Genomic DNA, 56,702 nt, shown 5'->3' with positions numbered 1-56,702 from the left:
CTGGTCGTGATCTCGCGGGACGATCCGCTCGGCCGAATCAAGCAAGCCTACGAAGAGATAGGCCGACCATCGCAGATTAGTTTGCTGCTCGGGCCGGCGCTAGCGGATTTGAAGACGCTTACCGAACACTATCTACCTAAGGCCGCCATCGATAAAACAACAATACGGATGAGTGAGTTGATAAAGCAGCGATGGGACGCTAAACAGCCACACCCTTCAGCGCAAGACCAAGATACCGATTTTGCGGAAGTACTATGAGTATCTCACCTATGGCGTATGCCGACGCCTTGCGCATTGGCACCATCGACTTCGTATCGCCCGATGAAATAAAAGTGCTACTAGAGATTGAGGCACCCGACGGCGTAGCGCTTAATACCGGTACGCCGCGTCCATTTCCGCGCATCAACGGCTACGTGCTGATCCCGAGCGACGAGGGCCACTTGGTTGCTCAAGTTGAATGGATCACCGTCGAGCGTTCGCAGTATCCCAAGCGCAGAGGTATGCAGGATTTTGGCTTGGTGGATTTGCCCTACCCGCTGCGCAAGATGAGCCTAAATCCTCTGGGCTCGCTGTCTTATGACACCAGCGAGACAACCGGTAGTCAGAACTATCGGTTCTGGCGCGGTGTCGAGAGCTATCCGACCGTAGGCGATTCGGTCCTGCTTCCGACTCAAAATCAGCTGCGTGCCATCGTGGAGTCTGGCGATAACCGACACGTAATGATTGGCACCAGCCCACTGGCTGCCAATGCCGAAGTACGCGTCGACCCTGACCGGCTATTTGGTCGCCATTTAGCCGTGCTAGGAAATACCGGCAGTGGCAAATCATGTTCTGTTTCAGGGTTGATCCGCTGGTCAATGCACGCGGCCAAAGAAGCGCGCAGTGATGGGAGCACTCCTAATGCACGTTTCATCGTGCTTGACCCTAACGGCGAGTATTCCAACACCTTCCGCGACATGAGCAAAGTCCGTGTGTTCGCCGTCGAACCGGATGAAAATGTTGAACAATTGCAAGTGCCCTTATGGTTCTGGAACAGCGAAGAGTGGAGTGCGTTTACCCAAGCGAGCCCCAAGGCTCAGCAGCCCACGCTGGTGCAAGCGCTGCGAGCCGTTCGGGAAGGGGTGTTTACCGGAACAGTCACGCATAGCCACGAAATGCGCCGCTATTTGCGCACGCTGGTCAGCATTCTGCAATTGGAGCGTAATGCGGGAAGTCCATGGGGAAAATTTCCTCATCCCAAAAATTTCTTTGAAAAATTAAAGAAATGGCAAGACGGACTAGGCAATCATGAATCTTTCAGTACTGACGAAACAGCAGCACTTGAAAACATACGAGACAAAATCGCGGCTTTTGTTAGCGAACGCAGTAATCAGTACCCCACCTATGAATTCACTCGCGGCGACATTGATGAGCTTCTGGCGCTAATTCAGACAGCGCACGCTATCTTTGGGGGAAGCGACACCGACAATTTACCTATTGATGCGGACGTGCCTCGCCAGTTCTCGGGAGATCAACTTCTGAGAAGCATCGAAGCCACCGCAGAGCTTCTAGGGGTGTCGGAATATGTCGAGACGATGCAGATGCGCATCCGTACCATCTTGTCGGATAGCCGTATGAAGGTAGTGTCTGGCGAGGACACAGAATTAACGCTGGATGACTGGCTTAGAAACTACATTGGCGATAGTCAAGCATCAAATGGTTCCATCACCGTCATTGACCTCTCTCTTGTACCCGCCGAGATGGTACACGTCATCACTTCTGTAATCGCACGCATGACGCTCGAGGCTCAACAGCGATACCGCAAGCTGAACCGCGGCAAGACCCTACCCACCACGCTAGTAATGGAGGAGGCGCACACCTTCATTAAGCGCTATAACCACGACGGCAAAGACCAAAATTCGGCGGCTATCTGTTGTCAAGTCTTCGAAAAAATAGCTCGTGAAGGCCGAAAATTTGGGCTAGGCTTAGTGCTGTCTTCGCAACGCCCAAGCGAGCTATCGCCTACTGTGCTTTCTCAGTGTAATAGCTTTTTGATGCACCGCATCAGTAACGACCGAGACCAAGACCTCGTGCATAAGCTAGTGCCCGACAACCTGCGCGGCCTATTGCGAGATCTTCCATCGCTACCCTCTCGTCACGCTATCCTGCTCGGCTGGGCATCGGAACTGCCGGTCTTGGTTCAAATGAGAGCGCTACCTGAGCATCATCGCCCGAAATCGGACGACCCGGATTTTTGGGCCGTCTGGACGGGTCAAAACAGTAAAGGCGAGACTGTCGAACGCGAGGTGGATTGGAAGGCGATTGCCGAGGACTGGCAGCAGGTCGACACGTCCATTCAAGACTAAGCAACCGCTTCGGCGTCAGATACCCTCTCGAACTTCCCGCGCCGCCATCGTCATATCGGCCTGCGGCGATCCGGGGACGGCGATCCGGGGACAGTATACTAAACGCGCCCGCAGAGCATTGCCGTTCACGCTAGAGCCCAGGCATAGCTCTGCAAGCTCAACTCCCCGCTAAACCGCAATCTGATCTAAAAATTACAGCGCCGGTAAGTTCACCCGCCGCGGCACTAGCTCGAGGCCGCGACGGCCAGTGCTCTTCGCACCGTCGAGTTTGTCGTCGGCCACATACAGTACCGGTCCGCTCATCACACGTGGGCGTAATGGCCGGGCTAGTACGCCCCCGCGCCTAAGCACGATCTCTTTAGGCCGACAGTTCCAGGCGTCGATCACTGCGGGCAGGTCTTCCAGCACACTTGAACTCTTCCGCCCCATCACGCATACGGCACATGGTTCACCCGTAAAACTTAAGCGCGGCACTACTCGAACACTAATTCAAGGCCCGCCGGGTGCCGCCGATAGTCGATTAAGTTGTGCGCAAGCGATCGCCGGAATCATCGGCAGAACAATGGCTTGACCATGCAACGAACATGCTGATCCGGTGTTCGCCCTCGCCTGCGTGTGGCGTTCCGGAAAGGCCGGTGCCCTTTCGTTTAATCGATTGTTTTGGAGAATTACAAATGACTCGAATCGACCGAACCCATTCGGGCGCGTCGCGTGCCGCACGCTGGCCCGCCCGTACGACGCTGGCTGCGGCCTGTGCGATTGCTTTGGGCCTGGCCGGCTGTGGTGGCGGAAGCGGCGGCGGTGACGACGACGGCAGCTCGACGAGCACCACCTCCGGCTCGACCAGCGAGAGTGTGTTCGCGCGCGGGCCGGTCACCGGCTTCGGGAGTGTCATCGTCAACGGCCGGCGTTTCTCGACCGAAGATGCGGCGATCCTGTTTGGCGATGAAAGCGACGTCGAGGCGCGCCTGCGTGTCGGCCAGATCGTCGAAGTCAAAGCACGCCGCGAAAACGGGTTGCTGGTGGCCGCAAGCGTGCGCTACGACGCCTCGCTCAAGGGCCCGATCACTGCCCTGGCGCTCGACAATAACCGCTTCGAGGTCGCCGGCCAACCGGTGAAGGTCGTCGGCGCCACCGTGTTCGACGACGATAACGCGTTGGACACGCTCGCGCTCGGCGATGTGGTCGAGATCAGTGGCCAGCGCACGGGCGCCGGGTTCACGGTCGCAAGCTATGTGGACGTCGACAACGAGAGCGACGCGGATGCCGTCACCGTTACCGGTGATGTCCGCAATCTCGATACCCAGCTGCGGCGGTTCACCGTGGGCAGTCTGACGATCGACTACGGCAACGCCGAGCTGGAGATCGATCGCGACGGCGGCCTTGCCAACCGGTTGCTCGTAAAAGTCGAGGGCCGCCTCGATGCAAACGACGTTCTACTGGCCGACAAGGTCGAGGACGAATCGTATGACGAAGATTTCTTCGATGACGGCGCCGAAGTGGAATTGTTCGGCCAGATCAGCGAACTGACCGGTACGAACGGCTTCGTGCTTCGGGGCGTGACGATCCGCTTCGACGCCAATACCAAGTTCGACGATGGCAGCGTGGCCAATCTCGGCGTCGGCGCGGTGGTCGAGGTCGAAGGCGTCGTTGACGATAACGGCGTTCTGCTTGCCAAGGAGATTTCCTTCGATGAGGATTTCGGCGATCGGGACGACGATAGTAATGATGTTGAAGACGACGATCGTCGCGAAGACATCGAATTCGCCGGCCGTGTCAGTTCCGTGGCCAAAGACGCGATCGAACTCTTCGGCGTGACGGTCCGTGTGGAGGATCGCACCCGCCTGCTCGACGAGCGCGACGACCGTCGGACCTTCAGCCTGGCGGATATTCAGCCCGGCGACCGGGTGGAACTGGCCGCGCGCAATGACGACGGCACGCTCTTCGCAAGCCGTGTCGAACGTGAGGACGACGAGAAACGCGATGAAATCGAAGGCTTTATCGATCGCTTCGATGGCGGCCTGAAGACGCTCGTGGTTTCCGGCGTGACCATCGACGCCACGGCGGCGTCGTTCGACAATCTCACCGAATCGGATTTCTTCGCGTTGGCGAAGGAAGGCGTTCGTATCGAGATCGAGGGCCGCTTCAACGGCAGTGTCTTCGTCGCCGACGAGATCGAACTCGACGACTGATCCGTTTCGATCGAGCCACTGGGGCCGAGCCATAGGCCCAAGCGAAACGGCCGCGGGGCAACCTGCGGCCTTTTTTTGCCAACACTGCGCCCAGCACGTGTCATTCATCGCCCCACGCCCGGCTGGCGCCGGGTCGTTGGCGGGTGACTTACAGCCCGTAGATTGCCATCGCCCAGCCGGGCATATCGCCCACGGCTTTATCGAGCTGGCCGTGCTTGAAAGTCAGAATATGACGCGGCGGTGCATTCGCCTTCGAGCTGTCGAACACCTGGGCAAGGTCGCACAGTGCAACGGCGGCACGAATATACCGCGGGTTGCGTGCGTATCGCTCCCGTATTTTATGCTCCGGCACGTCATGCCCGCCCTGGGTGACGCGAAACCGCACACGGGCGACCGATATGTCGGCGCTCTGAACGTTGACGTGAAAGATGACGACACGAAAGCCCTGGGCCTTGGCATGCCGGATCAGATCGAGCTTGCTTGAATGCGAGAAGACCGTTTCGGTGACGAACGAGCGCTGGACGTTCAGGTAGGCGTCTCGGGTCGCTGCGGCTACTCGCGCGGCGGCGTAGGCATCGAGCATCTCGCCCTGGGCCTGTCTTTCCTTGCGTATTTCGTCCGCATTGACGAACGGCACGTTGGTCATCGGACCAAGCCGTTGCTCGTAGAGCGTCGACTTACCCGCCCCATTCGGGCCAACGAGCACATACATCGTTGGCCGCGACTCCACTTCAGCTGCCTAGATCTTGCGGATCGATCCCAGCGGCGCGCTGCTTCTCGGCGAGTTGTTTGAAAAAAGCCTTTTCTTCGTCGCCGGCCTTCTCCATGAGGGCTTCATGTTCGACGTCGTATACGGAGCGCTCGTAGGGGTCCAGTTCGTCGGGCGCGACATGCCCACGCAATGCGTCCTGCACCTTGTTACGGTCATATCCAGGCGCGTTTTCGATCGCCTGGCCAACGCGCGCCCAATGCTCGAGCTGCGCTTGAACGGTGCGCGACATCACGCCCGCCTCTTTTCGCGCCTGACCGAGTATGGCGCGTGATAGACGAACACTTTCAGTAGCCATGACCAGCCTCCTGCCTTGCCCTGATTATCCGACGGCGCAGCATCACGCGCCCATCGGCATCAGTTCGAATTTACCACAAATGTGGCAGAAAGGTGCCATCCCAGCCGCACGATCAGCTTGGAGCGGACTGACGTCGCCTATTGCGACCGGTGCCGATTAGTTCCGAAAGCCGCTGGTTTGGTTTGACTCGCCATGTCGTTCGACGGGCGCTCATGGCCCTTTCACAGACGAGTGCCGTTCGGCCACGCTTCCATCAAATCGCTCAGACCATAAAAAACGCCCAGCGAACTGGGCGTTTTCTATGCTTTCGTACGGCCGCTTAGCCGCCGAATTTCTCGTTCTCGCCAACGTCCGGCGTCTTGTCGCTTTGGATGTTGGCCTTGGCCATTTCATAAAGCTGGAAGACCTTGCTTTCCTTGGCCGCCCAGTGCTCACCCATCTGAATATCGATTTCGAGCATGACAACGTCCGGATCTTCCTTTTCCGGCAGCCAGGCGGCGACGCCCGGGTTCCAGTAGCGGTCGATGATGGCCTGATCGTCGGTGATACGCGCGGTACCCGACATCGAGACATAAACGCCCGCTTCCTGGTCGGAGAACGTTAGGCAGATCTCGCTGTCGCCCTTGGCTTCCAGCACTTTCTCCGAACTGCGCCGGGTGTAGAACCAGATCGTGCCGTCGTATTCATCCTGAACCAGATGCATGGGACGGGCACGGGGCACGTCGTCGTCCAAAGTGACGAGCATCCCGACCTGGATGTCTTTGATGAGGTTCCAGATCTTCTGCTTGTGTTCCGGGCTAGACATAATGTTGCAATCCTTCGAGTGCGTTTGAAGTGCGTTCGGCCCAGCGGGCCGATAGACACGGCGTTCGATCGTGGTGCACGGCGTTAACTGCGGTCAATCCATAGCGTGGCCGCAACTCGTCAGCGTCAGTCAAAGTGAGCGCCACCGAGGCCGCAACACGATCTGATAGCCACATAACGGTAGACCAGACGTAGTCCCGCCCTAAGCTGCACGCCATGCGCTTATCTGACGCTTAGTACGCATTGGTAACCGTTTGAGATGCCGCTGAACGCTTGCGAAGCACCGACACCCGGTCCGGCTATGGCATCCGGATTTCGCCGACCCGCCTCATGCGAGTGGTTACGCGGGCCGGGCAGAAACCAGATCAATAAAACTCAACGACTATCCCGCCGCCTGAATAATCGCCGTATGTGCCGTCCGGATGATAGCTGTATTGCCATGGTTCTAGCGTGTGGAAGCGAAACCGCCGTTGGGCATGCGCGTCCAAGTAGCTGGCGATATTCTCGTACTGTCGCTTGATCTTTTCACAACCGTGGTCGCCCGCCTAGGGGATGAAGATCACCAGCGCACAGTATTCAATCGAACCACCCAAATGTGCTCCACCTCGATCCATGAGCGCTTGCAGACGATGCACATCGGCCATGCATGGGCCATTATCCCAACGCCGTTTGACTTCTATTACACCGAAAGGCTGGGAGTCGTTTCGCCAGAGCACGATGTCTGCGCGGTAATTGCCGGCGAGTACGGCGGGAAGCGGTCCGGGTTTCTGATTGGCGCCCGAGCATTCCATAATTTCCGAAAAGCTCTCTTCGCTGGTGGCGCAGGCACGTTTGCGCGAGCATCTCGCCGCTGCAAGCAATTGCTTCATCGCCTCGACAACGAGAAAACTTTCCGCGCCGTAATCCGATAGCCAGCTCCCGCCCGAGAGGTTTTCGTATTCATTGTTGGCGTCGAGAATGGCGTTCAATAGCGCTTCTGTGAGTGCTTTCTTTTTCATATCGGGCCATGGCTCCAATTTGCCTCGACTCGAGTTGCTGAGTTCGCTTCGCCTCCCACGAGACAACTTTTGCTAATCAAAACACCGGATCGCAGGCGCGTAGTGTGCCCGCACGACGATCCACCGCGCAGCTCAATTTCCAGCCCAGTAGACTGAACGCGCGCAACCCGCCCTGCTCCGCAACTCGCTCGACTCAACCGCGCCTACTCGTTTGCCGAAAAGTCATGGCTAGCGGGATCCGCCAATCCACTGTCAACGGCGTCGCCACCCCCATTCGCAGTTTTCGGCCCGCCCACCAGCCATAGCACAGGCACGAGAACAAGCGGCGGCCGTTGATCACCGGCGTCGTACGCTTCGGCTTTGAAATAACCGACAAACAGCACACCAACGATCGGCACTAGCCAAATAACGGCGACTTGCGCCGCTCGACGTAGTTTGGACTCGTCGTCGGTTACAACCAGGTACGTCACCGCACCCTGTAGGTAAAGATGAACTAGAACCAAGGCCGTCAAGACGATCAACAACACAACTGGCATGACTGAACTTCGCCTCTGCCGCCGCTACCCTGACGATTATGCCGATCGCGGTATTGGCGTCGACGACCAACGGTAACGCCCCGATACAGCGCGATCGAATGCGCCGCCGGCGCCACGGGGCTCGCCGTGTTTAGGCTGTTCGGCTCGAACCCAACATACGCGCAATCCACCGCGCAATCGACTTAGCGGGCGACGTTTACACCCCCATCCACCACAAGCGTGGAGCCCACGACATAATCGCCGGCTCGGGATGCGAGGTAGATCGCGGCACCGGCCATGTCTTCGGGCTCGCCGATACGGCGCGAGGGGATTCGGTCAGCGATCTCGTCACCATGGTCGCGCGCGACCTTGTTCATGTTCGAGGCGAACGCGCCGGGGGCGATGGCGCTGACCACGATGCCTTCGGGGGCCAGGCGTACGGCCATGCGCTTGGTCAGGTGGGTCAGACCGGCCTTGGAGGCGTGGTAGGAATAGGTTTCCTGCGGATTGAGCGACAGGCCGTCGATCGAGGCGATGTTGATGATCTTCGCGAGCGGACCGGCGGCGCGCGCTTCCAGCAGCATGGGCTTGAATGCCTGGGCCAGGAAGAACGGCGCTTTCATGTTGAGATCCACGGCCTTGTCCCAGCCGCTTTCGGGGAAGGTATCGAATTCCGCGCCCCAGGCCGCGCCCGCGTTGTTCACGAGAATGTCGAGGGTTTTCTCGTGCTCGCCGTACGCGGCGACCAGCGCTTGAATGCCGTCCATGGTGGACACATCCGCCGGCAGCGAAACACAGGGCCCGATTTCGGAGAGTTCGCGCGCGGTTTCGTCACAGGCGTCGGCTTTGCGTGCGCTGATATAGACGCGCGCACCCTGGCGCAGCAGGCCTTCCGCGATCATGCGGCCGATGCCGCGGGACCCGCCGGTGGCGAGTGCACAACGACCTTCAAGGGAGAAAAGAGCGGCGGTATCCATCCTGAATCCTTTTATCGATATGTTTTGGCCCGGCGCATAAACCAAGCACGGGCGAGCCGTTCGAGAGTGGCGAAGCCCGGTGGAACCGTCAACGCCCCACCGGCCCAGCATGCGGTGGCGCCTTCAGGCGCCACCGCGGGCCCACGTCAGGTGCCGCAGAAGGTGCGCTGCACGACCTCTTCCGGCTTCGGCGGCTGCGCATAATCCGCGAGCTCCGGATGGTCGTCGAACGGATTCGCGACCACCGTGAGCAATTCGTCCAACGGCTGATAATCGCCCGCCTCGGCGGCATCGATGGCTTGCTGGATACGATGGTTACGCGGGATATACGCGGGGTTGACCGCTCGCATGGCCGCGCGACGTTCGGCGTCGTCCCGCGTTTCGTCGGCCAGGCGCTCGCGCCAGCGTGCTGCCCAGCCGTCGAAGCTGGCCCGGTCATCGAATAACGCGCGTACGTTGTCGTCCCGGTCGTCCGCTTCTCGACCGAGATCGGACAGATACCGGAAGGTGAGAGTGAAGTCTGCGCCCTGCTCGGTCATGCACTTGAGCAGATCGTAGGCAAGATCAGCGTCGCCTTCGCGGCGTGCTTCCAGGCCGATCTTGGCCGCCAGACCGTCGTGATAGGTCGTTTCGAAACGCTCGACATAACGTTCGAGCACAGCCTGGGCCTGCGCTACGGCTTTCTCCTGGTCTTCGTCCAGCAACGGCAAAAGACACTCGGCAAAGCGCGCGAGGTTCCACTGGCCAATCCCGGGCTGGCGGTTGTAGGCATAGCGTCCACCGTGATCGATGGAGCTGTACACCGTGGCCGGGTTGTAGCTGTCCATGAAGGCGCAGGGGCCGTAGTCGATCGTTTCCCCCGCAATGGAGACATTATCGGTGTTCATCACCCCGTGGATGAAGCCGACCAGCAGCCACTGCGCGATGAGGTCGGCCGTATGTACCGCCACCTCTTCCAGCAGGGACTGGTAGGGGTTATCGGCATCGGCGCAATGCGGGTAGTGGCGCTCGATGACGTAATCCGCGAGCGCGCGCACGGCTTCGTTATTGCCGCGCCGGGAGAAGTATTCGAACGTGCCCACGCGTACGTGACTTGCCGCAACGCGGGTCAGCACCCCGCCCGGCTCGGCGCGCCTGCGAAGCACCGGTTCGCCGGTCGCGACCATGGCCAGCGCGCGCGTGGTGGGAATCCCAAGTGCGGCCATGCCTTCGCTAACGACATATTCGCGGATGACCGGGCCGAGCGCAGCGCGCCCGTCGCCCCGGCTCGAAAACGGTGTCGGCCCCGCGCCTTTGAGCTGGATATCGCGCCGAACGCCGTTGCGATCGATCATTTCGCCCAGTAGCACGGCCCGGCCATCGCCCAGCAACGGCGAGAAGTTGCCGAACTGATGCCCGGCATAGGCCATCGCCAACGGTTCGGCGCCCTCGGGCACACGATTGCCGGCCAGAATGTCGACCCCCGCGGGGCTTTCGAGCGCCTGCACATCGAGGCCGAGCTGTTCGGCCAAGGGGCGATTGACCCGAAGCAGACGCGCCGCTGTAACGGCCGTCGGCATGGCACGGGCGTGGAATTCGCTCGGCAGGCGGGCATAAGTGTTGTCGAGCACGAACGGCTCGGCGGCTGCGGTTTCGGTCATGGCGATGCCTCCGCGGCAAACGATATTGCCAGCGCGATGTGGGGCGGCTGGCTGGGCTTGACCTTATCAAGGGTGCGGGCCGTGACCGCGACGTTCAACGGCTGGGCATGGGTTCATCCAAGTATGCGCATTTGCGACGCCGCAGCAATGTCGTGGCGCGAAAGCGCCCTTTCAGGCTGGCGCGCCCGGCGATACACGCCGCCCGATGCAAACGCGCCCCCAAGGCGCTTCAAATCGCACGGCGTGCATGAACCTGAACAATCGTGCTATCAAGCCTGCTGCATACACCCGACTGATAGGACTGTCCATGTCGCTCACCCCGGAAGTCGCTGGCGTTGTTGCCAAAATGCGCGAAGCCGAGATCTCGTTTGCCGATCTCGAGCTGGCCGAGGCGCGCCAGTTCTATATCGACACCCTGGCCGCGAGCGGCGGCGAGCCGGTGCCCATGGCCGAAGTCGTCGACCAGACGCTCGCGCTCGACGGCCGCGACCTGGGCGCGCGGCGCTATCGCCCGGAGGGGTTGGCTGCGGGCGCGGCCCCAACGCTTGTGTATTTTCACGGCGGCGGCTGGGTGCTCGGCGATCTGGCATCGCACGATCGCATCTGCCGTCAGCTGGCCCAGCGCGCAGGCTGTCAGCTTATTGCCGTGGATTATCGCCTGGCCCCGGAACATTGCTTGCCGGCGTCTTCCGACGACGCGATCGCCGCCTACGGCTATCTGGTGGAACACGCGCAGGATTTCGATATCGACGTGCAAAGACTCGCGGTCGGCGGTGACAGCGCGGGCGGGCATCTATCCGCCGTGGTGGCGCTGGCCGCCCGTGACGCGGGCTGGCCGCTGGCCCTGCAGGTGTTGATCTACCCGGCCACCGACTTGCGCGAAGCGGCGGGCCAATATCCATCGAAGGGGCGCAATGCGAATGTGCCGCCGCTTACCGCCGAGCTCATGGCCTGGTTCGGCCAGCGCAGCGTGGATGCCAATACCGACCCGCTCGACTGGCGGGTATCACCGATTCTGGCAAAAACACTGGAAGGCACGGCACCCGCGCTGGTGATCACCGCCGGCGCGGATGTGCTTATGGATGAGGGTGTGCTCTATGCCGCGCGGCTGGCCGACGACGGTGTGGATGTCGCCCATGCCCACTACCCGGGCGTGATCCACGGCTTTATCGAAATGCATGCCTGGCTGGCCGCCACTGGCAATGCGATGGACCGAATCGCCGCGGCCGTGCGCACCCATCTGGGCAGCACCGGCTAACGGGCGCTGGCAGGCGCGTGTTTTAAACCCATCGCGCGGCCACCGCACCCGGCGACGACGACAGGGCCGGGCGTCGTATAGCGGCGCCCCGGGGCATTTTAGCCGACCACGCGGTTGCGGCCACCAAACTTGGCCTGATAAAGCTTTTCGTCCGCTGCGTGCAGCATGCGGTCGAGCGGCTGGCCCGGCTTGGTGGTACTGACAAACCCGATACTCGCGGTAAGCGGCAGCACGTCGTTGTTGTGGCGGTAGTGCAACGCTTCGATTGCTTCGCGCAGGCGTTCGGCCAGACGGGCGGCCGCACTGTTGTCGGTATTGGGCAGCAATACACAGAATTCTTCCCCGCCAAGGCGACAGGCCACATCGTCGCCGCGGGTCTGTTCGCGCAGGGTATCCGCGATCTTGCGTAACACGGCATCGCCGGTGGCGTGGCCGTATGCATCGTTAATGCGTTTGAAATGGTCGAGGTCGAGCATCAGCAGCGACAACGGCAGCGTTGCCGTACTCGCCAGACGGCCAAACGCCTGTTCGAGCTGAACCCGATTGGCCAAGCCGGTGAGCGAGTCGGTCAGCGCCTGATGGGAAAGCTGATCCTCGGCGGATTCGCGGCTGGCCTCGTAGAAATAGGCAAACAGATAGGTCCAGAGGGTTACGCCAATGATGTTGGCCGTGGCCCCGGGCGTACTCAAAGCGAAATCGATACCAAAGCGCCAGACAAACAGGCTCGCCGCCACGACGAGGTAGAACATGGAAAACAGACCGCCTAGACGGCGTCCCAGCAACAGGTGCGCCGTCAACGGCATCACCAGCACCCAGCTGAACACCGTGATCGAGGTGGTCGGCGAGGCCAGCGCATAGAGTGTGGCCGCATAGATCGAAACCAGATACCACATGCACCAGCGCCGCAGGTGAAATGTTCTGCGCACCACGGGAGACAACGCCAGCGCGACCACGGTGATGGCCAGATCCACCAACATCAGTCCATAGCGTCCGGCGGCGAAGTTCACGACCACGAAAACAAAGCCGAACACGGCCGTGACCAGCAGCAGAAGACGCAGTAGATTGCGGCGATGTCGATGCGAAAGCGGCATGCCCAGATCGGGCGAGGCAAGGCTCATTCGTTCCCCTGTCCGTACCGAGGGCGTGCCCTCTAATTCATGTTTCCCAGCGGTTATCGGCCGTGTCAGGGTATGTTTAATGCGTTTCAGGCTAGAACGTGTTTGCCACTGAACCCGACGCCAGCCCGCACGATGGGGCTGGCATGCGTCGCGAATGAAACCGGGCCGCTCTGCACAAAGCCCGGCACGCCGCGCTAGCCTGCACTCAGGCGCCCGCCATACGACTGTGACACGCGGGCCCGGTTACGCGCCGTGGGCGATTATCCGCTGCAACCGTTCGGCGAGCGCTTCATATCGATGATCGAAATGATGCCCGCCAGGCAAGGCCACCAGGTGCAGCCCGGCCGCCTCAAGTTCCTGGCATATGGCCTCTGGATCCTCCACGCCGTAGAGACAGGTGGTGCGATCCGCAGGTAGCTGTCGCGCCTCGGGCAGCACGGCAAGCCCCTCGGGCCCAAGGCCGATCCACGACAGCAGGTGATACTCGAAGGTGATATGACTGGCCAGGCCAAGCAAGATGATATCGGCGGTCCGGGCTTTTGTTTGCGCACTCAGCCGATTGAACAGGAACGGCATGACATCGGCACCGCGTGAATAGCCGATCAGCACCACATGCCCCAACTGCCAGCGTTGCCGATAGGTTTGCACGACGCGATCGAGATCGGCCGCAGCCTGGGCGGGCTCGCGCCGGTGCCAGTAATAGCGCAGCGAATCCCAACCGACCACTGCATAGCCGGCCTGTGCCAGCGATTGCCCCACCGCTTTATCCAGCCCGGCCCAGCCGCCGTCGCCCGAGAGCATGACAACCAGCGTATCCCGCGCCGTCGCATTCGCGTGCGTCATTGCCTGCGGCGGATAGATCACCAGCGGCAGATCCGCGACCGCGGCGGCGACGGGCTCACCCCCCGGATGAAAAATACAGCCCGGGGTGCCGACAACAATAGCGGCGAGTCCGAGCAACCAGGCCACGCGCTCACGAAGAAATCGCCGATTCATGTCGTATCTGGTCAAGTGGGGCCGATGCGGCCGATACAATGCCACGCCAGTATATGCGAGCCCACGCAGGCGGACTTCGAAACGTACAATGCCGCCTATTAATCCGGCACCAAAACAGCTGACTGGGTCCGCTGTTTTCAACGCCATCGAACAATAAAGGCCGGCCCGTGTCCCTGTTAATTTTCCATGGCTTCGCAGCCGCTGGCTGCGGCGAGCATGGTTTCACATGCCCGCTTTATTAACCCGAAAACGCATCCATTTTCACGCGGGGTTAATAATTGCAGTCTTCTGCCAGCACCACGCGATTGCGTCCGCCCGTCTTGGCCAGATAGAGCGCGGCGTCGGCCTGGCTGAGCAAATCATGGCTGCGGCGCCGGTTCGGCCCGGCCACGCTCACGCCGATACTGACCGTTACCTGCGGGCCTTCTCCCGGTTTGGGCTCGAAGCTGGCGTCGGCCACGGTCTTGCGTAACCGTTCGGCCACCGCGAGCGCCTGCGCGGCGGTGATGTCGTACAGCACGGTGGCAAATTCTTCGCCGCCGAGCCGGGCAAACAGGTCGCGGCGTTTGATACGGGCGCCGCAGGCGCTGGATACCGCACAGATCACGGCATCCCCCGCGGGGTGGCCATAGCGGTCGTTAATGGTTTTGAAGCGATCGATATCCATGATCAGCAAAGCTATACGGCTGTTCTGGGTATCGTATTTGGTGAGCGCTTCGTTGAGCGCGTGCATCAGACGTCGGCGATTGGGGAAACCGGTGAGCTCATCGGTTTCGCTGAGCCGACGCAGGCGTTGTTCCATCTCGTGGCGGGTGGTGATGTTGCTGGCCAGCCACAGTACGGCGCGCTCGCCGTTCACGGGCGAGCGGATCGGCTGTACACGGCCCTCGAAGCGAATAGGGGTTGCCGGGCCATCGTTGCTATCGACGCCGGCGACATCGGCAGCCGCCAGGTCGTACTCGACGATACGCAGGCAGTTGTCGGCCAGCGTCTGGCGAATTTCGCCGAGAAACCAGTCGGCCTGTGCCTGCGACAGTACGTCGTAGAGGCTGAAGTCCACGAGAAAGGAACCGTCGTGGTAATACTCACGATCCTGGCCGCCGAAAATCGCGGCATAGCGCCCGCTCTCGGTCAGCACGAAAACCGGGTCCGGGAGCGCAGCCAGCGCCTCGCCCATGAGTTGCGTTCCCCGCCGGTCGAGATTTTCGATGTTGATCCCCCAATCAATCAGGCCTACAAATCTGACCGGGCACGTCACAATCTGCAAGTCTGCAGTGACAATTGGGACCAGCCTGCGGCAAAACGCGCGGCGCGAGCCCCTGACTACATCAGGTCACTCGCAAGCCGGCCGTTGCGGCCCGCCCCAATCATCCTGCGCAATCCCACCGCGAGCATAGTCGACACAACCCCTGCCCGAAGTTTGTCGCGCGGCCCTCACTTTTTGAATGCAACTTTCAGCTGACTTGCGACGGCGTGGACCGATGGCGCCTTACGAGCGATGACCTGCGGGTCCGTACAATAGTCGGATACCACCCGAACACGATCGGAACCCGCCAATGAAAACCTCGATTGCACCGGCCCTGCTCGTCCTTTCCGGCCTGATTGCGCTCCTGGCAGGCTGCGTGGGCATTCCGGATGGCACGCGCGCGGTCGAGCCGTTCTCGCTCGATCGATACCTGGGGCGCTGGTACGAAATCGCGCGGCTGGATCACCGTTTCGAGCGGGGTTTGGACTGTGTAAGCGCGACCTACAGCAAACGCGATGATGGCGGCGTGCGCGTGGTCAATCGCGGCGTAGATCTGTCCAAGGGCGAAGCCAGCGAGGCGGTCGGCAAGGCCTATTTCGTGGCGGGCGAAGATACCGCGCGCTTCAAGGTGAGCTTCTTCGGCCCGTTCTATGCCGGCTATAACGTGCTGGCGCTCGACGATGACTACACCACCGCCGTCATCGGCGGCTCCAATCGCGGTTATCTGTGGATTCTGGCCCGCCAGCCCGAACTTCCAAAGACCGAGCGCGCCGCGCTCGTGAACAAGGCCCGCGCGATGGGATTCGATACCCAGGATCTGGTGTATCCGAAACAGGGCGATGTCTGCACGCCCTATCGACAATCCTGATCCATGAACGCCGAACGGCAACTGCCGGCTTGCGATGCACGCGCGGCGCCGAGGTAGCCGACACCCGCAGGCCATGCTATGCCACCGACCGAATTGGCGTGGCACTGGCAAGGCGTGTCGAGACCAGGCCTACGATTGATACCGCAGCTGCCCACAACCACGCACGTTTATAGGGAGTCCGACCATGCTGATACCGGCTGCTGCCCTACTCGTGGGCCTGGCTGTACTGGTATGGAGCTCGGAACGCTTCATCGAAGGGGCCGTGGGCACGGCGCATCATCTACACCTGCCCTCGTTTCTTATTGGTAGCGTGATCGTGGGCGTGGGTACCTCGGCGCCGGAGTTTCTGATTTCCGGGCTATCGGCCTGGCACGGCCAGCCGGGACTTGCCATTGGCAACGCCTACGGCTCGAACATCGCCAATATCGCACTGGTGCTGGGCGTCGCCCTGTTGCTCTCCCCGATTCCGGTGGCAGCGGGGGTGGCCCGCCGCGAAATTGCCCTGCTCGTTGCGGTTACATTGCTCTCGCGATGGCTTATTGACGATGGGGCAATCAGCCGGCTCGATGCGTGTTTGCTGCTGCTGCCGCTCATCGGCTATCTCGCCTTGGTGGCGATCGAGGCACGACGGGCCGGCCAGTCCGCGACCGCGGCGCCGACGATCGACCCGGAGCCGGAGGTGGCACCCCTGGGACGCTCGCTGCTCTGGTTGATCCTTGGCCTGCTTTTGCTGGTCGCAAGCTCACGCCTTCTGGTTTGGGGTGCGAGCACGATCGCGACCGCGCTTGGTGTGAGTGATCTCGTGATCGGTCTGACCGTCGTCGCCGTCGGCACCTCCCTGCCCGAACTGGCCTCGTCGATCAGCGCCGTGCGTCGCAAGGCCTACGCGCTGGTGCTGGGCAACGTGGTGGGCTCGAATTTGTTCAATACGCTTGGCGTGGTTGGCATCGCGGGTCTGATCAATTCGATCGAGATCGAGCCGAGCGTGCGCCACCGTGACTGGCCCATCATGCTCGCGCTGACGGTGTTGCTTTGGCTCTGCGCGATACGATTCGGCCGCCCCAGCGCGCAGCTCAACCGCACGCAAGGCGGGATTTTCGTGCTCGCCTTCATCGTCTATACGGCCTGGCTTGTTATCGGTGCGTTCGCCGCCACCGAGTGAGCTCGGATTGCCGCGGCACGCAGGCCGCACATCGGCACCGCCCGATGTCGCGACATATGCCCGCCGCACGCAGGCTCCGCGTACGGGCGCCTGCCGGTTTTCACGTTACGATAGGACGCCATGCTGCCTGTGCGTCGTACCCCATGACCTGCCCCTGCCAGTCCGGCCTTGCCTACGCACAATGTTGCGCGCCGTATCATCGCGGCCGACCCGCGCCAACGCCGCAGGCGCTGATGCGCGCCCGCTACAGTGCGTACGCCCTGGGCGATACGGCCTACGTGAAATCGAGCTGGCATGCGAGCACGCGGCCCGCCACGCTCGATCTACCGGCCGGCGACCGCTGGCTCGGCCTGACCGTGGTGGACAGCGGCGAACATGACGACGCGGGCTGGGTGCATTTCCGTGCCATCTGTCGCGATGATAACGGCTTTGCCGTACTCGAGGAATATTCCCGATTCCTGCGCGAACACGGCCAGTGTTTCTATGTCGACGGCGAGCCGACGGTGACGGCCCTCAAGCCGGGCCGCAACGACCCCTGCCCCTGCGGCAGCGGTCGAAAATTCAAGAAATGCTGCGCGGCGTGACCGGTAGCGAGAGCGCCGCGACCGCGTTGCCGGGCTTGGCCTGCCAATCAGGCAGGCGCTGCGCTCGGACGCGTTGTCGCACCGGCGGTGAGGACTCCAACGCCACCCGCGAGAGGTTATGCAGCGCTTCCCGGGCGGCCACGACCGTTTGACCGTTCTTGCGCGAGTCATGACGCACGCCGGCCGCGCGCATCGATACGTAACGCGTACCGGCCGCGATTCAGGCGGCCGGTACCCACGGCTGCGTGCGGCTAGGACTGGGCCGTCAACGAATAGCCATTGCGCGGAAAATGCACATGCAGCGTGCCGAATTGCCAGGTATCGCGGGTAAGCACGATGCGGTCTTCGGTCAGTGCAGCCAGCGTGCCCGACACCGGGACCTTGCCGTAGTCGGCGGGTGCGACTTGAACCTCCGTGCCGAGTGGCACCGGCGCATCCGCGACGCTGTCCGGCAGCGGCCGGGGTTTTCGATCGCGTGCCGAGGCAAACGCCTGTTCCTGGGCAATTTCCTCGCGGTGGCCATGGCCGATTTCGCTCACGCGCTGATACCAGGCCTTGACCTTCGGGCCCGCGTCCAGCGCGCGGCGACTGCAACTCACATGCAGCCATAGCGGATGGAAGGTGGCGAAATCCGCCACCGAGGCCTGCTCGCCTCCGACCCACTGGTGCGTTTCCAGTCGGGCTTCCAGATCGTCGATGAGCGTATTCAGTACCGCCCGGGCCTTTTCGCCCTGGGGCGCGCGTACCGTCGAGCCTTTAACGAGGTTGATACGATCCTTGATGAACTTCACCGTGCCGACCGGCCCGAACATACCGAGCATGGTGACGAGCAACCGCGGCGTCGGCACCGCGCCGATGGCGGCAAAGAAGGCCTTGCCCTGGGCATAGTCCATGAGCGCGGCGGCCTCGGCGTCCACGGCATCGGGATCGAGCGCCGGGCAATCCAGCATCACCGCAAGTTCCTTTGCGATCAGGGCGGTGTCACAGAAGATATCCGCCCCCAGCTGAGCGACGGGAATACGACGATAGCCACCCGTGAGCGGATCGAGGCTCGGCCGCGGCGGTTGTACGGGACACAGCAGCGACGACCAGCGCGCGCCCGTGAGCCCGAACATGAGCCGGATCTTCTCTGCATAGGGCGAGCCATCGTAATGATGAAGAATCAGCGGTTCGTTCATTTTTGTAAGTGTTCTCTCGTTTCGAAATGAGCCGGCATGGCCTGGCATTTGCGCTCTGTCGTCACCCGATTTTTCATGGACCTTGCCCGGTCGAGGGTCTATTCGACCGCGCCGACCGCACGGCTGACCGCGGCGGCATCGTCATATTCCTGGTCGGGTAACGCATCGATGACGGTGCGCACACCCAGCGTGGCGCCCTGCCGTTCGGCGTGGTCGGCCAGTTGTTGCTTGGTGGCGGGATAGTCCATCCCGCTCAGGTATTTCTGAATTTCTGCCGCGCTCGCATGATCGGGACGGGCCATAAGGCACTCCTGTCGAATAAACAGCGACACCTTGCCAGCCGCCGCGCGCCACGGCCAGCACTGTAACCCGCCGTAGCGCGCCATCGGCGAGACCCCGTGCGCCATACCGCTTGCCTCTAAAACACCTCGTCGGCCAACTCGCGCGGGTCTGGGCGCCGGGATTGCTTCACACCAGCCCGCTGGCGCTTGCCTAAAACCCAACATATCGGCGTTGATACAGATCAAAACACTATATGTCGTATTCGCCGATGCTGCGGCCCATATTTGGCTGCCCGCGGTTCCCGGAGACTTGCATGACCCATATCGCCCTCGCCCGCCCGACGTCCGACACCGATTCGCAGGTGGCGCTACAGCCTGCCTCGCTGGATATCTGGGATAAGAAGTACCGGCTGCGGGCCAAGGACGGCGGTGCGCTGGATACGGATGTCGATGCCACCCGCCAGCGGGTCGCACGCGCCCTGGCGGACGTCGAAAGCACGCCGGAAAAACAGCAGACCTGGTACGAACAATTCCTCTGGGCGCTACGACACGGCGCGATTCCGGCCGGGCGAATCATCTCCAACGCGGGGGCCACACAACACAAGCCAGCGACTTCCACGATCAACTGCACGGTATCGGGCAGCATCGCGGATTCCATGGATGCGATCCTCGGCAAGGTCCACGAAGCCGGGCTCACGCTCAAGGCCGGCTGCGGCATCGGCTACGAGTTCTCCACGCTGCGGCCCAAGGGCGCGTATGTGTCCGGCGCGGGCGCCTATACCTCCGGGCCCTTGTCGTTCATGGATATCTACGACCGGATGTGTTTTACGGTATCGTCTGCCGGCGGTCGCCGCGGCGCCCAGATGGCGACCTTCGATGTCGGTCATCCCGATGTGCTCGACTTCATTCGTGCCAAACGCGAAGCCGGGCGGCTACGCCAGTTCAATCTGTCGCTGTTGATCACCGATGCCTTCATGCAAGCCGTCGAAGACGATGCCGACTGGCCGCTGTCGTTCCCGCTGCTGGCCCAGGAAGCCGCGAGCAGCGACATGGATCTGGATGATCCCGCGCAGGTGATCTGGCGCGAATGGCCCGTACGCGAAAACTACGTGACGCGCGACGACGGCCTGGTGGCCTGCCGGGTCTATCGCACGGTCAAGGCGCGGCGCGTGTGGGACATGATCATGACCTCCACCTACGACTACGCCGAGCCGGGATTCATCCTCATCGACCGTGTCAACGAGTTGAACAACAACTGGTTCTGCGAAGAAATCCGCGCTACCAATCCCTGCGGCGAACAACCGCTGCCGCCCTACGGCGCCTGTCTGCTGGGCTCGATCGACCTGACCCGCTTCGTGCGCGAGCCGTTCACCGAGCGCGCCTATTTCGACTGGGATGAATACGCGCAGGTCGTGGATGTCTTCACCCGCATGCTCGATAACGTGGTCGAAATCAACGGCCTGCCGCTGGCCCGCCAGCGCGACGAGATCCAGCGCAAGCGCCGCCACGGCATGGGCTTTCTGGGCCTGGGCTCGGCGCTGACCATGCTGCGCATGAAATACGGCGCGCCGGATTCACTCGAATTCACCGAGCGGGTCGCCCGGGAGATGGCCTTGCAGGGCTGGCGCAGCGCCCTGGCGCTGGCCGAGGAGAAAGGCGCCGCGCCGATCATGGACGAGGACTTCACCGTCACCGAGGCCATGCTCAAGCGCCGCCCGGAAATGGCGGCCGACGGCTACGCCGTGGGCGACACGATCAAGGCACGCGTGCTGCATGCGAAATACAGCCGCTATATGCAAAAGATCGCCGCCGAAGATCCGGCGCTTATCGAACGCCTGGCCGAACTAGGCGCACGTTTTACCCACCACAGTTCGATCGCGCCCGCGGGCACGATCTCGCTATCGCTGGCCAACAATGCCAGCAACGGCATCGAGCCGAGTTTCGCCCATCACTACTTTCGCAACGTTATTCGCGAAGGCCGCAAATCCAAGGAAAAGGTCGACGTCTTTTCCATGGAACTGCTCGCCTACCGGCATTTCGTGGATGCCGACGCCCAGCCGGATAGCCCCGACCTGCCGGACTACTTCATCACCGCCGATGAGATCACGCCCAAGCAGCATGTGGACGTGCAGGCAGCGGCGCAGAAATGGATCGATTCGAGTATCTCGAAAACGGCCAATGTGCCCACGGACTATCCCTACGAGGATTTCAAGGATATCTATCGCTATGCCCACCAACAGGGATTGAAGGGCTGTACGACCTTTCGCTTCAACCCCGAGGCATTCCAGGGCGTGCTGGTCAAGGAAAGCGATCTGGCCAATACCACCTATCGCTTCGTGCTCGACGACGGCTCGGTGGTCGAGGCCAAGGGCGGCGACGAAATCGAATACGACGGCGAAACCCATACCGCCGCCAACCTGTTCGATGCCCTCAAGGAAGGCTACTACGGCCGCTTCTGAGCCGGCGCACCACTACGAGAGAACCAGATCATGGCCATCAAGATCGATCGCAAGATTGTCGACTACAACGTCGCTCGCGCCGAAGACAACGCCGCACAGGCGCCAGCCGCGCCCGAAATCGAGCACATGCACGAACAGTTGCAGCGCCCGGACCGGCTCGAAGGCAAGAGCTACAAGGTAAAAACACCCCTATCCGACCACGCGCTGTACGTGACCATCAACGACGTCGTGCTCAATGCCGGTACGGAGCATGAAAGCCGCCGCCCCTTCGAGATGTTCATCAACTCGAAGAATATGGATCATTTTCAATGGATCGTCGCACTCACCCGTATCGTCTCGGCCGTGTTCCGAAAAGGCGGCGACTGCACCTTCCTGGTCGAAGAGCTCAAGAGCGTGTTCGACCCGCGCGGCGGCTATTTCAAGAAAGGCGGCAAGTTCATGCCATCGCTGGTGGCCGAGATCGGCGATATTCTGGAACAGCATCTCCAGCATATCGGCATGCTCGAAGCCGACCCGCTGGACGAACACCAGAAAGCCTTCATCGCGGCCAAGCGCGCCGAGATCGAAGCCCGGCAACCGCAGAAACAGGCCGCGCCCGACTGCGACGACAGCGTCGCTGACTTCCCCGACAACGCCCAGCTATGCGGCAAGTGCCAGACCAAGGCCATGGTGCTTATGGATGGCTGTCTGACCTGTCTGAACTGCGGCGATTCGAAGTGTGGCTGACCCCGCGGCAGCGTGATGGCGCCGCCGTATTTACCGGGCGTGACGGTATGTCCTGGCGGGTTAATCGCCGTGTTCGAACCCGCCCAGCCATTTCCTGAGCAGCCGGTCGAGCTCGGCGCGCTCTTCGCCATCCAGCGCCGCCAGGGCTTGGTGCTGATTGGCCACATGGGCGGATACCACGGTATCGATCAGTTCAAAGCCGGCCTCGGTCAAGCGAACAACGCTGGCCCGGCCGTCATGCACGGCCCGCTCACGGGTGACCAGGCCGCGCGCTTCCAGCCGGTCGATGCGATGGGTCATGGTGCCCGACGTCACCATCGTCCAGTCGATGAGTTGCGACGGGCTCAGCGCAAAGGGCGCCCCGGCGCGGCGCAGGGTTGCCAGCACGTCGAAGCTCGCGTTATTGAGCCCGTAGTCGGCAAAAACCTGTTCCATCGACTGCGACAGATGCATACCCAGCCGCTTCATACGCCCGATGGTGCCCATCGGCGCGACATCGAGCTCCGGCCGCTGCTGGCGCCACTGTTCTAGGATTCGATCCACCTGATCCATGCTGCAAGCCTATTGGCAATTTATCTTGACATCAAGCTATTTACATATATCTTGACGTCAAGATAAATGAACAAGGCATCTTCAATGCGAATTCTGGTTTTTGGCGCAACCGGCCACGTCGGGCGCACGATCCTGGCCGAAGCATGTGATCGCGGCCACCAGGTGACCGGGGTGGCGCGATCAAAGCCGGATACCGGCCTGCCCGGCGCCACATACACGTGCGTTGACATAAGTACGCAGCCGGAACGCGCGGCCGCGCTCGCGACAAAGCACGATGTTCTGATCACCGCCCTGCGACCCGCACCCGGCCGCGAACACGCGTTGGTGCGCATGACGCGTACCGTTGTGACAATCGCAGGACGTACCGGGCGCGCTGTTTATGTGGTGGGTGGCGCAGCCAATCTGCGCCTGGCGACGAACAGCCCAGGCACGGTGCTCTCCACCCCCGGCTTTCTGCCGGACAGTGTCCGTCCGATCGCGAGCGCCTGTGCCGAACTCGAGACCGTTTTGATGGACACACCGGATGTGAACTGGCTATGCCTGCGTCCGGCGCCGCTTTTGTTTGCAGGTGCGCGCAGCGGCCGTTACGCATTCGGCAGCGACGTGGCCATCGCCGACCGCGACGGCGCATCGCGTATTTGCTATGCCGACTTCGCCGCCGCGATGCTGGATCTCGTCGAGGCCGGCAAGACGTCACGACGCTTTGTCACCGTGGGGCAGGTCGAACACGGCGACCAACCGGCCGACCGCCATGCGTGATCTACAAGCTGTTCCAAACCGGGCCGTCACCCTAGTGGTACTGATCGGTGCCGCAGTCTGTCTGGGCATGACCACCACGCTGGCCAAGCTTGCCGGCAACCATGCGGTGGCGCCCGCAGGTTTCGTATTCTGGTCATTGGCCGGCGCGACGCTGGTATTGCTGATCCATGCCGTGCGCAATGGTCAGCGGCCGAAAGTCAGCCTACGCCACCTTGAGTACTACCTGATTGCCGGGCTGGTATCGGCTGCGGGCCCGAACCTGATCTTCTTTAGTGCGATTCCCGTGGTCGGCGCGGCCTATGTGTCGTTCATTCTGTCCTTGCCGCCGCTGCTGACCTATCTGGGCGCACTGGCGCTGGGCATGGAGCGCTTTGATGCCTGGCGTTTTAGCGCGGTACTGGCTGCGTTGACAGGCACCGGCTGGCTGGCCGCGGGCCAACTCGGCACGCCGAACATGCCCGCATTCTGGATCGTCTTCCCGATACTCGGGCCGGTGTTATTGAGCATCGGCAATCTCTATCGAAGCCTGCGCTGGCCCGCCGGGGCAAGCCCGGTCGCACTCACGCCGGGGATGACCGGCGCCGCCGTGCTGTTGATCGGCCTGGCCGGCAGCGGCCAGTCGCGTTTTCAGCTCGCCATCGCGCTCGATACGAAAACCGTGGTGTTGCTCTGCGCGCAGGCGGCGCTGTTTGCCGCGCAGTTTCTGCTGCTGTTCATCCTGCAACGCCGTGGCGGGCCCGTATTTCTGAGCCTGTTGGGTGGCGTGGCCGCGATCTTTGCCGTGCCCGTGGCCATTTTTCTGCTCGGCGAGCCACGGCCCCAGCATATGCTCCCGTCAGTCGTTGGTATCGCGACGGGGGTGATCATCCTGGCAGCCCGGCGGGCACAAAGCCGACCCGCATAGCCCACCCGCGCAATGGCGAGCCAGGCCGAATCCGCCTAGCTGGGCGCTAGCACGCGGCGTCAGCACTTGCGTATCGCGCTTGTGCTGGCCATAAAAAAAACGGTCACTGAAGACAATGACCGTATTTCACCCGGGCCGCCAGCCCGATTGGGCCGGCGGCTGTGCCAAGCGCCTTTTATGCCTCCGGCTCCATTGCATAACGCAGCACGGCAGCCACGCCCGTGTCGGTCGGCATGAGGTTGCCCGGCACGAATTTCACATCGCCGTCGCTGGCGATCACGAACTCGGCGATCTTGTCGAGCACGTCGTCGGTGTGGCCATCGCCCGCCGCGCCGTATTCGACCCGGCCATTGCTGTCCACTGTGCCTTCAACACGCGCGGTTTCGTCGATCAACAGGGTGTCGACCTGGCCGATGGTTGCCGAGTACGCGACCTCGTCGAGCGCGCTGGCGCCTTCCTTGTGGGCGGCGCGTTCGTTGTAGCGCTCGACAAGCTGTTCGATGTTGTCGCGAGTGGCACGTTCGGCGATCTGCCAGGCCTGTTCGCCGAGGTTGCTCTGTCGAATCGCCTCGAACGGATCGTGATCCAGCCCGTTTTCGAGCAGATTCGGGTGTTCGCTGACCTCGCGATACAAGCCCTGGTGCTCGGCGACCGCCGCCAGTACCAATGGGCGGATGGTCTTGCCGTGGTATTCACGAATCGCCTTGTCGACTTCCTTGAAGTAGTTCTTCAGGTCGGTGCTGTTACTACCAGCGCTTTCGGAATCCTTGCGGTTGGGCGAGGTGTCGGGTTTGCCCAGTGCCTCGCCCATGCCGCGCGGCACGTCGCTGTGCAAGTCCACTTCGACAATCGCATCCTGATTGGCATCGTAGAGGGCGACATCCTGAACGCTGACACACAGGATCTGGTAGTCCATCCAGTTGGCCGCCGCGCGCAGTGCGGGACGCAGATGAAACGAGTCGGCGACAATACCCTGCGCTTCGACGGGGCTTGTCATCATGCGACGTACGGTAAAGCGCTTGGACGAGGCGAACACGACCAAGCCGTACTGCTGGTGCGTCCAGAACACCTCGTTGGCGCCCACGGATTCGAGCTTTTCGATCAGCGCGTCGCGTTCGTACTTGTCCATGTCGCGCTGTTCGAGCGCCTCGGCGACCTTCTTGATCTGATCCTTGTAGCGGATGCGATTTTCTTCGCGGTAATTCGATACCGGCGTCGTCGGCACATAGATCGTCACGCAGGGCGATTCGTCGGCCAGCGTGAGCGCATTGATATCACGCCACTGCAGCATCGGCGCGTTGGTTTCCGGGTTTTCGTTATCTTTGGAATCGGTCATGATGATCGATCGGTCTCCAGACGTTATTCAGTTGTTTCGCGTTACCCATTGTGGGTGCTGGTGAGCGAATCGTTTTTCAATAGTTCATTTTCACTTCGAATACGTAGCCGAAGAGCGGTCGCGGCACTCGCGCGTCCATGTCATGCGCCGGTCTGTCGATCGCGGCCCTGCGGGGCCGAGCCCCGAATACACGGGTCACGTCACGGCGCGCGCCTTGTTCATGGCAAAGTACGCGCCGTCCCATGACCCGACCCATTGAATGAATCGCTTTTCCGATACCGCCTCCGCGTCGCCGCTGACCAATCCCCTGCTAATGGTGATGGTGCTGGCCGCGTTCACGAGCGTGCTCAACAACAGCATGGTGAATGTGGCGATTCCCACCATCAGCACCGGGCTGAATGTCTCGCCCAGTCTGTCGGGTTGGGTGATTACCGCGTTCTCGATCGTGTTCGCGACCGGCGTTGCGCTGTACGGGCGCGTGTCCGACAGCTACAGCTTTCGGGTGACGTTTCTATCCGCACTGGTGATTTTCGGCATCGGCTCGTTGACCTGTGCGCTGGCGCCGAGCTTCGGCTGGCTGGTCGCCGGGCGCGCGATCCAGGCAGCCGGCGCGGCGGCGATCCCGTCGCTGGCGTTTGGCTCGGTGGCACGGCTGTTTGCACCCGGCAAGCGCGGCGTGGTGTTCGGCACGTTGTCATCGGCGATCGGTCTGGGCGCGGCCACCGGCCCGCTCATCGGCGGTCTGGGCGTGAGCGCACTGGGCTGGCGCGTACTGTTCTATGGCACGCTGAGCGTCATCGCTGTGCTGTTCGTGGCGGCCTGGCGTTTTCTGCCGGATCTGAACGCCGAACGCGAGCGCCAGCCCCATCGTTTTGCACGGCTGGATCTGCCGGGCGGGCTGTTGCTCGCGCTCGGCGCGGCCGCCCTGCTGTTCGGCGTGACCGCGGCCAATCATGCCGGGCTGACCGCGCCATCTGCCTGGGGCGCGCTGGCGGTGTCGGCAACGCTGATCGGCTTGTTCGCCCGGCGTATCCGAACGGCGGCCCATCCCTTCGTGCCGCCGGCACTGTTCACCAATCTGCAGTTTCTCTCGGCCGCGGTGATCGCCTTGTTGTCACAGGGTGCATTCATCGGCGGCGGGCTGTTTCTGACCCCGTTGCTGCTGATCAACGAACTCGGACTGACCGCGTTTCAGACCGGGCTCGTCGTGGCGCCGGGCGCGTTCGCGGTGGCCCTGCTCGCACCGACCATCGGTCGTTTGTCGGATAAATTCGGGCCGCGCACGGTGCTCGGCATCAGCCTGAGCTGGCTGTTGCTGGGCGTGTTGTTCATGTCGTCATTCGCCGTGGGCGCCTCGCCCTGGATGGTATCGATCGCGTTGGTGATTGCCAGTATCGGTTATGCCGGGGTTACGTCGCCGGCCGCCAACGCGGCTTCCAAGGCCTTGTCAGCCGACATCGCGGGCGTGGGCTTCGGCATCTATCAGCTGTTCTTCTTCATGGGCGCGGGTACCGGGGCCGCGGTATTCGGCTCGGTCTTGTCGGCTCGCCAACAAAGTGCAGCGCCGGCGTGGAATCCGTTCTACGACGGCGGCGCGGCCACGGCGGCGTTTTCCGATGCCTTTCTGGTGGCCTGCATTGCGGTGCTTCTGGCCATGGTGCTGCTGGTCGGGCTCGGCCGCAGCCAGCCACTGGCGGTCGAAAACGATTGATCGGCCGGGCTACGGCCAGGGCGTCAATTCAAGCATTTCGCCGCCGGTGCGTCGCGCGAACAGGCAAAGTCACTCGGCGCGCGTACGATAAACGGTCGCGTTACGGCCCCGACATTTGGCCGCATACAAGGCGTTGTCGGCCCGTTCCATCCAGCTTTCGATCGTACGAGCGGGCTGAAAGGCAACGCCACCGGAAAAGCGTACCGGGCCGTGTTCAAGCGGCTGCGCTTCGCAGGCAGCCCGCAGCAGGGTGTCGACCTCTTCGACCTCGGACGGCCCCGCCTCGGGCAGGAACACGGCAAACTCTTCACCGCCGCAGCGACCGGCGGTGCCGCCACGTACGTCCACGATCTCGCGCAGAACCCGGGCAAAGAATTTCAGCGTCGTATCGCCGTAGACATGGCCGTAGCTGTCGTTGACGTTCTTGAAATAGTCCAGATCATAGAGAATCAACGCACCGCGCACCGGCTGCGTCGTATTCTCCTGGCGGCAGTAGCCGTCGACCAGCGCATAGAAGGAGCCATGGTTGAACAGGCCGGTCAGGCTGTCGCGCAGGCCAGCTTCGCGCAGCCGTTCGGCATAGTCGTTGATCAGACGTTGTTCACTTTCGAAGCGGCGAAAGAAACCGCTGACCATGACCAGCAGCAAAACGATGCAGATGGTATAGGTCATCGCGGCATCCATGGCATGCGCCGCCGGCGATGGATACGGGTCGATCCAGTCCGGCCAGCGATAGTGCGACCAGATCAAGCCATAGGGCACGACAAGAAACAGCGCCGCAATCAACAGCCGCTGCCAGGGGGGCACGAGTAGCACGCCAAAGGCGTAACCGGCGACCAACATGAACAACAGCAGACTCGGCCCATCGAGCCCCTGGTTGTAGATCCAGTTCAGCGGTATCAGGCCAATAATGACCAAGCAGGCGCCCACCATGGTGGAATGACGCATGTAATGACCGCGGCGAAGATACGCCCAGATCGCCAGCAGCGCAGAGCCGATGATCGCTACCAACACGATATAAAACATGTCGGTCAGCCCGCCCAGATAATTGAGCAGCCCGCCGGCAAAACAACCCAGCGCCGCGCAGAAGAGAAAGCTACGGTTCATGCACTGTTCGGGCGACTCGGCATCGCCTTCCAGCAACCAGTGCCAGCGATGGATCAAGCGTTGGCCGATATTCCTGTTAGCGTCATTCACGAAAAACTCGGCCCTTTTCTCGAGTCGGCAGTTACGAAAGATCGACGCGCCAGGACCGGCACACGGCCCGGACATACTTTAGCGAGGCGCAGCGTCAGGCGCTATCGGCCATCGAGCCCCACCGGCATCCTTAGTGTTTAGCGGCGGCGTGTTCCGATTCTTTTGTAGCCATTGCCAATGCCGCCTCAGGTATTAGCGGTCGGCCACCTGTAACGGGCGTGGTGTTGCTCAGACGCTAGACCGGCCACTCCGCGGCGCAGTTGGGTGTCTCCCATACGACCATTCGGGTCAGGCTGGCGCGTCCCTCACTACGCGCGGCAACCCGCGGTGCAAGCCGTTCGAACCAGTGGCGTGCGAGATTTTCTGCCGTAGGCGGCACGTCGATGACATACAGCTTGCTACCGAGCGCGGTTTGCGTGGTACTGGCAAAGCCGTTCGATGCCAGCGATTCTTTCAGGGCCTGCGTGAATCCGGCGCGGTCCTGGTCGGGCGGCGTGAACAGGGCCAACAGTTCCACGTCGGCCAGTTCGGCGATAAAGCCATGATCGCAGGGGCTATCGATCTCGCGCATCATCTCGTCCTTGAGAAAGGCGAAATCGAGCACCATGCCGGCCTGCTCGCCCCTCGCGGCGAGCTGCTCGGCCGCGCAGACCGCTTCGATCGTGTAGCGATGACCATGCAGATGCCGGCACTTGCTTCCGTGCAGGCGTATGCGATGGCCCGCGTCGATGCCGATCTGACGGCGAATACGAAAAGCGGCGGTCAAAGAGCCTCCCGGGTTTGACGGTTGGGGCGGCGCAGCACAGCTGCACACGGCGCGAACAGGCCTGTCTATTCTACGCAAGCCCGCCTGTTCGCCGAACCGAGCGCCCGGTCCGCGCAGCGCTAGACCCTGTCGCTGCGCCGCCTCGCGCTACGCTGCCCGACTCAGGCGATACCGATCATCTTGTGGGTCTGTAACGAACGCCGCCATTGCGGATGGCTCAGCGCGGTTTCGATACACAGCGCCACATTCGCGTCGTAGGCCGGCCCGTCCATGGGCTGGAGGTAGAAGCGCTCGAACTCGAGTGCTTCGAACTGCTCGAGCGCAAAGGCCGGCTGCGGCCAGACCAGTTTCAGTTCGTTGCCGTGCGTCTGAACCAGCGTACTGCCGGCCTTCGGGCTGACACATATCCAGTCGATGCCCGCCGGGGCCTCGATCGTGCCATTGGTTTCGACCGCAATTTCGAAACCCGCATCGTGCAAGGCCGCGATCAGCGTCGCATCGAGCTGTAACAAGGGCTCGCCGCCGGTACACACGATATACGGGGTGCCACCGGTGTTCGCGGTTTCGTGCCAGAGATAGCGTGCACGCTCGGCAAGCTCGGCCGCGTTTTCGAAGCGCGCCCCGCCGATTCCATCCGTACCCACGAAATCGGTATCACAGAATTGGCAGATCGCCCGGTGCCGATCCTTTTCGCGCCCGGTCCAGAGATTGCAGCCACTAAAACGACAGAACAGTGCCGCGCGCCCGGTCTGAGCGCCCTCGCCCTGCAGGGTGAGAAACATTTCCTTGACCGCGTAACTCATGAGGTATTCGTTTTCCGATCGGCTGGTGCGGCACGTGCTCGGCACGGCGTGGCGGTTCGCGCCTTTCTAAACGATAAGCCGGCAGTGCGCCTGCCACGCCGGGCCGTATGATTCTACGCGGCCAGGCGCGGGCCGTGGTCTCGACAACCCGACTGGCGTGATAATTTGGGCCGATTCATAACGACAAGGTGCCTGCCATGGATTCAAGTGCCGCTGAAACGCATCTGATCGAGACAACCCTCGATGCGGGTGTACTCACCCTGACCCTCGGTGCCGCACCGGCGCATCCGCTGTCACTGGCCATGATCGACGCGCTGCATTCGGCGATCACCCACGCTGCCGACAACCCCGAGGTGGGCGCCATCGTGATCCATGGGCCGGGCAAAATCTTCTGTGCCGGGCACGACCTCAAGGAAATCGCCCATCACCGCGACGACGGCGATGCGGGTCGCGGCTACCTCAAGCGTCTATTCTCGCGCTGCGGCGAGATGATGCAGGCGCTCACGCATTCGCCCAAGCCCACCATCGCCATGGTCGAAGGCATTGCCACCGCGGGCGGTCTGCAACTGGTCGCCGCCTGCGATCTCGCCTACGCGGCCGATACGGCAACATTCTGCCTGCCGGGGATCAACAACAAGGGGTTTTGCACCACGCCGGGGGTGGCCGTGGCACGCAACGTGGCGCGCAAGGACGTCATGGAGATGCTGCTCTCGGGTGACACCTACGATGCCCAATGGGCGCGCGAAACCGGCCTGGTCAACCGCGTACTGCCCCAGGCCGAATTACACGACTTCGTACGATCGTTTGCCACGAAGCTCGCCGCACGCCACGGCAGCAACGTAGCCGACGGCAAGCGCACCCTCTACCGACAACTGGAAATGCCGCTCGACCAAGCCTATGCGCATGCAACCCAGGTGATGATCGGTCATTTCATGGATCGTGAACTCATCGAACACGACCGCGAGCGCTGGGGCTGAGCGGAACAAGCGTCGCCCTATTCATACTTGGCCCGCGCTCGTGGACCCGTTTGAATAGGCACACCTGCGCGTTCTACTAGCTCGCGCGAGCGCCGAAGACGCCGGCGGCCCGGGGTGAACAAGGGGGTGAACAGGTCAGCGGTTATCCAAAATCTCGGCCACCGCCTCGGAACGATAGAAGCCCTCGAGATGGCGACGCAGCGCTGGCTCGAGCAGGCCCTTGGCCTGCAGGGCCGCCACCACCTGCGGTACGAACCGCAGGCCGTCGCGTACGATCATCTCGCGGGTCACACCGATATCGTCGAGCAGTTCGGTGAGCGTGGTGTCGCGATAGGTGTCGAAAAAGACCTCGACCCCGTGTTCGATCAATTCGCGATAGACGCGCGTACGGCGCAGGCGCTGCCAGTACTCGTAGCCAATGACGAACAGCTCTTCGATATCCAGCTGACCGGCGAATTCACCCACCGAGGCGACCGTGCGGTGCTTGTGATCATCCCAGAAGTCGAGCACCGCCTGACGCAATTCCTCGGATTCGAACGCCTCGTGCAGATAGGCTTCGCTGGCCTGCATGCCGGCGCGCGTATTGCGATCCACATAATCGCGGATACCGGCTTCCACGGCCGCGCCCAGGCGCGGCGAGGCGCGATCGACCACGGCACGGGTCACCTTGAGCGCGGATCGGGCGCCGGGCACGCGAAATGCCAGTCGTTTGCCCTGGCTCAGATAGCCGCGCAAGCCTGAATACAGCAACTGAGCCACGAGATTGGCGAATACCGGATTGGCCACCGAGTGATGGATGACCTCGTCGCGCAGGCGCTGCATCTCCAGGAGCTTGTCGAGCAATTCCTCGAACTCGCGATCGGGCAGTACTTCTTCGAGCCTAGTCTGTTCGTGGATCGGGTGGGCATAGATCGCGGCAGCGATTTCGCCGACCAGTACCGGAATACCGCCGCCCAGCTTCATGTCGGCGGCGTAGTCGATGGCGGTGCGCTTGATCGACGCCTCGCTGACCACATCGGCCAGGCGCAAGCGCGCGGCGTCTGCCAGCACCCAATCCACACGGCGGCGCAGTTCCGTTTCCAGCGCCGGGCCCTGCAAACGCGCCGTGATATAGGCCACATGCGCGTCGAGCAAAGCCTGTGCTTTCGATCCTGCAAATGCTTCGGTGTCCATAGCCATCAAGATCGCTCAAGCCGGGGTGGCTGATCTTATCAGCCCCGAATGGCTGATATGCCACCCACGGGGCACGCACGCATCAAAACACGCCCTGCCGCCGCCTCAGGGGGCGGCCGACTCGAAAACCGTCGCGCCTAACTACTGTATTTGGCCTCGTTTGATAATAGGCTAGAACCCATAACCCGAGCCGTTTCGTTCTTTCGGACCTGCCTTTGCCGACCATCATCCTCATCAATATCGTCGTCGTAACGCTTGCGGTATTCGTTCATTACGAATTCCTCTACCGCATGACCCTTCTGCTGCCCCGTCTGGGGCTGGCCTATCGTTTTCGTATTCTGCTGGGCGTGTTCGGCTCGCTGTGTGCGCACGCGGTGGAAGTGTGGCTGTTTGCGCTTGCTTACTACGGCATGCTCGCCCACGGAGGGTTCGGCCACTTCGAAGGCCAGTTCGATGGCAGCTTGCTCGACTGTGCCTATTTTTCCTTCACCACGTTCACGACCCTGGGCTTTGGCGACATCCATCCGCTGGACGGGGTGCGTTATCTCACCGGTATCGAATCGCTGACCGGACTGATGCTGATTACCTGGACCGCCTCGTTTCTGTATCTGGAAATGCAGCGCTACTGGCGTGCCAGCGGCCCGCCCGAGCACTGAACAGCGCGCCGGGATCGGCCGGATCGCGTTCAGCGATGGCTCATATCAGCGGCGCATACTCAGCGCATGTTTGTTCAGATGATGAGGTGTAGCCATGCATCGATTGGCTGTTCTGATTGCCGCGCTTGGACTGGCGCTGAAGGGCCAGAATCCGGTCGTGCACGACGAACGCAAGGACGAAACACCCGAAGCCGAACAGCGCTAATGCGACGTCGGCGCGCGCTCGCACGCGTCAGCAGCAGCGCGGATATCGTTCACGACAGCTGGCCGACATCGCGTACCGCGCCGTTGGAGGCGTTGGTGGTCAGCGCGGCATAGGCCTGCAAGGCCGGCGAGACCTTGCGCAAACGGTTGCGTGGTTTCCAGGCGTTGCTGCCTTGTGCCTGCATGACGCGCCGGCGTTCGGCCAGCACCGCATCCGCGACCGCGAGCGCAATCGAGCGCCCGGGGATATCGATGACGATCGTATCGCCGGTCTCGATCAGGCCGATGAGCCCGCCTTCAGCGGCTTCCGGCGACACATGACCGATCGACAGGCCTGAACTGCCGCCCGAAAAACGCCCGTCGGTCACCAGCGCGCAGGACTCGGCCAACCCTTTCGATTTCAGATAACTGGTCGGATACAGCATTTCCTGCATGCCCGGCCCGCCCTTGGGGCCTTCGTAGCGCACGATGACCACCTCGCCGGCGACGACTTCGTTGCACAGAATGCCGGCCACGGCCGCGTCCTGGCTTTCGTAGACACGCGCCGTACCGGTGAAGCCCAGCATCGAGTCGGCCACGCCGGCGGTCTTGACGATACAGCCCTCAGGCGCGAGATTGCCGAACAGCACGGCCAGCCCGCCGTCGGCGGAAAACGGCGTATCGGCCGATCGGATCACGCCGGCCGCACGGTCGGTATCGAGCACTTCCCAGCGCGCGGACTGGGAAAACGCGGTCTGGGTGGGCACGCCGCCCGGCCCGGCCCGATAAAACGTGGTCACATCGGCTTCGGGGTCGCGCATCACATCCCAGCGTGCCAGGGCTTCGCGCAGACTTGATGAATGAATCGTCGGCAGCGACGTATCCAGCAGCCCGGCACGGTCCAGCTCGCCGAGAATCGCCATGATGCCGCCGGCGCGATGTACGTCTTCCATATGCACGTCGGCCTTGGCCGGGGCGACCTTGCACAGGCAGGGCACCCGGCGCGAAAGTGCATCGATATCGTCGAGACAGAAATCGACCCCGCCCTCGCGGGCGGCAGCCAGCAGATGCAGCACCGTGTTGGTGGAGCCGCCCATGGCGATATCCAGACTCATTGCATTCGCGAACGCTGCCCGGCTGGCGATCGCACGCGGCAGCACGCGCTCGTCGTCGCCTTCGTAATAGCGTTTGGCGAGATCGACCACGGTCTGACCGGCATTGCGAAACAGTCGTTCGCGATCGCTATGCGTGGCCAGCAGCGAGCCGTTGCCCGGCAATGCCAGTCCGAGTGCCTCGGTCAGACAGTTCATGGAATTGGCCGTGAACATGCCCGAACAGGAACCACAGGTCGGACAGGCCGAACGTTCGACGGTGGCGACTTCGTCGTCGGAATAGCGATCGTCGGCCGCCACGACCATGGCATCGACCAGGTCGAAGGCCCGGCTCTTGCCCTTGACCACGGCCTTGCCGGCCTCCATCGGCCCGCCGGAGACGAATACCGTGGGGATGTTCAACCGCATGGCCGCCATGAGCATGCCGGGGGTGATCTTGTCGCAGTTGGAAATACACACCAGCGCATCCGCGCAATGGGCGTTGACCATGTATTCGACGCTGTCGGCGATCAACTCGCGCGAAGGCAACGAATAGAGCATGCCGTTGTGACCCATGGCGATGCCGTCATCCACCGCGATGGTATTGAACTCCTTGGCCACGCCGCCGGCGACGGCGATCTCTTCGGCCACGAGTTGGCCAAGATCTTTCAGATGTACATGTCCGGGCACGAACTGGGTAAAGCTGTTGGCGATGGCGATAATCGGCTTGCCGAAATCGTTGTCGCCCATGCCGGTCGCCCGCCAAAGCGCGCGGGCGCCGGCCATGTTACGGCCGTGGGTACTGGTACGGGAGCGATAGGCCGGCATACATATCTCGGTCGGCAAGTCAGAACCAGCAAGCGTATTCGCGGCTGAATGCCTTTTGAAATATATTATTCGGCTCTTATTAAGACGTATTGCATATAAGTAATGGACGTTCGCCGGCTCAGACATTTCGTTGCCGTGGCCGAGACACGACATTTCGGCCGTGCGGCCGAACGTTTGCACATGACCCAGCCGCCCTTGAGCCAGTCGATCATGGCCCTGGAGAACAGCCTGGGCGCGAAGTTGTTCACCCGCAGCAAGCGCAGCGTCGCCCTCACCGCGTTTGCCGAACAATGGTTGCCCGAGGTGCGGGCCGCTCTTGGCCGCCTGGATGGCCTGGCCGAAACCGCGCGCCGTATCCAGCGCGGCGAAACCGGGCAGTTGAAACTGTCGTTCGTAAGCACCGCCGACTACAGCCTGCTGCCCAGTCTGGTCCAGCGCTTTCGCCAGCTGTATCCGGATGTGGAACTCACGCTCAGCGAGGCGACCAGCGACATACAGACTGCCGCATTGCTGGATAACGCCTGCCATGCGGGCATCATCATTGCGCCACTGCACACGCCGCTACCCGATGCCCTGGCCTATCGACAGCTGTTATCGGAACCGCTGATCGCGGCGGTACCCGCGCAGTGGATCGAAAGCGGCCGGCTGGTGCCCGTCGACGGCCGACTATCGCCCGCGGCCGTAGTCGAGTCTCCCCTGATCCTGTTCCCGCGCCATGTCGCGCCGTCGTTCTACGACCGCGTCACCGATTATGTGCGCGCCTGCGGCGGCCAGCCGACGATCGCCCAGCAGGCGATTCAGATGCAGACCATCATCAGTCTGGTATCGGCCGGCATGGGCATTGCCCTGGTGCCGGCCTCGTTACGCCACCTGGCACGTACCGGTACGCGTTACCTGCCGCTGCAAAGCCGCGCGCCGGAACTGGAAACCGGGCTGGTCTGGCGCCGTGAAGACGGCAGTCCGATGCTGGCCAATCTGTTGGATGTCGCGGCCGCTATCGCCGGCGAACAGCGTCCACCGGCCGGCGGCTGGACGGATCTGGACGAAAAAACGGCAGGCAACGTGTAGTCAGGCGAGGATTTCGACCGTATCCCCCGTACTAATGGCGCCTTCATTTTCGGCTACGAGGTTCTGGCCGAAATAGACCTGATTATCGTCGCCCTTGCGATAACGCAGCAGAGTTTGCATGGGCTCGCCGTCGCTGCGTCGCTGCCCGCGCGCGGGATCGACGGTGATCATCACACAGCGTGCACAGGGCGCATCCACCCGGAAGGTCACCGGGCCGATACGAATACGCTGCCAGGTGTCTTCGGCAAAGGCGGCCGTATCGGCCACCACCAGATTGGGCCGAAACTGGGCCATTACATGCGTCCCGTCCGTTCGTGCGTTCAGATCCGCCAGCGACGCTTCGCTGGTAAGCAGCAATGGGTAGCCATCGGCGAAACTCACCCGCGTATCGATCTTGTCGCGATAACGCGGCGACTGCTCGCCGAGCCACAGCAGATGCACCGGTTCGCCCAGGACACGGCTGAACCAGGCGTCCAGGCGCTGGGTGGTGGTCCAGGCCGAGAAATCGTCGGCCCAGACCCGGGTCGCGAACGATTGGTAGTCGAAGTCGGCGCACGCTTCGGCAAGCGCGACATGATCATCGTGCAATACCGTCAACCGGGCACCGTCGAAGCGGGCGGTCACCGTTTGCAGCACCGGATAGCGGCGCGCGGTCACGAAGCTGCCATCGGGCTTGACCACCATGAAGCGCCGGTCGTGGCGCAGCCCTTCCAGCTGAACATCAGCGCTCGCGAGCGCCTCGGCCGCGCTCGACTTGATCGCGTAACGATAGATTCCGGCAAGCGTGGGCACTGCGTTTCTCCAATGGCGCGATCGTTCGACCGAGCCGCATTCCTGCGTGTAAATCATAGAGCAAGCCACACGCCATTCAACCGCGCCCGGCGGACACGCGCCGCGCCACGCGGTTGAATACAGGCATAATTACGCCATTGCTTTGCCGTAGATAAAACAGCCGTGGTCGTCATGTCCCGTCGCCCGTCGCCGCACGACGCCTTTACCAACCTGGCTGCCCGTATCGCCGCGCATGTGCGTGACGACGGGTTCACCCCGACCGCGCTGGATGGGCTGACCCTGCTCGGCTATGCCGGGCATAGCGTGCGCCAGCCCGAGGTCTACGAGCCGTCGCTGGTGTTCGTGGCACAGGGGGAAAAGACCGCGCATCTGGAAGACCGGGTCATCGATTACGGCGCCGGGCATTATCTGGTGCAGGCCATGCCCGTACCCTTCGAATGCGAAACGCGGGGCGCGCCCGACAAGCCGGTACTGGGCGCGGCATTGCGTATCGATGCAGCGGTACTCGACGAACTCGTCACCTCGATGCCGAACGCGGTCTGGCCGGCAGCCGACCCGGCCGATACCGAGTCGCTGCCCATGGCCGCGGTCGCCCTGGATGCGCGGATGACCGATGCGCTGGCGCGCCTGCTTGAGTGTCTGGACGACGCGCTGTGTGCACGGGCGCTCTATGGCATGCGGGTACGCGAAGTGATCTTCGAAGCGCTGCGTGGCCCCCAGGGGCATCTATTGCGGCGCCTGATTCACGAGCGCGGTGCCTATGCGCGTATCGGCACCGCGATCAACCAGCTGCACACCGACTACGCGAAGTCGCTCTCGGTGGCCGATCTGGCGGCGGGCGTGCATATGAGCGTGTCCAGCTTTCATCACCATTTCAAGCGGGTGACGCGGTTATCGCCGTTGCAGTACCAGAAACGCATCCGCCTGCTCGCCGCCCGCGATCTGCTGGCCAGCCAGGTCGAAAACGTCGCGGGTGCGGCCCATGCGGTGGGCTATGAGAGTGCCTCTCAATTCTCGCGCGAGTACAAACGCTACTTCGGCGTCGCCCCGACCCACGACCGCGCACGCCAGGCCCATACCGGCACCCTGGCGCTGACCGACCCGGCCTGAACCGCAGCCCATCGGCATACGAGGCCCGTGCTGGCGCAGGCCACCACGCCCGTATTCGACCGCGCTGCCGTTCGCCTGAACGACAATTTTTATCCGCAAATGAACGCGAATGAACGCCAATGGATGGTGAAAGCCGGACCGTTTTTGTCGCCGACTTTGCGTTGTGCTCGCAGCCCGTTCTACCAGAGCACACCCAGTGCCTCGTTTCATTTGCGTCTATTCGCGTTCATTCGCGGACTGCCTTTGAGAACGCAGCCCGCGAGCTCAATTCGCCCGCCCGGCAACACCGGCGACGACGCCCACTCCCCGTGTGCTTACCCCCGGGCGAACAGCCAACTGACACGGCTGAAACGATGGATCTATCCGCAAATAAACGCGAATGAACGCCAATGGATGGTAAAAGCCGGCCCGTTTTGTGACCGACTTTGCGTCGCGCCCGCAGCCCGTTATGCCAGAGCACACCCAATGCCTCGTTTCATTTGCGTCTATTCGCGTTCATTCGCGGACTATCTTTACGAACACGTTGCTGAAGTACGAACATAAAAAAAGCCCCCGGCAAAACATGCCGGAGGCTTTCACGACGTCATGACGACGACGTTAGGGCAAGCGCGTTACTGCGCGATCATCAGCGATTTGCTGTTGACGAATTCACGCATGCCGAAGCCGCCGTGTTCGCGACCATAACCACTATCCTTGACGCCACCGAACGGCAGGTTCGGCTGGGCGATGTAGTAGCCATTGATGCTGACCATGCCGGTATCGAAGTGATCCCGGGCCAGCAGCTCGGCACGCTTCTCGTCTTCCGAGAAGATGCCGCCGCCCAGACCGTAGACCGAATCGTTGGCAATACGGATCGCATCCGCCTCGTCCTTGGCACGAATCAGCGATGCGACCGGGCCGAACAGCTCGCCGTCGTAGGCCGGCATGCCGGGGGTGACGTTTTCGAGCACGGTCACCGGGTAGAAATAACCTTCGCGATCGGGGACTTCACCGCCGGTGAGGCAGGTCGCGCCCTTTTCGATCGATTCCTTGACCTGGGCATGCAGGTTGTCGCGCAGGTCTTCACGCGCGATCGGGCCGAGCTGGGTGTTCTTGTCGCTCGGGTCGCCGAATTCGATCTGCTTCATCTTGGCGAGATAGGCATCGCGGAACTGCTCGTAGACCGCATCCACGACCACGAAGCGCTTGGCGGCGACACAGGTCTGGCCGTTGTTGTTGATACGACCGGTCACACAGGCATCCACGGCCTTGTCGATATCGGCATCCTCGAGCACCAGAAACGCGTCGTTGCTGCCCAGTTCCAGCACGGTCTTCTTGAGGTACTTGCCGGCGTCGGCCGCGATCTTGCGACCGGTCGCCGCGCTGCCGGTAAAGGTCACACCGCGTACGCGCGGATGCTCGGTGACCTGGCTGGCCTGATCTTCCTGGATATAGAGCACGTTGAACACGTTCTCCGGCACGCCGGCCTGGCGGAAGATGTCTTCCAGCGCCTCGGCACAACCCCAGACGTTGGGCGCATGCTTTAGCAGCACGGTGTTGCCGGCCATCAGGTTGGCAATGGTGTAGCGCACGACCTGATAGAACGGGAAGTTCCACGGCTGGATGCCGAAGATCACGCCAATCGGCTGGTGTGTGACCAGCGCACGCCCGCCCGGCAGATCGCGCTCTTCATCGGCGAGGAACGTCGCCGCGTTGTCGGCGCTGTAGTCGCAGATGCCCTTGCACAGCTTGAGCTCGCCGGGGGCCTGGCTGATCGGCTTGCCCATTTCTTCGGTAATCAGCTGGGACAGGCGATCGCTGTTCTCGACCAGCAGTTCGCCGACCTTGCGGATCAGCTTGCCGCGTTCGTCGAATGAACGCTGTTTCCAGTCGAGAAACGCCTCGTGCGTCTTTTCGATCTTGTCGTTGAGCTGCTCGTCGCTGATCGTATCGAATTCGCGGATCACCGCGCCGGTGGCGGGGTTGATGGTCTTAACGGTGTTAGACACGTAGCCTCCATACAGGGCTATGAATGAACACCCCCGAGGATAGTGGCATTCGCAAGCCCACGCGTATCGCAGGCTGTCGATTGTTTGCCCGATCCTGCAAGGACGGGCCACCTCGGCGCTATGGCGACGGAGAATCCGGGTCGAGCGGCGTGGTCATCTGCGCATCGATGATCGCGAAATAGCCGGGCAATACGGCGGTCAGGCGTGCACGCCCCGCCGCAGTCAGACCGATATGCTTCGTGCGCGCATCGCGGGCATCCTTTCGCGCGTGTACGAGCCCCGCGTCGAGCAACGCGCGCAGTGTACGTGCCACCACAGGCCCCGCGACATCGAGTCGCTGCGTGATCTCGCCCACGGTCAGGGTCGCATGATCGGGCTCGCGGTCGATCACCACCAGGAACAAAAACCGTAGCTGCGACAGCCCGTGCTCGCCGAAATAGGATTCCAGCCGGCGAATCACCACGCTCGCGCGGCGCATGGTTTCCAGACCGGCTGCAATACGCGCGGGCTCGACATCGTATTGTGCCGTATAGCGCTCGATCATCTGCCGTGACGGCAAGTCCTTGAGGAAAAACACTAGCCAGCGCCCCGTTCCCCGGCCGCGGCATGCATCGCGGTCATGAGCTCAGCGCTGTCGGTCGCGCGCCCGAAATGCGGCAAGACATGCTCGAGCACATGCCGATGCTGCGCCTGGGTAAAAGCGGCACAACAATCGGCCACAATCCAGGCATCGAGGCCCAGATCGTGCGCTTCGCGCAGGCTGGATTCGACACAGACGTGGGTGGCGAAACCACAGAAATAGACCGTTCGGATATCGTTGTTGCGTAAATACGCATCCAGCGTGGCGTTCTTGAGCACACTGGCGCCGGAGCGCCCCTTGGAGACGAACTCGCGCGCCCGATCGCCCGGCACAAATGGCGGGCGAAACGCGCTACGTGCGCCGGTCCACGTGCCGGCCCGGGCAATAGCGCGACGCAAACCGGCCTGGTCCCGGCCGAACAGCAGGTAATGCGGATCGTCGGTCATATCGAGACCGGCATGCACGATCGGCTGTTTCGCAGCTCGCGCTGACTCGATCAGCCGCGCCGCCGCGGCAATGGCCTGCGCGAAGGCATCTTGATCGCGTACGAGATTGCGCCGCAGCGGCGCATCCGTATCGAGCCATTCACCCTGGAACTCGATAAATACGATCGCTGCCCGCTCGATCGGCGGTTTAATCCGGATTCGCGCTTCGCTCATGATGACTCTGGGTTGCAACATCCATTCAAGCCGGGGCGATTCGCTTTTCAGCAAAATGCGCCGCCTGACACTTATTTAGCATGATATCTATCGTGCTAATAAAATGCACGGAGCCTTCGCCCGATCACGCAACCCAGGCGGCTAACGACCGCTACGCGACGCGATAAGCGCCTCGACAATATCAACCTGACGGGCGAAATAACGGCCATCCGAGGGCGGTGTGGGGTCCGAGGTCATCACCACGGTCATATCGCGTTCGGGCACCACGAACAGCACCTGGCCGCCATAGCCGCGCCCGTAGTGGGCGCTCACGCCGGCCAGCTCGGTGGTGAACCAGCCGTAGCCATAGGCGTCGCCGGTGTAGACCGAGTGCGTGCGCGTGCGCCAACTGGTTTCGATCCACGCCTGCGATATGACCTGTTGCGCGCCAACCCGACCGCCCTGGCGAATCATCTCGCCGAAGGCCAGTAGCGCTCGCGGCGTGATGCCCATTTCGTTACCACCGAAATAGATACCCTGCGGATCACGCGTCCAGGGCGGGATATCGATTCCCAGCGGCCCGGCCAGCCAAGCGCGCATGAGCGCCAAGGTGCTGCGCCCGCTCGTCTCGGTGAGAATGGCCGATAGCACATGGGTATTGCCGGTCGAATAGAGCATGCGCGTACCGGGCTCGGCCACGAACGGGCGCGACAAGGCCTCGTCCACCCAATTATCGCTGGCCACCCAGGCGCCGTAATTTGCACCCGAGGTCCGCTCCAGCCCGGCCTGCATCGACAATAACTGGCCAACGGTAATCGCGGCCACGCGCTCATCGGCATCTGGTGGCATGCGCATGCCCAGCAGTTGGCCGATGGGCTGATCCACGCTATCGATCACGCCGCGATCGATGGCCGCGCCCACGAGCGTGGCGATCAGCGTTTTCGACAACGACTTGATATTGGCGGTCGCATCTACCCGATGGCCCCGATAGCCGCGTTCGATCACGGTATCCCCGTCGACGGCAACCAGCAATGTGTGGGTTCGCGGCAAATCGCCGGCACGCTCGGCAATCGCCTCCAGCGCGGGCGGCGCGGGCGAATCCGTCGCGGCACTGGCCATGCCGACAAAGACCATCAGCGCCCAACAGGCAGCCGATCGCACCCAACGATGAGCCCCACACCGATGCGCTGCCAAACGCGTCATTTCAACGAACCGATTACGCATGCCGCCATGGTAATCATATTACCCGCACCCCGACCGCTGGCGGCGCCGGGCGTCCACCCCTGCCCGGGCTGTTTTTCATCCGCAGGCGTGTACTTGGCGGCATCGCCCGAAGTGCTATCGTGCGCAAAAAATACGAGGAGCATCGATGGCTACGGTATTGGTCGCCGGCACCTGCGACACCAAGGGCGCGGAATTGCGCTATGCCTGTGATTGCCTGGCGGCAGCCGGCGTTGCCGCCCAGGTGGTGGATCTGGGGACCGGCGATATTGCACGTACCCACCCACCGGATATCGACGCCGCGAGCGTTGCAGCGCACCACCCGGACGGCGCCGACGCCGTTCTTGCAGTCGATGATCGCGGCCGGGCGGTGAATGCGATGGCCCTGGCTTTCGAGCACTACGTGGCCGCGCGCCGCGATATCGCGGGCGTACTCGGGCTGGGCGGCTCCGGCGGCACGGCACTGGTTACGCCGGCGATGCGACGTCTGGCGGTGGGCGTGCCCAAGGTCATGGTTTCGACCGTCGCCTCGGGCAATGTGGCGCCCTATGTAGGCCCGAGCGATATCTGCATGATGTATTCGGTGACCGATGTCGCCGGGCTCAATCGTATTTCGCGTGTAGTGATCGGCAATGCCGCGCATGCCCTGGCCGGCATGATCACCAACGCATTGCCCGAGGCGCGCGATACCAAACCCGCACTCGGATTGACGATGTTCGGCGTGACCACGCCCTGTATCACCCAGCTCACCGACGCCCTCGAGGCCGATTACGACTGCCTGGTCTTTCATGCCACCGGCACGGGTGGGCAGTCGATGGAAAAACTGGTGGATTCCGGGGCCCTGGCCGGCGTGCTGGATATCAGTACCACCGAAATCTGCGATCTGCTCATGGGCGGCGTGATGAGCGCGGGCGATACCCGCCTGGATGCGATCGCCCGCAGTGGCGTGCCCTATGTGGGCGCCTGCGGCGCGCTGGATATGGTCAACTTCGGCGCGCGCGATACCCTGCCCGCGCAATATCGCGATCGCACCGTCTACGAGCACAACGCCCAGGTCACGCTCATGCGGACCACGGTCGAGGAAAACCGGCTGATCGGCGAATGGATCGCGGCCAAGCTCAATGCCTGTGACGGGCCGGTGCGTTTTCTGCTGCCGGAGGGCGGCGTCTCGGCCATCGACGCACCGGGCCAGCCGTTTTACGACCCGGCCGCCGATGCGGCCCTGTTCGAAGCACTCGAAACCCATGTACAGCAGACGGAAAACCGGCGGCTGATACGTGTGCCCCACCATATCAACGACCCGGCATTCGTCGGCGCGGCACTCGCTGCCTTCGAAGACGTGATGTCGACCCACCGGACTTGAAGGAAACCCCATGCCCCGATTCGAACGTCAGGCCATTCTCGACACCCTACGCGCCAAGATCCGCGATGGCCGCCCCATCGTCGGCGGCGGCGCCGGCACCGGGCTGTCCGCGAAATGCGAGGAAGCCGGCGGCATCGATCTAATCGTGATCTACAACTCCGGGCGCTATCGCATGGCCGGGCGTGGCTCGCTGGCAGGCCTGCTGGCCTACGGCAACGCCAATGAAATCGTGGTGGACATGGCCCGCGAAGTGTTGCCGGTGGTCAAGCACACGCCGGTGTTGGCGGGCGTCAATGCGACCGATCCGTTCGTGTCGATGGACGAATTCCTGGCCCAGCTCAAACAGATCGGTTTCGCTGGCGTACAGAACTTTCCGACCGTGGGCCTGATCGACGGCAGCTTTCGCGCCAATCTGGAAGAAACCGGCATGGGCTACGATCTGGAGGTCGACATGATCGGCCGCGCCCGCGCAGCCGATCTGCTGACCACGCCCTATGTCTTTTCCAGCGATGATGCCCGTGCCATGGCCGAAGCCGGCGCGGATATCGTGGTCTGCCACATGGGCCTGACCACCGGGGGCAGTATCGGCGCCGAAACCGGGGTGAATCTCGACGGCGCGGTCGAACGCGTCAATGCCTGGGGCGACGCCGCGCGCGCGGTGCGCGACGATGTGATCGTGCTCTGTCATGGTGGGCCGATTGCCCAGCCCGAGGATGCCGAATACGTATTGTCGCGCTGCCCGGGCTGCCACGGCTTCTACGGCGCGAGCAGCATGGAGCGGCTGCCGGTCGAGCAGGCGCTGACCGAACAGACCCGCCGCTTTGTCGATCTACGGGTCGATTCCCCCAAGCGCTGATTGGCGCGATCGTGCACACCGAGGAGATTGTCATGGAACGTATATTCATCAGCCGCGTGATTCGTGTCGAGGCCGATGCCGTCTGGGCCGTGCTACGTGACTTCAACGGCATGCCGGCCTGGCATCCAGCCATTGTCGACAGTGAAATCGAGGACGCCCGCGCGGCCGACTCGGTCGGCTGTATTCGCAGTTTTCATCTGGCCGATGGCGGGCATATCCGTGAACAGCTGACCGCCCTGTCCGATGCCGATCGCCACCTGCGCTATATCATCCTGGAATCGCCCATGCCGGTAACCGGCTACGACGCCACCATCGACGTGATCCCGATCACCGAGGGCAATGCCAGCCTGGTGGTCTGGAAAGCCGAGTTCGAAGTCCCGCCCGCGGATGCGCGCGCCACGGTGGATACGGTCGCCGGCGGTGTATTCCGTGCCGGTCTGGATGCGCTGGCCGCGCAGCTCGAATAACAAGAGGCCCATACCGGCGCGCAACATGGCCCGGCGCACAGTACGCCGGGCCGTGCGCAACTACTCTTGCGGCAGCGCGTAGACGACGACCTGGTCGCCGACCTGATCCTTGAGGATGGTATTGCCGCCGGCCACAAAGGCGACATACTGGCGCCCCTTGTAGGCATAGACCGCCGGGTTGGCCACGGCGGGAGCTTCGGCCTGATCGGACCACAACGGCTCGCCGGTGGCCAGCGAATAGGCGCGCAGCTTGGCGTCCATGGAAGCGCCGATGAAGATCACGCCGCCGGCGGTGACCGCCGGCCCACCGATGGTGGGCGAGCCCCAGGCCTCGGGCATGAAAAAGCCATATTGCTGGGATGCGCCCACCGGGCGCCGCCATTTCACGTCGCCCGTATGCATGTCGAGTGCCACCAGCTCACCGAATGGCGGCTCCCAGCAGGGCATGCCCAGCCAGTTCATCGCCACCTTGAGGCGCATGCCATAGGGCGCGCCGGTCTGCGGCGAGAAACCACTTTCGTTGCCCGAACCCGTATCGGCTTTTTCGTAGGCCGCGCGCTCGTAGAGCTTGACGTACTGCACGATATGCGAGGTGTTGACCACCGCGGTCTGGCTGGCCGGATCGTAGGCCACACCGCCCCATTGCACCCCGCCGGAACTATCGGGATAGGCCATCGTGCCCTCGCCCTTCGTGGTCGGCGGCGTGTACATGCCGCGATAGTCGAGTTGATCCCACAGGCGCGAACATTGCCCGCCGCCGACGATATCCGCCAGCTTCCAGACCGGCGGTTTTTTCGTCTGGTCCAGCAATGGCGCGGGCCGGGTCGGAAACGGCTGGGTCGGCGAATAGATCTCGCCCTCGACCGAGCCGTCGCCTGCGGGCACGGGGCGGTCCTCGATCGGCCAGACGTCTTCGCCGGTGCGGCGATCGACCACGAACAGAAAACCCATCTTGGTCGCCTGGACCAGGGCCGGAATATCTTCGCCGTCGACGGTTATGTCCATGAGCGTGGGCGCGGCGTTGATATCGTAATCCCAGACATCGTGGTGCACCCACTGACGCGACCAGACCACCTCGCCCGTGTCGATATCCAGGGCCGTGGTCGACGTTGCCAGCGGTGCTTTCTCCTGGCGATTACCGCCCCAGAAATTCGGCGATGGCGACGACACCGGCAGATACACCAGGCCCAGATCCTCGTCGGCGGACATATGCGTCCAGACATTGGCCGTGCCGCTTTTTTCGCGCATGCCGTCCGATAGCGCCTGGAATGTCCATTCGCGTTCGCCGCTGCGCGCGTCGATGGAAAACACGGTGCCGGGCGGCGCCTGCTCGAAGGCCCAGTCCTTGCCGGCCCAACCCAGCAGCAGATGATCGCCGACAACCGTGGGCGGTTGCAGCAACGACAACGGCCATTTGGCGTGGGTATCGTTCCACTGGTTCACATCCAGCACGCCGTGATTGGCAAAGCCTTCGCATTTTTTGCCGGTGTCGGCATCGAGGGCGAACAGGCGCGCGTCCATCGTGCCCATGTAGACGATCTTCTGGCAGGCCTCGCCGGGCACGGGATTCTCGGCTGCCCAGTACGACACACCGCGATTCTTGAGTACCGGCTGGGTCAGCGCCTTCTTCCGGGTCTGGGTATCGAACGCCCATTTCTGTTCGCCGGTACCCGGATCGAGCGCAATCAGACGGTAGAACGGCGTACCGATATACAACGTATCGTTGGCAAAGATCGGGGTCGCCGACCACACCGTGGCGGGTATGTCACCGCTGCCATCGGACACATCGCCCGTATGAAACTCCCAGACCTTTTCCAGATCGCCGACATTGTCGGCGGTAATCTGGGTCAGCGGGCTGTATTTCTGGGCGTTGAGCTGACCGTGAAAACTCTCCCAGGTCGCGTTTTCGGACACCGCCGCCGGTTCGGGCGAATGATCGGGATCACCCGATTCGCCGGGCTGCTGGGCACAGCCGGTCGCTACCAGCAACGCGCATAGCGGCGCGCATAGTGCAAGGCGTGATCTGGCCAGACGCCGGGCTGGCGTTGGCGGCGAATGGCGGATAACTGAAATCATGAGCGCACCGTCGTGGCATGCCTGGGCGCGGCGAACAGATCGATGAGCAGCCCGAGCAAAGCGACACCCATGGCGGCACATAGCCACCATTCGTGCAGTAACGCGCCGGCAAAGGCGTTGCCGAGAATCATCAGTACGACCAGCCCGGCGAGCAAGTTACGCCAGCGGCCCGACGCGCCTCGGGCGAGCACCCCCGCACAGGCAATCAGCAAGCCACTGACCACGATCGCGGCCAGTGCGCCGAGCGTGCCGGTCACGCCGGTCAACGCAGCGAAATAGCCATAAAGCGCAACGCTGAGGCTTGCCAGCGCGCCCAGCAAGAGCACGGCCGCGCCGAAACGGGCCGAAGATTCGGATAAAACCATGGAGGATTGTTCTGCCAACGCGCAGACCCGGACGGGCCTACGCACAGAAACTAAGATGTATAACGCAGATAATTATACGCGTTCAGGCCGCGATCGCCAGTCGCTGCGGCACAATTCGCCGCGCATCAGACACAGCAGGCAGATCATCGGCGCGTCGCCATCGTGTTCAAGCAGACAGACGGGCGGCGCTACGTTCGTGCCCGTCCAGGGTCTTGCCCAGGAAGTGGCGCGCATAGCGCGGCGTCAGCCGGTTGAGATCCAGATGCATGAAAACATCGGCCACGTTGAAATCCGGGTCGTAGCATGGCGGGCCGCCCACGCAGGCGCCTACGCGCAGGTAGGCCTTGATCAACGGCGGCAGGCGCACGGCCCGATCGAGCGGCACGTCCGCCGACGGCAAGGCCAGGCGCGGACGTACGCAACGGTGCGCCTCGGCCGGCTGACGGGCCCAGATCTGGCGATAGGTCGCATGCGCAAACGCTAGGCCGTCGCGCAGGTCGATACTCGCACAGCCAATCAGATGATCGTAACGATCGGCACGAATCAGATCCGCAATACCCGCCCATAACACTGCCATCGCCGGGCTGCGCCGATAGGCCGCATCCACACAGGTACGCCCGATTTCCAGAAAACGCCCCGGACAGGCCAGGACCGCGTCCAGATCGAACTCGCTGGCGGAATAGAAGCCGCCGGCCGCCTGCGCGGCTTCGTGGGTGAGAATGCGCGTACTGGCCACGGCGCGGTCGTCGCGGCGATCGCGTACAACCAGATGCAGGCAATAGGCGTCCATGGCATCGGCTTCGAGCCCGGCCCCGGCCAGCGCGGCCGTGGCGCCCATTTCTTCGACGAATACGCGATAGCGCAGGGCCAGGCTGTCGTCGATCTGCGCCTGGCTGCGGGCAAAGCTGTAGTAGAAACGGGCAGGCCGCGTTTCGGGCGTTGGCTGGGTCGTGGTTGCGTTCATGGCGAACATCTCGATCGCGAATCAACGCCAGCGATTGTCGACCGGCCATGTGATAGCGACATGACCACGCGATGACGCGCCGATGACCGCGACGTACGTCACCGCCCTGTCATGTCACGCGGTTATCAATAGCCGGATGTCCGATTCCTCCGTTATCGCCGATACCCGCTTGCTTCTGCGACTGTGGTTGAGCAAGCCACGCCAGATCGCGACCTGGACGCCCACCGGCCCGGCCGTGGCGCGTGGCTTTGTCGATGCACTGGCCGCGGCCCCGCAGTCGGGCCACATCGTGGAACTGGGCGCGGGTACCGGCCCGATCACGAGCGCGATGCTCAACGCCGGCATCGATCGCAACCGGCTATGCGTGGTCGAATACGACCGCGAGCTGGTCGCCCTGCTGCATACACGGTTCGGCCAGGCCGGCATCGTGCAGGGCGACGCGCGCGCGCTGCCCGAGCTGTTCGCGGCCCAGGGTGTAGAGCGCATCGCCGCGGTCGTATCCACCCTGCCGATCCTGCATTTCTCCCGGGCCGATCAAAAACGCGTGCTCGATGCCTGTTTCGAACGCGGTGTGCCGGGGGCAGCATTCACCCAGATCACCTATCTGCCCGGCTCGCCGGTTCGCCAGCGCGCGCTGGCCCGCTGGGGCTATCGCGCCACGCGGCTTCGTCATATCGCACGCAACTGGCCGCCCGCCATGCTCTGGCAATACCGGCCCGACACCACGGCCTGAAAAAGCGCTGCACGATCGTTCAAGATCACGGCGCCGCGCAGCGTCAGGCTTAGCGCCCGAACATACCCATACGGGCAAGGCCGCAACGCCGTGGAAATCGCCATCTATACCTTCTGTGTGATGTATTCGCCGGGACCGGTAAATCTGCTTGCCTTCAATGCCGGCCTGCGCGTGCATCCGTGGCGCCTGGCCGGCTATTGCGTGGGCGTGGGCACGGCCATGTTCAGCGTGTTCCTCGTGCTCGGTTACCTGGGTGCGGCGGTGGTACGCAGTGCCCTGCTGCCCTATTTCGCCGCCGCTGGCAGCGCCTACATCCTGTATCTGGCCTATCACCTGTTTGCCGCGCGTACCGATTGGCATCAGCAGACGCCCGCGCCCACGCGCATGCGCTTTCACCAGGGGTATCTGTTGCAACTGCTCAACCCCAAGGGCTGGGTACTGGTATTGCCGGTGACGACCGTCATGTTCCCGGCCGCGGGACTGTCCGGCTACCAGATTCCGGTCTGCGCGCTGCTGATCTCGCTGGGCGCAATCGGCGCGCCGGGCAGTTATGCCGTGCTCGGCCGTATGGCCGGGCGTCGTATCGGCAACGCCCGTACCTCGGCTTTCGTGAACAAGGCGATGGCCCTGGTACTGGTGGCCGTGGCGGTGTCCATCGTCTACGATTTCTTCATCGCAGGCACACACGCGGCATGATTACGCCCATCAACGACAACGACTGGTTCATCCATTCGCGTACACCGCGCATGGAACGCCTGGAAGCCTATTTCGGCGGCCATGCCTACGATCCGCATCGCCACGATACCTATGCCGTCGGCGTAACCCTGGCCGGGGTCCAGAGCTTTCACTACCGCGGCGCCCACCGGCACAGCCTGCCCGGACGGACCATCGTGATTCACCCGGACGAAATCCACGACGGCCATGCCGGCGCGGCAGGCGGCTTTCGTTATCGCATGATCTATATCCCGCCGCATGTCTTTCAGGATATTCTGCGCGGCCAGCCATTGCCGTTTCTACCGGGCGGGATCACCACCGATCCGCGCATGGCGCAAAGCGTTGTGCGGCTACTTCGCCATATCGATAGCCCGCCCGAGGCGCTGGAAGAAGACGACGCCCTGTTCGAACTGGCGATGGCGATGAACGCGGTTACCGGTCACCGGCCGCCCCCGCGGCGTTTCGATTACCCGGCCGCGCAACGCGCGCGTGCCTTCATCGACGAATCCCCCAGCGCAACGATCACGCTGGCCCAGCTTGAAGCGGTAAGCGGCCAGAACCGCTGGCGTCTATCGCGGGATTTTCGGGTGCTGTTCGGCACCAGTCCCTATCGCTATCTGACCATGCGTCGGCTCGAACGCTTCAAGTGCTATGTGCAGGCCGGTCACACACTCGCCCAGGCCGCGGTCGATGCCGGTTTTGCCGATCAAAGCCATATGAACCGCCAATTCGCCGATGCCCACGGCATGCCGCCCGGGCGCTGGTTCAAACTCACACGCCAGTCCGCAGACACCTGAGCGCGCACCGGCCGCTAGCGCAGCGCGGCTTCGCTGTATTCGAGAATGCTTGGAATAACGAGCGCTTCTTCGTCGTCCAGATGACGGTCGAGCAACCCGTGCAGCCGCTCGGCGCGATCGCTATAGGCATCGGCGCTATAGAGCGGCGCATCGCCACCGCGCTCGATATCGCGCAACAAAGCCTGCGCACTCTCGACGACGGTCAGCACCTGGGCATGGATGATTTCATGATCGTTCTCGAGCAGATCGAAGCCAGCAACCAGGCGATTGTCCAGCGCCCGAAACCGCGGAAAATAATGCAGATCCTCGATACGGTGGTGGCCTTCCAGGTGCTGCAGATAGTCGCGCAGCTGACCCGCGAACACACGCCCGAAGGTGGCGATATCAATTCGCGCTTCGCGAAAATCCCGAGTCGTTTCGGCCAACACCCGCCCCTGGCCACGCAGGCCGGCGTGCACCTGTAACCAGAACGCGGCCAGTTCGCCGTAGTTACGGTGCGCTGGCCATTGCGCGGGCGGATACCGGTGTCGCAGCACCATCAGATCGGCCGGTGGTGCCTGCCGCTTGTCCAGGCGCAACTCGTCGGAAATGCTTTGCATGGCCGACAGAATAACGCGATCGGCGGCGCTGGGCGCGCGTCGCCGAACACGCGCCCAGCGCTTATCCGGGTTCAGCGCGCCGGCGAGGCCACCTGCGCATCGGGCAGATCGACGATCGGCAGGCCGACCTGGCCTTGGACATCGATCACGCCCGGAATGGTCGAAAAACTCGCCACGTATTGCGGATGAAAACCATAGATCATCAGGCCGATTTCGTCGCCAACCTGCAGCGGCCGACTGAGGCCATTGAGTTCGACGCGCTGCTCGCCAGTGCCGCGCACCGGGCGCACCTGCTTGTTGACCAGTTCCGCGCTTTCGTTGGCATCGCGACGCACGCCGATCCCCAGAAACGCCACCGGCGCGACGCCACCACCGGTGATCTGAATATCGGCGACCGGGATACCAACCAGTGCCTGGCCGGCACGCTCCACGGTTGTCAGCGGCACGAAGGTGCCACCACTAAGCAGCTCGTCGATCTGGTCGGCAGGCAGCGCGTTGATCAATTGCGCCAGCACGAAGCTCGGCGTGGCATCCGTGGGTACCCCAGCCTGCGGATTGAGCAGCGTGTCGACGATATCGGTGGCGTTATCGACGGTGACGGCCAGCGCATCGACCAGATCGTCCACGGTATGGGTGCGCAACAAATCCAATAGCAGGCTCAAGCCGCCGGTCGTTGCTTGTGCGCTCACCGAATACCCGTTGCCGGTAGCCGGGTCGGCGACGGGCAACGTATTCAGCGCCACGCCCTGGTTGTCGGTCACGGTCACGCAATTGCTCGGAATCGGCTGCGGTAACGGCGTGCCGCGCAGCTTCCAATTCAGGTAATCGAGTTCGAGCGTGGCCGTATCGAAGGTCTGGCGGCCACAGTGCAGCGTCGCTTCGGTGCTGTAGGCGACGCGGTCCTGGGATTGGAGGCTTTGCAGCACCGGCAGGGTATGCCCGAAACGCATGCCCACGAAATGGACCTCGTTACCCGCCGCGCGCAGACATTGCGCATTCGCCCAGCCCTCGTTGAGGGTGAACAGCGTATCGGCCACGCCCTGGATAATCAGCGCATCCACCTGGGCCGGTACCCGACCGCTCGCGCTCGGCCCGAGTTCGCCACCCGCGGATTCGCGGCTTTCGCAAAACGAGCGCGGGCTGTTGTTATAAAGCTTGTCGCGTACGTCGGCGGAAAAACCGCGCTGCGTCAGCGGCGCCGCGAGACCTTCGACAAGCGCCTGGTAGAGCAAGGGGTCGAGACGCACCTGCGATGTCGGAATGCCGAGGGCGACCAGCAGCACGCCCCAATCCGACTTGATCACGTCGCCGGGGCTGAGGCTGTAGAGCAGGTCATACCAGCCGACGGTGGGTACGATCGCGTCGAAGCGCGGATCGACCGCGGCACCGACCAACTGGAAGCCACCGCCATAGGAGAGCCCCAGTGCGCCCACAGCGAGGTCGCCGTCCCGATAACCCAGATGGCCACGATTGTCCATCTGCTGTTCGGCCCAGTTGAGGATCGCCTTGATGTCTTCGCCTTCGAAGTCCGGGTCGATCACTTCCACCTGACCTTCGGATTGCCCGAAGCCGCGTTCGTCGAAGCTGATGACGAAATAGCCCGCGGCCGCAGCCCGACGGGCGGCCTCGGCCGAGGGCAACGTGCCACCGGTGAGCGTTTCGTAGAGGGTGTTCTGATCGCGGCCGCGCAGGCGCGTACCGCCAAAGCCGTGGCTATGCAGGATCAGGGGCGCGGCCTCGCCCGGCGCCAGAGCGGGCTGCAGCACGGTAATCGCGATGTCGGTGCCGTCTTTGGGGTTGGTCACCACCGCGTTGTAATCGCGCGCCACAACCGCATTGGACGCGTCGCCGCCCGGCGTGAGCGTCGAGCCGGGCGTGGCGCCCGGCGTATCGCCGCCGTCCGGCGTCGACCCGGATTGCGACTGGCTGTCCGTGCCCAGATTCACCGCGTCGGAGTCGTCGTTACAGGCCGCCAAGCCCAACAGGCTCAGTGCCAGCACGGCCACTCCCAACACGCGGCTCGCCCGTCGAAAACTGTATTGCTGCAACATGTCACTCCTCCCCACCAAGACGCTGTTTTGTTCTACGAGAATCAATATATCGGAAAACTTCTATTTTTATAGTTCGACGCGGCTTCGGCACGAAAACACAGCTGGCACATCGATTGCCGCGGCCAATATATTGCGGCGCAATCGAAACCATCCTGCTATGCTTGACGGTCGGGTCGGGGGAACACCTTGGGCATGCCACAAACGCAGATCGCCGCCGGCGTACAGTCAGCGTCCTTGTCGGAGTCGTGGGCGTTATGGCTCAAGCTCGTGAGTGCCGGCGCCACGGTCGCCCTGACCTCGGTGCTGGTGGTACTCACGCTCTCCCTGTACACCCGGCGCGATCAGTACACGCCGAGCGCGGTGCATTTCACCCTGGCCAATCTGGCCACCGCGGGTTATGTGGTCAGTGACACGAGCGTGCACCTGGGCATCGCGCTGGCCAATACCGGGCTCATCGAGATCGCCTACCGGGTCGCCTTGTGCGTACTGCCTTTGGCATTGGCGGCCTATATCTGTGTCTATTGGTGTCTGACCTGTGCCGGGTGGCCCTCGCGGCGCCGTCTCGGTATCACCTACGGGCTGGGCTTGTTTGCCATGGCCCTGCCCTGGATCGATAGTCCGTATATGGTCGTGGCAAACACGCGCCTGCGCTTTTCGGACTCGAATGTCTTTCTGGATTACGGCGCGGCGGCCGGGCCGTTCTTCGCGCTCTGCCTTGGCGTGTTCGCCTACGTGAGCTATCGCGTATTGCGGCTGGCCGCGATCCAAAACAGCGCCCATATCTCATTATTGACCGGCTTCGGTTTGACGATCTTCGTGCTGTGCGGGCTACTCGATGCGAGCCGCGAACTCGGGCATTCGATTCTGCCGGTCGACACGCTCGCCCTTTCCTGCGTGCTGTTTCAGACGCTCGCGCTCGCGGTGATGGTCCGCCATTATTCACTGACCCTGGACGAGCGACGCGCCCACAACGCCCAGCTTGAGCACGCAACCGATCGTGCCAATCGCGATGCCCTGTCGGGACTCTACAACCGCGGTTTTTTCGAGGAATACATGAAACGCCCGGGTGTCGCTGCGCGTGGCGGGCTGCTGTTCGTGGATATCGACCATTTCAAGACGATCAACGACGACTATGGCCATGCCACCGGTGACCGGCTCATCCAGCAGCTGGCGACCTGCCTGTGCGAGGCCACGCGCGAGCACGATATCGTATGTCGCTGGGGTGGCGACGAATTCGTGATTCTGTTGGAACTCAGCGGCGATTGCGAAACCGCCAAACCGGCGATCGAGCGTCTGGTCCGCGCGCTGGATCAGGCAAGTGTCGATGGCCCCGATGGCCTGACGCTCAGCGCCAGCATGGGCTATGCCGAGTTCGACCACGGCCAGTGGCAAGAAGCCCTGCAACGCGCCGACGCCGCGCTCTACGAAGCCAAGCGCGGCGGTCGCAAACGGGTTCGCATCGCGGGCTGAACCGCCGCTGCCGCCCCGCATGCCCACATCCAGCTGCGCGGGCCCCGACACACCACGCAGCTGGCCCGGTGCACGCTACCACACCGAAGACGAGCGCATTCAGCGGCCGCGATCGCGCCCTGGCGCATGCGCCTACCTCCCGCCGCCATGCCAACAGCGCGCCCCCGACGCTCGGCCGCAGGCTGGCCTCTGGCATTCGCGCAGCGGCCCGACAGGCTGGCCGCCCGGGAAACGGGCGGGCATACTCCGAGTTGACGGTAACAACAATTTCTAATGGCAAACGAGGGGAACGTCGGCCGTGATCGTCACGAGGGGACACTGTGCCCGGCCACTCCAGCTGTCCGCCTGGACCGAGCCGCACCTGCGCAAGGCAAAGGCACCTCGGCCGCAAGCCGTTTTCGCAGCCGGGAACGGCTCTGCGCGCGCCCGGGCCTACGCGTGAACAGCGTCACTGAGCCTGACGAAGCCCTGTCCTTTCATCGGCATCGGCGCGCGCTGATGCAGGTGCTGCTGATCTTTACCGCCCTGTTCGGCGTGATGTTCGTCGCCCTGAATTTCTTCGCCGGCAAATATTTGCTCATGGCTGTCGAAATTGCGGTCACGGCCTTTGCCCTTTCCCTACTACCGGTCGTCCGACGTACGCCGTATCTGCAACGCTGGTCGATCGGTTATCTGTTCGTGCTGTATAGCGGTGTGAGCTATGCGCTGATCGCGCCCGATACATCGGTCACGGTATTCGGCTGGGTTTTGCTCATGCCCGTCGTCGCCCATCTGTTGATCGGACGGTTGTGGGGCGGATTGCTGTGTGCGGTGTTCGTGCCGCTGGCCGGGGCGGTGTTCATCTGGCGCTTCGGCACCGATCCGATATTCGCCAACCCGGGCTCGATCGCGAATATGGTCACGATCACATCCTGTAGTTATCTGTTGTCCTATGTCTACGAAGGCAGCCGTACCGAGGCCGAACGCCGCCTGCGGCGCATGGCCGCCACCGATGCGCTGACCGGCCTGGCCAATCGCACCCGCCTGGAACAGATATACACTCGCCACCTGAAAGCGAGGCGGCTGCCGCTTGCCCTGCTCATGATCGATCTCGACCATTTCAAACGCATCAACGACAACCACGGCCACCGCGCCGGCGATGCCGCGTTGCGCGCCGTGGCCAGAATAATGAGCCGACAGATACGCGATAGTGATTTCCTCTGTCGCCTGGGCGGTGAAGAGTTCTGTGTGTTGTTGCCCGAGGCGGATCTGTTCGCGGCACATCAGCTGGCCGAACGCATGCGCGACGCGATCGAAGCGCTGGAGTGCCACGATCGCGAAGCGATCCTGCGCCTGACGGTCAGTATCGGTATCGCGGTCGCCGAAGACATGGCCATATCGCTGGATACACTGCTGCACACAGCCGACGAGAATCTCTATCGCGCCAAACTCGGCGGGCGCAACCAGGTGATTGGTTGAACCGCGCATATCGAGCCGGCACAGCGCGACCTGCGCTCGAGC

53 protein-coding genes (1 of these 53 running past the window's edge) are annotated in these 56,702 nt (G+C 62.6%); 24 read left to right on the top strand and 29 right to left on the bottom strand.

From position 1 onward, the window contains the following. From S4A8_RS11365 to S4A8_RS11355, 3 genes are all read left to right on the top strand, one after another. Nucleotides 1-258: the 3' end of an SIR2 family protein gene (locus S4A8_RS11365; RefSeq protein ID WP_353220236.1), read on the top strand. It extends 1,110 nt beyond the left edge of the window; the window shows 258 of its 1,368 coding nt (coding positions 1,111-1,368); its start codon lies off the left edge, out of view; the stop codon is at nucleotides 256-258. Continuing rightward, on the top strand, nucleotides 255-2,345 hold the full coding sequence (locus S4A8_RS11360) for an ATP-binding protein (protein ID WP_353220235.1): 2,091 nt from the start codon (nucleotides 255-257) through the stop codon (nucleotides 2,343-2,345). Before S4A8_RS11365 ends, S4A8_RS11360 begins: the two co-directional genes overlap by 4 nt. Before the next feature lie 674 nt (nucleotides 2,346-3,019). Then, entirely contained in the window at nucleotides 3,020-4,537 is a 1,518-nt protein-coding gene (locus S4A8_RS11355) for a DUF5666 domain-containing protein (protein WP_353220234.1), read from the top strand. A gap of 148 nt (nucleotides 4,538-4,685) precedes the next feature. Here S4A8_RS11355 and S4A8_RS11350 read toward each other — a convergent pair whose 3' ends face one another. The 7 genes from S4A8_RS11350 to S4A8_RS11320 form a co-directional block, all read right to left on the bottom strand. Then, on the bottom strand, nucleotides 4,686-5,249 hold the full coding sequence (locus tag S4A8_RS11350) for an ATPase (RefSeq protein WP_353220233.1): 564 nt from the start codon (nucleotides 5,247-5,249) through the stop codon (nucleotides 4,686-4,688). Between the two features lie 19 nt (nucleotides 5,250-5,268). Beyond that, nucleotides 5,269-5,604: a TA system antitoxin ParD family protein gene (locus tag S4A8_RS11345; protein WP_353220232.1), complete on the bottom strand. Its 336-nt coding sequence runs from the start codon at nucleotides 5,602-5,604 to the stop codon at nucleotides 5,269-5,271. Between the two features lie 319 nt (nucleotides 5,605-5,923). Then, nucleotides 5,924-6,409, bottom strand: coding sequence for a pyridoxamine 5'-phosphate oxidase family protein (locus S4A8_RS11340; protein WP_353220231.1), 486 nt, complete (start codon nucleotides 6,407-6,409; stop codon nucleotides 5,924-5,926). 544 nt (nucleotides 6,410-6,953) lie between these two features. Then, nucleotides 6,954-7,406 carry a hypothetical protein gene (locus S4A8_RS11335; RefSeq protein ID WP_353220230.1) on the bottom strand — a complete coding sequence of 151 codons (453 nt, stop codon included), beginning with the start codon at nucleotides 7,404-7,406 and terminating at the stop codon, nucleotides 6,954-6,956. Nucleotides 7,407-7,609: 203 nt separating this feature from the next. After that, on the bottom strand, nucleotides 7,610-7,942 hold the full coding sequence (locus tag S4A8_RS11330; RefSeq protein ID WP_353220229.1) for a hypothetical protein: 333 nt from the start codon (nucleotides 7,940-7,942) through the stop codon (nucleotides 7,610-7,612). A gap of 182 nt (nucleotides 7,943-8,124) precedes the next feature. Next, complete coding sequence (locus S4A8_RS11325) at nucleotides 8,125-8,898, bottom strand: SDR family oxidoreductase (protein ID WP_353220228.1); 774 nt, start codon at nucleotides 8,896-8,898, stop codon at nucleotides 8,125-8,127. A 146-nt stretch (nucleotides 8,899-9,044) separates the two neighbouring features. Further along, complete coding sequence (locus tag S4A8_RS11320) at nucleotides 9,045-10,538, bottom strand: protein adenylyltransferase SelO (RefSeq protein ID WP_353220227.1); 1,494 nt, start codon at nucleotides 10,536-10,538, stop codon at nucleotides 9,045-9,047. A gap of 307 nt (nucleotides 10,539-10,845) precedes the next feature. On the opposite strand from S4A8_RS11320, the gene S4A8_RS11315 reads away from it, so the two are divergent. Beyond that, nucleotides 10,846-11,796: an alpha/beta hydrolase gene (locus tag S4A8_RS11315; RefSeq protein ID WP_353220226.1), complete on the top strand. Its 951-nt coding sequence runs from the start codon at nucleotides 10,846-10,848 to the stop codon at nucleotides 11,794-11,796. A 98-nt stretch (nucleotides 11,797-11,894) separates the two neighbouring features. Here S4A8_RS11315 and S4A8_RS11310 read toward each other — a convergent pair whose 3' ends face one another. The 3 genes from S4A8_RS11310 to S4A8_RS11300 form a co-directional block, all read right to left on the bottom strand. Next, on the bottom strand, nucleotides 11,895-12,914 hold the full coding sequence (locus tag S4A8_RS11310; RefSeq protein WP_353220225.1) for a GGDEF domain-containing protein: 1,020 nt from the start codon (nucleotides 12,912-12,914) through the stop codon (nucleotides 11,895-11,897). A 243-nt stretch (nucleotides 12,915-13,157) separates the two neighbouring features. Next, nucleotides 13,158-14,057, bottom strand: coding sequence for a virulence factor family protein (locus tag S4A8_RS11305; RefSeq protein WP_353220224.1), 900 nt, complete (start codon nucleotides 14,055-14,057; stop codon nucleotides 13,158-13,160). Nucleotides 14,058-14,181: 124 nt separating this feature from the next. Then, on the bottom strand, nucleotides 14,182-15,087 hold the full coding sequence (locus S4A8_RS11300) for a GGDEF domain-containing protein (protein ID WP_353220223.1): 906 nt from the start codon (nucleotides 15,085-15,087) through the stop codon (nucleotides 14,182-14,184). A 379-nt stretch (nucleotides 15,088-15,466) separates the two neighbouring features. Here S4A8_RS11300 and S4A8_RS11295 point away from each other — a divergent pair, with 379 nt between their 5' ends. The 3 genes from S4A8_RS11295 (at nucleotide 15,467) to S4A8_RS11285 (ending at nucleotide 17,770) form a co-directional block, all read left to right on the top strand. Next, a complete protein-coding gene (locus S4A8_RS11295; protein WP_353220222.1) occupies nucleotides 15,467-16,024 on the top strand; it encodes a lipocalin family protein in 558 nt (185 codons plus the stop codon). A 184-nt stretch (nucleotides 16,025-16,208) separates the two neighbouring features. Beyond that, complete coding sequence (locus tag S4A8_RS11290) at nucleotides 16,209-17,186, top strand: calcium/sodium antiporter (protein WP_353220221.1); 978 nt, start codon at nucleotides 16,209-16,211, stop codon at nucleotides 17,184-17,186. A 44-nt stretch (nucleotides 17,187-17,230) separates the two neighbouring features. Beyond that, nucleotides 17,231-17,770 carry a YchJ family protein gene (locus S4A8_RS11285; protein WP_353220220.1) on the top strand — a complete coding sequence of 180 codons (540 nt, stop codon included), beginning with the start codon at nucleotides 17,231-17,233 and terminating at the stop codon, nucleotides 17,768-17,770. A gap of 251 nt (nucleotides 17,771-18,021) precedes the next feature. Here the strand turns inward: S4A8_RS11285 and S4A8_RS11280 are convergent, their stop codons facing one another. Further along, nucleotides 18,022-18,948 carry a glutathione S-transferase family protein gene (locus S4A8_RS11280; RefSeq protein ID WP_353220219.1) on the bottom strand — a complete coding sequence of 309 codons (927 nt, stop codon included), beginning with the start codon at nucleotides 18,946-18,948 and terminating at the stop codon, nucleotides 18,022-18,024. 98 nt (nucleotides 18,949-19,046) lie between these two features. Beyond that, on the bottom strand, nucleotides 19,047-19,250 hold the full coding sequence (locus S4A8_RS11275) for a DUF2795 domain-containing protein (protein ID WP_353175878.1): 204 nt from the start codon (nucleotides 19,248-19,250) through the stop codon (nucleotides 19,047-19,049). A gap of 293 nt (nucleotides 19,251-19,543) precedes the next feature. Here S4A8_RS11275 and S4A8_RS11270 point away from each other — a divergent pair, with 293 nt between their 5' ends. Further along, nucleotides 19,544-21,688, top strand: a complete 2,145-nt coding sequence (locus S4A8_RS11270; RefSeq protein ID WP_353220218.1) for an adenosylcobalamin-dependent ribonucleoside-diphosphate reductase — start codon at nucleotides 19,544-19,546, stop codon at nucleotides 21,686-21,688. Between the two features lie 30 nt (nucleotides 21,689-21,718). After that, nucleotides 21,719-22,414: a TSCPD domain-containing protein gene (locus tag S4A8_RS11265; RefSeq protein WP_353220217.1), complete on the top strand. Its 696-nt coding sequence runs from the start codon at nucleotides 21,719-21,721 to the stop codon at nucleotides 22,412-22,414. 60 nt (nucleotides 22,415-22,474) lie between these two features. Here the strand turns inward: S4A8_RS11265 and S4A8_RS11260 are convergent, their stop codons facing one another. After that, nucleotides 22,475-22,966 (bottom strand): MarR family winged helix-turn-helix transcriptional regulator, encoded by a 492-nt coding sequence (locus S4A8_RS11260; protein ID WP_353220216.1) that lies wholly within the window; start codon nucleotides 22,964-22,966, stop codon nucleotides 22,475-22,477. Nucleotides 22,967-23,032: 66 nt separating this feature from the next. On the opposite strand from S4A8_RS11260, the gene S4A8_RS11255 reads away from it, so the two are divergent. Then, entirely contained in the window at nucleotides 23,033-23,725 is a 693-nt protein-coding gene (locus tag S4A8_RS11255; RefSeq protein ID WP_353220215.1) for an NAD(P)-dependent oxidoreductase, read from the top strand. Then, the gene (locus tag S4A8_RS11250; RefSeq protein WP_353220214.1) at nucleotides 23,718-24,629 is read left to right on the top strand and encodes a DMT family transporter; all 912 of its coding nucleotides are present in this window, start codon (nucleotides 23,718-23,720) and stop codon (nucleotides 24,627-24,629) included. The genes S4A8_RS11255 and S4A8_RS11250 overlap by 8 nt, the downstream gene beginning before the upstream one ends. A 175-nt stretch (nucleotides 24,630-24,804) precedes the next feature. Here S4A8_RS11250 and S4A8_RS11245 read toward each other — a convergent pair whose 3' ends face one another. Beyond that, on the bottom strand, nucleotides 24,805-25,965 hold the full coding sequence (locus S4A8_RS11245) for a baeRF3 domain-containing protein (RefSeq protein ID WP_353220213.1): 1,161 nt from the start codon (nucleotides 25,963-25,965) through the stop codon (nucleotides 24,805-24,807). 259 nt (nucleotides 25,966-26,224) lie between these two features. Here S4A8_RS11245 and S4A8_RS11240 point away from each other — a divergent pair, with 259 nt between their 5' ends. Further along, nucleotides 26,225-27,676 carry an MFS transporter gene (locus S4A8_RS11240; RefSeq protein WP_353220212.1) on the top strand — a complete coding sequence of 484 codons (1,452 nt, stop codon included), beginning with the start codon at nucleotides 26,225-26,227 and terminating at the stop codon, nucleotides 27,674-27,676. Nucleotides 27,677-27,745: 69 nt separating this feature from the next. Here the strand turns inward: S4A8_RS11240 and S4A8_RS11235 are convergent, their stop codons facing one another. From S4A8_RS11235 to queE, 3 genes are all read right to left on the bottom strand, one after another. Next, entirely contained in the window at nucleotides 27,746-28,873 is a 1,128-nt protein-coding gene (locus tag S4A8_RS11235; protein WP_353220211.1) for a GGDEF domain-containing protein, read from the bottom strand. Between the two features lie 235 nt (nucleotides 28,874-29,108). Next, nucleotides 29,109-29,639, bottom strand: a complete 531-nt coding sequence (locus S4A8_RS11230) for a 6-carboxytetrahydropterin synthase (RefSeq protein WP_353220210.1) — start codon at nucleotides 29,637-29,639, stop codon at nucleotides 29,109-29,111. Between the two features lie 161 nt (nucleotides 29,640-29,800). Further along, nucleotides 29,801-30,442: a 7-carboxy-7-deazaguanine synthase gene (queE, locus tag S4A8_RS11225; protein WP_353220209.1), complete on the bottom strand. Its 642-nt coding sequence runs from the start codon at nucleotides 30,440-30,442 to the stop codon at nucleotides 29,801-29,803. A 197-nt stretch (nucleotides 30,443-30,639) separates the two neighbouring features. On the opposite strand from queE, the gene S4A8_RS11220 reads away from it, so the two are divergent. Next, nucleotides 30,640-31,419, top strand: coding sequence for an enoyl-CoA hydratase-related protein (locus S4A8_RS11220; RefSeq protein ID WP_353220208.1), 780 nt, complete (start codon nucleotides 30,640-30,642; stop codon nucleotides 31,417-31,419). A 135-nt stretch (nucleotides 31,420-31,554) separates the two neighbouring features. On the opposite strand, the gene S4A8_RS11215 is transcribed toward S4A8_RS11220, so the two are convergent. After that, the gene (locus S4A8_RS11215; RefSeq protein WP_353175897.1) at nucleotides 31,555-32,592 is read right to left on the bottom strand and encodes a hypothetical protein; all 1,038 of its coding nucleotides are present in this window, start codon (nucleotides 32,590-32,592) and stop codon (nucleotides 31,555-31,557) included. A gap of 215 nt (nucleotides 32,593-32,807) precedes the next feature. On the opposite strand from S4A8_RS11215, the gene S4A8_RS11210 reads away from it, so the two are divergent. Beyond that, entirely contained in the window at nucleotides 32,808-33,248 is a 441-nt protein-coding gene (locus S4A8_RS11210) for a potassium channel family protein (protein WP_353175899.1), read from the top strand. A gap of 254 nt (nucleotides 33,249-33,502) precedes the next feature. Here the strand turns inward: S4A8_RS11210 and ilvD are convergent, their stop codons facing one another. Next, the gene (ilvD, locus tag S4A8_RS11205) at nucleotides 33,503-35,350 is read right to left on the bottom strand and encodes a dihydroxy-acid dehydratase (protein WP_353220207.1); all 1,848 of its coding nucleotides are present in this window, start codon (nucleotides 35,348-35,350) and stop codon (nucleotides 33,503-33,505) included. A 102-nt stretch (nucleotides 35,351-35,452) separates the two neighbouring features. Here ilvD and S4A8_RS11200 point away from each other — a divergent pair, with 102 nt between their 5' ends. After that, nucleotides 35,453-36,418, top strand: a complete 966-nt coding sequence (locus tag S4A8_RS11200) for a LysR family transcriptional regulator (protein ID WP_353220206.1) — start codon at nucleotides 35,453-35,455, stop codon at nucleotides 36,416-36,418. Here the strand turns inward: S4A8_RS11200 and S4A8_RS11195 are convergent, their stop codons facing one another. Next, nucleotides 36,419-37,210 (bottom strand): MOSC domain-containing protein, encoded by a 792-nt coding sequence (locus S4A8_RS11195; RefSeq protein WP_353220205.1) that lies wholly within the window; start codon nucleotides 37,208-37,210, stop codon nucleotides 36,419-36,421. It lies immediately after the preceding gene. Between the two features lie 171 nt (nucleotides 37,211-37,381). Here S4A8_RS11195 and S4A8_RS11190 point away from each other — a divergent pair, with 171 nt between their 5' ends. Then, on the top strand, nucleotides 37,382-38,320 hold the full coding sequence (locus S4A8_RS11190; RefSeq protein ID WP_353220204.1) for an AraC family transcriptional regulator: 939 nt from the start codon (nucleotides 37,382-37,384) through the stop codon (nucleotides 38,318-38,320). A gap of 611 nt (nucleotides 38,321-38,931) precedes the next feature. On the opposite strand, the gene S4A8_RS11185 is transcribed toward S4A8_RS11190, so the two are convergent. The 4 genes from S4A8_RS11185 to S4A8_RS11170 all read right to left on the bottom strand — a co-directional run bounded on the left by S4A8_RS11185 (nucleotide 38,932) and on the right by S4A8_RS11170 (nucleotide 42,645). Beyond that, nucleotides 38,932-40,308, bottom strand: coding sequence for an NAD-dependent succinate-semialdehyde dehydrogenase (locus S4A8_RS11185; RefSeq protein WP_353175910.1), 1,377 nt, complete (start codon nucleotides 40,306-40,308; stop codon nucleotides 38,932-38,934). Nucleotides 40,309-40,426: 118 nt separating this feature from the next. Further along, nucleotides 40,427-40,885: a MarR family winged helix-turn-helix transcriptional regulator gene (locus S4A8_RS11180; RefSeq protein ID WP_353220203.1), complete on the bottom strand. Its 459-nt coding sequence runs from the start codon at nucleotides 40,883-40,885 to the stop codon at nucleotides 40,427-40,429. Then, nucleotides 40,885-41,547 (bottom strand): cysteine hydrolase family protein, encoded by a 663-nt coding sequence (locus tag S4A8_RS11175; protein ID WP_353220202.1) that lies wholly within the window; start codon nucleotides 41,545-41,547, stop codon nucleotides 40,885-40,887. Before S4A8_RS11175 ends, S4A8_RS11180 begins: the two co-directional genes overlap by 1 nt. Before the next feature lie 141 nt (nucleotides 41,548-41,688). After that, nucleotides 41,689-42,645 (bottom strand): serine hydrolase domain-containing protein, encoded by a 957-nt coding sequence (locus S4A8_RS11170; protein WP_353220201.1) that lies wholly within the window; start codon nucleotides 42,643-42,645, stop codon nucleotides 41,689-41,691. A gap of 250 nt (nucleotides 42,646-42,895) precedes the next feature. On the opposite strand from S4A8_RS11170, the gene S4A8_RS11165 reads away from it, so the two are divergent. From S4A8_RS11165 to S4A8_RS11155, 3 genes are read left to right on the top strand one after another with little or no spacing between them, the layout of a single operon-like run. Beyond that, nucleotides 42,896-44,110 (top strand): Tm-1-like ATP-binding domain-containing protein, encoded by a 1,215-nt coding sequence (locus S4A8_RS11165; protein ID WP_353220200.1) that lies wholly within the window; start codon nucleotides 42,896-42,898, stop codon nucleotides 44,108-44,110. Between the two features lie 10 nt (nucleotides 44,111-44,120). Further along, nucleotides 44,121-44,966: a phosphoenolpyruvate hydrolase family protein gene (locus tag S4A8_RS11160; RefSeq protein WP_353220199.1), complete on the top strand. Its 846-nt coding sequence runs from the start codon at nucleotides 44,121-44,123 to the stop codon at nucleotides 44,964-44,966. 32 nt (nucleotides 44,967-44,998) lie between these two features. Continuing rightward, complete coding sequence (locus S4A8_RS11155; protein WP_353220198.1) at nucleotides 44,999-45,433, top strand: SRPBCC family protein; 435 nt, start codon at nucleotides 44,999-45,001, stop codon at nucleotides 45,431-45,433. Between the two features lie 60 nt (nucleotides 45,434-45,493). Here S4A8_RS11155 and S4A8_RS11150 read toward each other — a convergent pair whose 3' ends face one another. From S4A8_RS11150 to S4A8_RS11140, 3 genes are all read right to left on the bottom strand, one after another. Then, nucleotides 45,494-47,509: a pyrroloquinoline quinone-dependent dehydrogenase gene (locus S4A8_RS11150; protein WP_353220197.1), complete on the bottom strand. Its 2,016-nt coding sequence runs from the start codon at nucleotides 47,507-47,509 to the stop codon at nucleotides 45,494-45,496. Further along, the gene (locus tag S4A8_RS11145) at nucleotides 47,506-47,874 is read right to left on the bottom strand and encodes a hypothetical protein (protein ID WP_353175921.1); all 369 of its coding nucleotides are present in this window, start codon (nucleotides 47,872-47,874) and stop codon (nucleotides 47,506-47,508) included. The genes S4A8_RS11150 and S4A8_RS11145 overlap by 4 nt, the downstream gene beginning before the upstream one ends. Nucleotides 47,875-48,040: 166 nt before the next feature. Continuing rightward, nucleotides 48,041-48,838 (bottom strand): GNAT family N-acetyltransferase, encoded by a 798-nt coding sequence (locus S4A8_RS11140; RefSeq protein ID WP_353175923.1) that lies wholly within the window; start codon nucleotides 48,836-48,838, stop codon nucleotides 48,041-48,043. 136 nt (nucleotides 48,839-48,974) lie between these two features. Here S4A8_RS11140 and S4A8_RS11135 point away from each other — a divergent pair, with 136 nt between their 5' ends. From S4A8_RS11135 to S4A8_RS11125, 3 genes are all read left to right on the top strand, one after another. After that, the gene (locus S4A8_RS11135; protein ID WP_353175924.1) at nucleotides 48,975-49,571 is read left to right on the top strand and encodes a class I SAM-dependent methyltransferase; all 597 of its coding nucleotides are present in this window, start codon (nucleotides 48,975-48,977) and stop codon (nucleotides 49,569-49,571) included. A 90-nt stretch (nucleotides 49,572-49,661) separates the two neighbouring features. Beyond that, entirely contained in the window at nucleotides 49,662-50,267 is a 606-nt protein-coding gene (locus tag S4A8_RS11130) for a LysE family translocator (RefSeq protein WP_353220196.1), read from the top strand. Then, a complete protein-coding gene (locus tag S4A8_RS11125; protein WP_353220195.1) occupies nucleotides 50,264-51,082 on the top strand; it encodes an AraC family transcriptional regulator in 819 nt (272 codons plus the stop codon). The genes S4A8_RS11130 and S4A8_RS11125 overlap by 4 nt, the downstream gene beginning before the upstream one ends. Before the next feature lie 14 nt (nucleotides 51,083-51,096). On the opposite strand, the gene S4A8_RS11120 is transcribed toward S4A8_RS11125, so the two are convergent. Next, on the bottom strand, nucleotides 51,097-51,681 hold the full coding sequence (locus tag S4A8_RS11120; protein WP_353220194.1) for a hemerythrin domain-containing protein: 585 nt from the start codon (nucleotides 51,679-51,681) through the stop codon (nucleotides 51,097-51,099). Nucleotides 51,682-51,752: 71 nt separating this feature from the next. Next, nucleotides 51,753-53,732, bottom strand: coding sequence for a CocE/NonD family hydrolase (locus S4A8_RS11115; RefSeq protein WP_353220193.1), 1,980 nt, complete (start codon nucleotides 53,730-53,732; stop codon nucleotides 51,753-51,755). A gap of 192 nt (nucleotides 53,733-53,924) precedes the next feature. Here S4A8_RS11115 and S4A8_RS11110 point away from each other — a divergent pair, with 192 nt between their 5' ends. Then, complete coding sequence (locus S4A8_RS11110) at nucleotides 53,925-55,202, top strand: GGDEF domain-containing protein (RefSeq protein ID WP_353220192.1); 1,278 nt, start codon at nucleotides 53,925-53,927, stop codon at nucleotides 55,200-55,202. A 438-nt stretch (nucleotides 55,203-55,640) separates the two neighbouring features. Continuing rightward, complete coding sequence (locus tag S4A8_RS11105) at nucleotides 55,641-56,660, top strand: GGDEF domain-containing protein (protein ID WP_353220191.1); 1,020 nt, start codon at nucleotides 55,641-55,643, stop codon at nucleotides 56,658-56,660. Nucleotides 56,661-56,702 lie beyond the last annotated feature (42 nt).

Origin of the sequence: Salinisphaera sp. S4-8 (genome assembly GCF_040361235.1) — a bacterium.
In the GTDB taxonomy this organism is placed as follows: Bacteria; Pseudomonadota; Gammaproteobacteria; order Nevskiales; family Salinisphaeraceae; genus Salinisphaera.
Note: the sequence above shows the minus strand (reverse complement) of the source record. Positions and strands in the feature narration are given on the sequence as shown.

Bases quoted from the DNA above. Each gene is read 5' to 3' on its own strand.
- S4A8_RS11165 (WP_353220200.1), top strand. From the start codon at position 42,896: ATGGCTACGGTATTGGTCGCCGGCACCTGCGACACCAAGGGCGCGGAA.
- S4A8_RS11250 (WP_353220214.1), top strand. From the start codon at position 23,718: ATGCGTGATCTACAAGCTGTTCCAAACCGGGCCGTCACCCTAGTGGTA.
- S4A8_RS11350 (WP_353220233.1), bottom strand. From the start codon at position 5,249: ATGTATGTGCTCGTTGGCCCGAATGGGGCGGGTAAGTCGACGCTCTAC.
- S4A8_RS11325 (WP_353220228.1), bottom strand. From the start codon at position 8,898: ATGGATACCGCCGCTCTTTTCTCCCTTGAAGGTCGTTGTGCACTCGCC.
- S4A8_RS11360 (WP_353220235.1), top strand. From the start codon at position 255: ATGAGTATCTCACCTATGGCGTATGCCGACGCCTTGCGCATTGGCACC.
- S4A8_RS11140 (WP_353175923.1), bottom strand. From the start codon at position 48,838: ATGAACGCAACCACGACCCAGCCAACGCCCGAAACGCGGCCTGCCCGT.
- S4A8_RS11345 (WP_353220232.1), bottom strand. From the start codon at position 5,604: ATGGCTACTGAAAGTGTTCGTCTATCACGCGCCATACTCGGTCAGGCG.
- S4A8_RS11120 (WP_353220194.1), bottom strand. From the start codon at position 51,681: ATGCAAAGCATTTCCGACGAGTTGCGCCTGGACAAGCGGCAGGCACCA.
- S4A8_RS11150 (WP_353220197.1), bottom strand. From the start codon at position 47,509: ATGATTTCAGTTATCCGCCATTCGCCGCCAACGCCAGCCCGGCGTCTG.
- S4A8_RS11160 (WP_353220199.1), top strand. From the start codon at position 44,121: ATGCCCCGATTCGAACGTCAGGCCATTCTCGACACCCTACGCGCCAAG.
- S4A8_RS11175 (WP_353220202.1), bottom strand. From the start codon at position 41,547: ATGAGCGAAGCGCGAATCCGGATTAAACCGCCGATCGAGCGGGCAGCG.
- S4A8_RS11330 (WP_353220229.1), bottom strand. From the start codon at position 7,942: ATGCCAGTTGTGTTGTTGATCGTCTTGACGGCCTTGGTTCTAGTTCAT.
- S4A8_RS11135 (WP_353175924.1), top strand. From the start codon at position 48,975: ATGTCCGATTCCTCCGTTATCGCCGATACCCGCTTGCTTCTGCGACTG.
- S4A8_RS11220 (WP_353220208.1), top strand. From the start codon at position 30,640: ATGGATTCAAGTGCCGCTGAAACGCATCTGATCGAGACAACCCTCGAT.
- S4A8_RS11280 (WP_353220219.1), bottom strand. From the start codon at position 18,948: ATGAACGAACCGCTGATTCTTCATCATTACGATGGCTCGCCCTATGCA.
- S4A8_RS11125 (WP_353220195.1), top strand. From the start codon at position 50,264: ATGATTACGCCCATCAACGACAACGACTGGTTCATCCATTCGCGTACA.
- S4A8_RS11240 (WP_353220212.1), top strand. From the start codon at position 26,225: ATGAATCGCTTTTCCGATACCGCCTCCGCGTCGCCGCTGACCAATCCC.
- S4A8_RS11145 (WP_353175921.1), bottom strand. From the start codon at position 47,874: ATGGTTTTATCCGAATCTTCGGCCCGTTTCGGCGCGGCCGTGCTCTTG.
- S4A8_RS11115 (WP_353220193.1), bottom strand. From the start codon at position 53,732: ATGTTGCAGCAATACAGTTTTCGACGGGCGAGCCGCGTGTTGGGAGTG.
- S4A8_RS11260 (WP_353220216.1), bottom strand. From the start codon at position 22,966: ATGGATCAGGTGGATCGAATCCTAGAACAGTGGCGCCAGCAGCGGCCG.
- S4A8_RS11290 (WP_353220221.1), top strand. From the start codon at position 16,209: ATGCTGATACCGGCTGCTGCCCTACTCGTGGGCCTGGCTGTACTGGTA.
- S4A8_RS11310 (WP_353220225.1), bottom strand. From the start codon at position 12,914: ATGAGCCTTGCCTCGCCCGATCTGGGCATGCCGCTTTCGCATCGACAT.
- S4A8_RS11155 (WP_353220198.1), top strand. From the start codon at position 44,999: ATGGAACGTATATTCATCAGCCGCGTGATTCGTGTCGAGGCCGATGCC.
- S4A8_RS11340 (WP_353220231.1), bottom strand. From the start codon at position 6,409: ATGTCTAGCCCGGAACACAAGCAGAAGATCTGGAACCTCATCAAAGAC.
- S4A8_RS11315 (WP_353220226.1), top strand. From the start codon at position 10,846: ATGTCGCTCACCCCGGAAGTCGCTGGCGTTGTTGCCAAAATGCGCGAA.
- S4A8_RS11215 (WP_353175897.1), bottom strand. From the start codon at position 32,592: ATGGACACCGAAGCATTTGCAGGATCGAAAGCACAGGCTTTGCTCGAC.
- queE (WP_353220209.1), bottom strand. From the start codon at position 30,442: ATGAGTTACGCGGTCAAGGAAATGTTTCTCACCCTGCAGGGCGAGGGC.
- S4A8_RS11300 (WP_353220223.1), bottom strand. From the start codon at position 15,087: ATGGGCGAGGCGCTGGCTGCGCTCCCGGACCCGGTTTTCGTGCTGACC.
- S4A8_RS11285 (WP_353220220.1), top strand. From the start codon at position 17,231: ATGTCGCGACATATGCCCGCCGCACGCAGGCTCCGCGTACGGGCGCCT.
- S4A8_RS11110 (WP_353220192.1), top strand. From the start codon at position 53,925: ATGCCACAAACGCAGATCGCCGCCGGCGTACAGTCAGCGTCCTTGTCG.
- S4A8_RS11270 (WP_353220218.1), top strand. From the start codon at position 19,544: ATGACCCATATCGCCCTCGCCCGCCCGACGTCCGACACCGATTCGCAG.
- S4A8_RS11170 (WP_353220201.1), bottom strand. From the start codon at position 42,645: ATGGCCAGTGCCGCGACGGATTCGCCCGCGCCGCCCGCGCTGGAGGCG.
- S4A8_RS11265 (WP_353220217.1), top strand. From the start codon at position 21,719: ATGGCCATCAAGATCGATCGCAAGATTGTCGACTACAACGTCGCTCGC.
- S4A8_RS11305 (WP_353220224.1), bottom strand. From the start codon at position 14,057: ATGGCGTTGAAAACAGCGGACCCAGTCAGCTGTTTTGGTGCCGGATTA.
- S4A8_RS11275 (WP_353175878.1), bottom strand. From the start codon at position 19,250: ATGGCCCGTCCCGATCATGCGAGCGCGGCAGAAATTCAGAAATACCTG.
- S4A8_RS11200 (WP_353220206.1), top strand. From the start codon at position 35,453: ATGGACGTTCGCCGGCTCAGACATTTCGTTGCCGTGGCCGAGACACGA.
- S4A8_RS11335 (WP_353220230.1), bottom strand. From the start codon at position 7,406: ATGAAAAAGAAAGCACTCACAGAAGCGCTATTGAACGCCATTCTCGAC.
- S4A8_RS11355 (WP_353220234.1), top strand. From the start codon at position 3,020: ATGACTCGAATCGACCGAACCCATTCGGGCGCGTCGCGTGCCGCACGC.
- S4A8_RS11255 (WP_353220215.1), top strand. From the start codon at position 23,033: ATGAACAAGGCATCTTCAATGCGAATTCTGGTTTTTGGCGCAACCGGC.
- ilvD (WP_353220207.1), bottom strand. From the start codon at position 35,350: ATGCCGGCCTATCGCTCCCGTACCAGTACCCACGGCCGTAACATGGCC.
- S4A8_RS11295 (WP_353220222.1), top strand. From the start codon at position 15,467: ATGAAAACCTCGATTGCACCGGCCCTGCTCGTCCTTTCCGGCCTGATT.
- S4A8_RS11190 (WP_353220204.1), top strand. From the start codon at position 37,382: ATGTCCCGTCGCCCGTCGCCGCACGACGCCTTTACCAACCTGGCTGCC.
- S4A8_RS11320 (WP_353220227.1), bottom strand. From the start codon at position 10,538: ATGACCGAAACCGCAGCCGCCGAGCCGTTCGTGCTCGACAACACTTAT.
- S4A8_RS11245 (WP_353220213.1), bottom strand. From the start codon at position 25,965: ATGACCGATTCCAAAGATAACGAAAACCCGGAAACCAACGCGCCGATG.